We start from the raw sequence: 57,671 nt of genomic DNA, 5'->3' as shown, positions 1-57,671 counted from the left end.
GGACTTGAGCCACCAAGTTGCGGAAAGGAACGGGTGCCGACAGGCTCTCTTCCTGCCCGGTGAGGTACGCCTGAACTTCGCGGTTCATCACTTCCAGCGTCGTGTGGTCGCCAATCAGATGATGCTGCAATTGCAGTACAATCCAGCGACCATCCGCTTCTTGCGCCACCATAAAGCGCAGCAAGGGCGCTTGGCTCAAGTCGAGGCGATGATGACGCGGGCCAAAACGTTGAATGAGTTGTTCATAAACCGGTCCATCTGCGGAATCCAACGTCAATTCAGTCACTGATAACGGCGCTTGACGCCAGACCACCTGAATCGGCGCTGATAACCCTTGCCAGATAAAAGCAGTACGCAGGATGTCATGGCGGTTAATCACCTGTTGCACTGCCGCTAAATAACTGTCCAACAGAGATCGGTCAGCGAAGGCTGTCTGACTAACTAATAGGTACGGATCGCCTTTATTCGCCAGTAAATGATGGAACAGAATACCGTCCTGTAACGGGGACAGGGCATAAATATCCTGAATATTAGCTATTCCACCCGGCACTTGTTCAACGATATGGTCAATCTCAGTTTGAGTCAGCTCAATCAACGGCAACATTTCGGGGGTGAGTACTGAAGTTGCTGGGGTAATGACATTCGCCGGCACTACCACCGCTTGTGATTGTCCTACTGTTTGGGCAAATGCCGATAACACCGGGGATTGGAATAAATCACGCACCGCCAGCGTTAACCCCGCATTACGCAGACGTTCAATCATCCGCATTGCCAGCAACGAATGGCCGCCAAGAGCAAAGAAGCTGTCGTGCCGACTGATTTGTTCAATACCTAGCAACTCGCCCCAGATAACAGCCAATAGGGTTTCCACCTCGCCTTGCGGCGCTGCATAAACCTGACGAGCAAAGGCATTCTCTCCCGGTACCGGCAGCGCCCGACGGTCCAGCTTACCGTTCGGGGTCAACGGGAAGGTATCCAGACGCACAAAAGCGGCCGGCACCATATAATCCGGTAAAATCCCACTCAGATGAGTACGCAGGTGGTTAACCAACGCCTCATCCGCTTCTGCCACGACATAAGCCACCAGCCGTTTGTCCTGACCATCATCCAGCGCCAGCACGACCGCTTCTCTCACCGCCGGGTGTTCCAGCAATCGGGCTTCGATTTCTCCCGGCTCAATACGGAAACCACGAATTTTCACCTGCTGGTCATTGCGACCTAGAAACTCCAGATTGCCGTCTGGCAGGTAGCGGGCCAAATCCCCGGTCCGGTACATCCGGGCATCCTGTTCACTACTGAACGGATCAGATAGAAAACGCTCCACGGTCAGTTCAGGACGATTGAGATAACCCCGTGCCACACCCCCTCCGCCAACATATAATTCACCCACGGCGCCTAACGGTACTGGCTGACCATATTTATCCAGCAGATAGAGGGTTAAGTCCGAGATCCGCGTGCCAATAGGACTTGTGGTCTGTTCCACATCATGGCGATTCAGTGCCCGGTAAGTGACGTGAACGGTGGTTTCCGTGATACCGTACATATTCACCAACTGAGGCAATGTCTCTTCACGCAGGGCATACCACGGCTTCAAAATACTCGGATCGAGCGCTTCCCCGCCAAAGATGACATAGCGCAAACAGTCAGGCAATGGATTGGCGATATAACTGGCAATCAAGGCTTTGAAGGCGCTGGGAGTCTGATTCAATACGGTGATACCGTGCTGACACACAAATTGATGCAGCTCCTGGGGTGAACGAGCAATCGCGTGCGGAACCAACACCAATTTAGCGCCGTAGCGTAAGGCTCCCCATAATTCCCATACCGAGAAGTCAAACGCAATGGAATGGAACAGGCACCAAATATCTTGCCGGTTGAAGTGATACCAGGATTCAGTGGCGTCGAACAAACGCAGGATATGACGATGCTCCACCATCACCCCTTTCGGCATGCCGGTCGAACCCGAGGTGTAAATCACATAGGCCAGATGCTGTGCCGTCAATGCCGGCACTTGTGGGTTACTGTCCGGCTGATCAGGCGGACTGTTCGGGTCAAGTACCGTCAGCCCTGCCAGCGTGTCCTCTCCCAGCGCATCCCGCCCGATGTTATCAGCCAGTACAATAGCGGGAGCAGCATCGGTCAGGATATGTGCCAGACGCTCACCGGTATAGACCGGATCTAACGGCACGTAGGCCCCCCCGGCTTTCAGCACCGCCAATACTCCCACCACCATTGCCAGTGATCGTGAGACACAAACCGCCACTCGTTGGTCCGGTTCGACTCCCAACGCCATCAGTTGATGCGCCAGCCGGTTAGCGCGGGCATTGAGCTCGGCATAGCTGAGGGTGTGTTCTTCATACACCACTGCCGTCTCATTAGGCGCGTTCTCCACCTGTTGTTCAAATAATTGATGAATACATAGCTGTTTAGGATATTGTGTTTCAATGGCATTCCGGGTTTCCAGCAACAGCCTGCGCTCTGCCGCTGTCAGAATATCGATTCTTCCAACCGTCTGTTGAGGATTTGCCGCCATCGCCCGCAGCACGGTATGGAGATAGCCCACCTGCCGTTCAATGGTCGCTTGATCAAATAGGGCGGCGGCATAATTCAGATAACCGACAATTCGGCCCTCCACCTCAAACAAATTCAGCTCAAGATCGAACTTAATCACATCCAAAGCTTGCTCGACCGGTGAAACCACTAGTCCCGGCAGCCTCCATTCCGTATTCTCATTGTTCTGCCAGGCAAACATCACCTGGAACAATGGGGTATGCGCCAGTCGGCGCGGTGGCTGCACGATTTCCACCACTTGTTCAAATGGCAGGTCCTGATGCTCCTGTGCTGCCAGCGCAGTTTGCCGCACACGCGCCAGCAACTCAGTCACATTCGGGGCACCGGATAAGTCCATCCGCAACGCCAGCGTATTGACAAAGAAGCCGATTAAAAATTCCACTTCCTGCCGACTGCGACCGGCACTCGGTGTACCGATAATCAGATCCTCCTGACCTGACAGACGCGATAGAACCGTTGCCCAGGCAGCTAACAGGGTCATAAATAACGTGACGCCCTGTTGCTCACTCAGGCGTTTAAGGGATTGGGTTAACTCCGCATCGAAACTGACGGGCAACATATTTCCCGCAAATGATTGCTGAGGCGGACGTGGCCGGTCAGTTGGCAAATCCAGTAAAACTGGCGCGTCAGCCAGCTTGGTGCGCCAGTAATCAGATTGAGATTGTATCTGTTCTGCCGACAACCATTGGCGCTGCCAGGCGGCGTAATCAGGATATTGAATCGTCAACGGTGGCAATGGGTCTTGTTGTTGGTTCAAGTAAGCCGAATAAAGCGCCTCTAGTTCTGATTTCAGTATCCCTAAAGACCAACCATCGGAAACAATATGATGCTGGGTCAGCAAGAAAACGTGATCATCGTCAGCCAGTTGTACCAGACTGGAACGAATTAATGGGCCACGGGCAAGGTCAAATGGCGCATTAGTTTCCTGAGCGGAGAGAGAGGTAAGCTGCGCATCCACATCAGACATGTCATGCAGATCATATTTTCTTATCGGTAGGCCCCATTCTGCCGGCAACAATTCCACCTGCGGCTGGCCGTCAACGGTAACAAAAACAGAGCGCAATGCTTCATGGCGGGTAAATAGGGTATCAAGCGCCTGCTGCCAGGCGGCAATATTCAGCCAACCACGCAAACGCAGGGCCAGAGGAATATGATAAGTATCACTCACTCCCTCAAACTGGGCCAAGAACCACAAACGCTGTTGCGCAAATGATAACGGCAATTGGTCTTCACGGGATAGCGGAACGATGGCAGGTAATATCCTGCCCGGCTCGTCAAACTGGGCACTCATCACTTCAGCAAAGGCCATCAAAGACGGGAATGTAAACAGTGTGGACAGCGGTAATTCAATCCCCAACGCCGCTATCCGGTTTATCATCCGCACCGCCAACAACGAATGGCCGCCCAGGGCGAAAAAGTTGTCATACCGGCTAATCCGCTCAACACCCAGTAATTCACGCCAGATAGCCGCCAATGTGGTTTCCATCTCTCCTGATGGCGCAGCGTAAATTTGCCGGGCAAAATCCTCTTCCCCCGGTGCCGGTAGCGCCCGACGGTCCAGCTTGCCATTCGGCGTCAGCGGGAAGGCATCCAGACAGACAAAAGCGGCCGGCACCATATAATCCGGCAACACCGTACTTAAATGAGTACGCAGATGGTTAACCAACGTCTCATCTGCTTCTGCCACCACATAAGCCACCAGCCGTTTGTCCTGCCCGTCGCCCAACACCAGCACAACCGTTTCATTCACCGCCGGATGTTCCATCAGCCGGGCTTCGATTTCCCCCGGTTCAATACGGAAACCACGGATTTTCACCTGCTGGTCATTACGGCCCAGGAATTCCAGATTACCGTCCGGCAGGTAACGGGCTAAATCTCCGGTACGGTACATCCGTGCTCCCGGTTTATCGCTAAAGGGGTCCGCAAGAAAGCGTTCTGCGGTCAGTTCAGGACGATTCAGATAGCCACAAGCAACCCCATCTCCGCCGATATAAATTTCCCCTTCCGCCCCCAACGGTACTGGCTGACCATTGCCATCCAGTAGATAGACCCGCGTATTGGCTATCGGTCGACCAATGGGGATCTTCGTCATCCCCGTAGGCAACGCAGTGATACGGTATGTCGCGGTAAAGGTGGTGCCCTCACTTGGCCCATAGCCATTCAATAACTGTTGCGGCGGGTTATCACGCAGAACTTGCGCCATCACCTGCGGATCCAGCACATCGCCGCCGACAATCAGGATTTTGAGTTGTGGAAAAACCGGGGACAACTCTGTCGCCAGCCGGTTAAACAGCCCAACACTCATCCACAGCACGGTAATGCGATAAATCTGTAATGCCTGAACAAATTCTTTAGGCGTCAGCAATGTGGCGTGATCAATCACGACCAGTGCGCCGCCATTGAGCAACGGCGACCAGACTTCGAAGGTGCTGGCATCGAAAGCCGGGTTAGCTTCAAACGCCACCCGATCATCCGGTCCAATGTCGGCGTACCCGTTATTGATGACCAGTCGAACCACAGCCCTATGCGGCGCCATCACCCCTTTAGGCGTACCGGTTGAGCCGGAGGTATACATGATATAGGCCAGTTCAGTACTGGAGCGAGATAAGTCAGGGTTGTGGTAATACTCCTCACTGATAGCGGCCAGTTCAACCGGGATATCCGTAAACAACAATTTAGCTGCACAGTCGTTTATCAGCCAATGCTTCCGCTCGTCCGGCACTCGGGGATCGATAGGCACATAAACGGCCCCGGCCTTGAGGATAGCCAACTGAGCCGCCACCAGTTCAACAGAACGTTCTAACTGCACAGCGACACGGTCATCCGGCTGGACCCCCTGCCCAATTAACCAGTGGGCCAGTTGGTTAGCGCGAGCATTTAATTCGGCATAGTTGAGAACGTGTTCTCCATACACCAGCGCTATCGCATCAGGCGTCTTTTCTGCCTGTTGTTCAAACAGCCGGTGAATACAACACTGGTCAGGATACCGCGCCTGGGTTGCATTCCAGGTCTCCAACAACAGCTTCTTCTCTGCCGCTGGCAAGATATTCAGTGCTCGTACCGGTGTTTCTGGCTGCTGTTCAAGCGCCTCTGCCAGACTTTCCAGAGCCTGTTGCATATAACCACATATTCTTTCTGGATCAATCGGTTGAACAATTTGCGCCGTCAACCCCAATGAGTGGTCAAAATCCTCCACCGACAAGACAAACGGATAGTTCGTGCGCTCTTGCCCGCCTAAGAATTCAATGTTGCTGATGATGGCATCCGTGGTAACCGGCTGCGCACTATGCCGGTAGTTCAGTAATGAGCTAAAGAGGGGCGTTTCCCCTAGCACCCTACTGCAACGTTGAGCCAGTGCCAGTGATGCATGTTCATGCGCCAGCAATCCGGCTAACCGGGTATGGGCTAACCGTACACTGTCCTGCGCCGGGGTATCATCCATATCCAGCCGTAACGGCAAGGTATTGATAAACAGCCCCATGCCGCTGTCAGCCCCTTGCCCGGCCTGCATCCGCCCAAATAGTACGGTGCCGAACACTACTTTCGCCTGTCCGCTGGTACATGATAAGACTTGTGCCCAGGCCAGATGGCATAATGCCGCGAGACTGACATCCAGACGCCGGGCCTGGCTACGAAGGCGGTCATTCAACGTAGCGGGTAACATCCGGTGCGATTCCGTCACCTGCGAACCATCCTGATGCACCTCCGCCAACCCGAATGGCAACGTTGGTTCGTCCACTTCGGCCAGCATGTCAGTAAAGAAGCGAGTATGTTCGGCCTGACTTACCCCCAACCGGGCTTGTGCCACCAAATTGCGGAAAGGGACTGGCGCAGGCAAGTTCTCTTCCTGTCCAGTAAGATAAGCCTGAACCTCACCGTTCATCACTTCCAGCGTCGTATGGTCGCCAATCAGATGATGCAGCAATTGCAGCACGCTCCAACGGCCATCGTCCTCCTGCGCCACTGTAAAGTGCAACAAGGGGGCTCGTTGCAGATCAATACGATAGTGACGTGGGTTAAAATGTTGAGCTAACTGATCACGGACCGGCCCATCAATTGGGTCTAGTGTCAGTTCAGTGACTGACAATTGCGCCTGACGCCAAACCACTTGTACCGGCGTTGATAATTCTTGCCAAACAAAGGCGGTCCGCAGGATATCGTGGCGGTTAATCACCTGTTGCACTGCCGCCAGATAACGGTCCAATAATGAACGATCAGCAAAAGTCATTTGGCTGACCAATAGATACGGATCACCTTTATTCGCCAGCAGATGGTGGAACAGGATACCGTCCTGCAACGGCGACAGGGCATAGATATCCTGAATATTGGCAACCCCACCCGGTACTTGTTCAATGATATGGTCAATCTCAGACTGAGACAGATCAATCAACGGCAACATCTCGGGTGTAAGTTGCGTAATCGCCGGAGTAATGACATTCGCCGGCACGACTACCACCTGTGATTGCCCTACTGTTTGGGCGAATTCAGATAACACTGGGGATTGGAATAAATCACGTACCGCCAGTACTAACCCCTCATTACGCAGGCGTTCAATCATCCGTACCGCTAACAATGAATGGCCGCCCAGAGCAAAGAAACTGTCATGCCGACTGATTTGTTCAACGCCCAACAACTCGCACCAGATAGCAGCTAGCAGGATTTCTGTTTCCCCTCTAGGGGCTTCATAAACCTGACGGGCAAACGCTCCCTCCCGCGGTGCAGGTAACGCTCGACGATCCAGCTTGCCACTTGGCGTCAACGGGAAAGTATCCAGGCGTACAAAGGCCGCCGGCACCATGTAATCCGGCAAAATGGCTCTTAGATGAGCATGCAAGTTGTTCACCAGCCGGTCATCCGATTCTGCCGCCACATAAGCCACCAACCGTTTATCCTGACCATCCCCCAAAGCCAGCACCAGCGCTTCACTTATCGCCGGGTGTTCCAGTAATCGCGCTTCGATTTCCCCCGGTTCGATACGGAAACCACGGATTTTCACCTGCTGGTCATTACGGCCCAAGAATTCCAAATTACCGTCTGGTAGGTAGCGGGCTAAATCCCCGGTCCGGTACATCCGAGCATCGGGTTCACCACTAAACGGATCTGACAGAAAACGCTCCGCCGTCAAGTCAGGCCGGTTGAGATAGCCGCGCGCTACCCCCACGCCGCCAATAAACAGCTCGCCAACCGCGCCTAACGGCACTGGCTGACTGTCAGTATTCAGCAAATAAACCTGTGTATTCGCTGTCGGACGCCCAATAGCAATGACACCCTCAGCGTAATCTGACGGACAACGCCAGGTGGCGGCACACACCGTAATTTCCGTTGGGCCATAGGCATTAAACACCGTTGCCCGACGACATAGTGCTTGAAGCAACGTTGCACTGGGTGCTTCACCACCGAGTATCAACGTCGGTCTTATTGTCATCTCCGGCAAATCAATCCCCTCCCGGAGCAGGGCAGGTGTCAAGCAGGCATGAGTTATCGCCTGCTCTTCCAGATAATGCCAGAGATAACGAGGCTCCTGACGAACCGTATCGGCAGGGATCGCCAAAGTAGCCCCGCTGCACAATGCCATCATGGTTTCCCATACGCTGGCATCAAAGCCAAATGAGGCAAATTGCAACATCCGGCTACCGGGATGAATATCAAACTGAGAGATTTTTTCCTGAATAAGATTAACCAACCCACGATGTTCGACCATCACCCCCTTTGGTATGCCGGTCGAACCAGAGGTATAAATCACATACGCCAGATGGCGTGGAGTTAATACCGGTACTTGTGGGTTACTATCTGGTTGGTCGGGCAATGAATTCGGATCCAGCACAGTTAACGCTGCCAGCACTTTTTCGCCTAACGCGGCACGTCCAGCATCATCCGCCAGCACAATAGTCGGCGCAGCATCGGTTAAAATATGAACCAGACGTTCCCCCGGATAAGCCGGGTCTAGCGGCACATAGGCCCCCCCGGCTTTCAGTACTGCCAGCAGCCCCATTACCCGTGCCGGCGAACTTGTGACACAGATTGCTACCCGCTGATCCGGTACCACACCCAACGTAATCAGTTGATGCGCCAGCCGATTAGCACAGGCATTCAATTCAACATAACTGAAGGCTTGCCCTTCATACACCAGCGCTGTGGCATCCGGGCTTTTCTCTACCTGTTGCTCAAACAGCCGGTGAATACAACAGTGAGCAGGATACGGCATTTCAGTTGCGTTCCAGGTTTCCAATAACAGCCTGCGTTCCGCCACGGTCAAGACATCAATTTTCCCGACCGGCTGTTGAGGGTTAGCCGCCATCGCCCGCAGTACGGTATGGAGATAGCCCACTTGTCGCTCAATGGTCGGTTGATCAAATAGAGCGGCGGCATAATTCAGATAACCGACAATCTGGCCTTCCACCTCAAACAAATTCAGTTCAAGATCGAACTTAACCACATTAAACGCCTGCTCGACTGGTGAAACCGCCAGTCCCGGCAGCCGCCATTTTGTGTTCTCATTGTTCTGCCAAGCAAACATCACCTGGAACAACGGGGTGTGTGCCAAGTGGCGTGGTGGTTGCACGATTTCCACCACCTGTTCAAATGGCAGGTCCTGATGCTCTTGAGCCGCCAGCGCAGTTTGCCGTACACGCGCCAGTAATTCCGCCACATTCGGCGTACCGGATAAATCCATACGCAACGCCAGAGTATTGACAAAGAAGCCGATTAAAGATTCTACTTCTTGCCGACTGCGGCCCGCGCTTGGCGTACCGATAACCAGATCTTCCTGACCTGACAGACGCGATAGAACCGTTGCCCAAGCCGCCAACAGAGTCATAAATAGCGTGACGCCTTGTTGTTCACTCAAACGTTTGAGGGATTGGGTTAACTCCGCATCTAGGCTGATGGGCAATAAGGCCCCGGTAAATGACTGCTGAGGCGGCCGCGGCCGGTCAGTCGGCAAATCCAAGAGAACCGGCGCATCAACCAACCTTTCACGCCAATAGTCAGATTGGGACTGTATACGTTCAGCCGACAACCATTGACGCTGCCAGGCGGCGTAATCAGGATACTGAATGGTCAACGGTGGCAACGGATCTGGCTGCCTCGCTAGAAACGCGGTGTAAAGAGCGCTCAATTCACGCATTAACACGCTGACAGACCAACCATCGAAAATAATATGATGCAGAGTCAGCAAGAAGACGTGATCATCGTCAGCCAGTTGTATCAGACTGGAACGAATTAAGGGGCCACAGGCAAGATCAAACGTCTCATTGGCTTCCTGAGCAGAGAGAGATGCAAGCTGAACATCCACATCAGGCACGTCATGCAGATCATATTTTCTCATCGGCAAGCCAGATGCCGCCGGCAACAACGCTACCTGCGGCTGGCCGTCAACGACAATGAAGACAGAACGCAACGCTTCGTGACGGGCAAATAGCGTATCAAGCGCCTGTTGCCAGGCAGCGATATCCAGCCGACCATGTAGACGTAAAGCCAACGGAATATGATAGGTCTCACTCACCCCGTCAAACTGCGTCAGGAACCACAGGCGTTGTTGCGCAAATGACAATGGCAATTGGCCTTCACGGGATAGCGGAACGATAGCAGGCAATATCCTATCCGATTCATCAAACTGGGCACTTATCGCTTCAGCAAAGGTCATCAAAGACGGGAATGTAAACAGCATGGACAATGGCAATTCAATGCCTAAAGCCGCTATCCGGTTTATCATTCTTACCGCCAGCAACGAATGGCCGCCCAGTGTAAAAAAGTTGTCATACCGGCTAATCCGCTCAACACCCAGTAATTCACGCCAGATAGCGGCCAATGTGGTTTCCATCTCTCCTAATGGTGCGGCGTAAATCTGCCGGGCGAAATCTTCTTCCCCCGGCATTGGTAATGCCCGGCGATCCAGTTTGCCGTTTGGCGTCAACGGAAAGGCATCCATACAGACAAAAGCGGCTGGCACCATATAATCCGGTAAAATCGTACTTAAGTGAGTACGCAAACTATTAACTAATTCTTTATCCGCTTCTGCCACGACATAAGCCACCAGCCGTTTGTCCTGACCGTCACCCAGAGCCAGCACAGCCGCTTCACTCACCGTCGGGTATTCCATCAACCGGGCTTCGATTTCCCCCGGCTCAATACGGAAACCGCGAATTTTCACCTGTTGGTCATTACGGCCCAGGAATTCCAGATTACCATCTGGCAGGTAACGGGCTAAATCCCCGGTGCGATACAGGCGGGCATCTGGCTTATCACTAAATGGATCCGGCAGGAAACGTTCTGCGGTCAGTTCAGGACGATTGAGATAGCCACAAGCAACTCCATCTCCGCCGATATAAATCTCACCGGTTGCTCCCTGCGGCACCGGCTGACCATTGGCATCCAACAGATAAACTCGTGTATTGGCTATCGGTCGACCAATGGGGATCTTCGTCATCCCCGCAGATAACGCAGTGATACGGTATGTCGCGGTAAAGGTGGTTCCTTCGCTCGGTCCATAGCCATTCAATAACTGTTGCGGCGGGTTATCACGCAGAACTTGTCTAATCACATGTGGGTCCAATACATCGCCGCCGACAATCAGAATTTTGAGCTGCGGGAGAGCCGGGGACAGCTCTGTCGCCAGCTGGTTAAATAGCCCGACACTTAGCCACAGCACGGTAATGCGATAAGTCTGTAATGCTTGAACAAATTCTTTAGGCATCAGCAATGTGGAGTGTTCAATCACTACCAACGTGCCGCCATTGAGTAATGGCGACCAGACTTCAAAGGTGCTGGCATCAAAAGCCGGGTTAGCTTCAAACGCCACCCGATCATCCGGTCCGATGTCGGCGTACCCGTTATTAATCACCAACCGAACCACGGCACGATGCGGTACCATCACCCCTTTGGGCGTACCCGTTGAGCCGGAGGTATACATGATATAGGCCAGCTCAGTATTGGAGCGGGGTAAGTCAGGATTGCGGTAATCTTCCTGCCTGATAGCGGCCAGTTCAACCGGGATACCCGTAAGCAACAATTTGGCTGCACAGTCGTTTATCAACCAATGCTGCCGGTCGTCCGGCACGCGGGGATCGATCGGCACATAAACGGCCCCGGCCTTGAGGATAGCCAATTGAGCCACCACTAGTTCAACAGAACGCTCTAACCTTACAGCGACCCGGTCATCCGGCTGAATCCCCTGCCTAATTAACCAGTGAGCCAATTGGTTGGCGCGAGCATTTAATTCAGCATAGTTGAGAATATGTTCTCCATACATCAGCGCTATCGCGTCAGGCGTCTTTTCTGCCTGTTGTTCAAACAGCCGGTGAATACAACACTGGTCAGGATATGGCGCCTGGGTTGCATTCCAGATCTCCAATAGCAGCTTCTTCTCTGCCGTTGGCAAGATATTCAATGCCCGTACCGGTGTCTCAGGCCGTTGCTCAAGCACCTCTGCCAGACTTTCCAGCGCCTGTTGCATATAATCGCACACGCGTTTCGGATCAATCGGTTGAACGATTTGCGCCGTCAGCCCCAGTGCGTGACCAAGATCCTCCACCGACAAGACAAACGGATAATTGGTGCGCTCTTGTCCGCTAAGGAATTCAATACCGCTGATAGTTCCATCCGTGGTAACCGGCTGCGTACTATGCCGGTAGTTCAGTAACGCGCTAAACAGGGGCGCTTCCCCCGGTACTCCGCTGCAACGTTGAGCCAGCGCCAGTGATGCATGTTCATGCGTCAGCAATCCGGCTAACCGGGTATGGGCTAATCGCACACTGTCCTGCACCGAGGTATCATCCATATCTAATCGCAACGGCAAAGTATTGATAAACAGGCCCATGCCATTGTCAGCACCTTCTCTGGCCTGCATCCGCCCAAACAGCACGGTGCCGAACACCACTTTCTCCTGTCCGCTGGTACGTGACAACACCTGTGCCCAGGCGAGATGACACAACGCTGCCAAACTGACGCCCAGACGCCGAGCCTGACTGCGCAGACGATCATTTAACGTAGCGGGTAACATCTGGTGCGATTCCATTACCTGTGAACCATCCCGATGTACCTCCGTTAACCCGAACGGCAGCGTCGGTTGATCCACCTCAGCCAACATATCGGTAAAGAAGCGGGTATGTTCGGCCTGACTTACCCCCAACCGGACCTGAGCCACCAGATTGCGGAAAGGAACCGGCACAGGCAACTTCTCTTCCTGTCCGGCAAGATAAGCCTGAATCTCGCCATGCATCACTTCCATTGCGGTATGGTCGCCAATCAGATGGTGCAGCAATTGCAGTACGCTCCAACGGCCATCGTCCTCCTGCGCCACCGCAAAGCGCAACAGTGGCGCTCGTTGCAGATCAATACGATAGCAACGCGGATCAAAATGTTGAGCTAACTGATCACGGGCCGGCCCATCAACTGGATCTAGCGTCAGTTCAGTGACTAACAATTGCGCCTGACGCCAGACCACCTGAACTGGCGTTGATAATCCTTGCCAAACAAAGGCGGTACGTAGAATATCGTGGCGATTAACCACCTGTTGTACTGCCGCCAGATAATTGTCCAATAGGGCGCGGTTAGCAAAGACTATCTGACCGGCCAGCAGATACGGATCTCCTTTATTCGCCAGCAAATGGTGGAACAGAATGCCATCCTGCAACGGTGACAGGGCATAAATATCCTGAATATTGGCAACCCCACCCGGTACTTGTGCAATGATATGGTCAATCTCAGGCTGAGTGAGATCAATCAATGGCAACATCTCGGGGGTAAGCGCCGTGGTCGCCGGGGTGATGACATTCGCCGGCACCACCACCGACGGTGATTGCCCAACTGTTTGAGCAAATGCCGATAACACCGGCGATTGGAATAAATCACGCACCGCCAGCGTTAACCCCGCATTACGCAGACGTTCAATCATCCGCACTGCTAACAGCGAATGACCACCCAGGGCAAAGAAGCTGTCATGTCGACTCACCTGTTCAATACCCAACAACTCGCTCCAGATAGCGGCTAGCAGAGTTTCTGTCTCCCCTTGTGGTGCTGCATAAATCTGACGGGCAAAGGCATCTTCCCCCGGTGCTGGTAACGCTCGGCGATCCAGTTTGCCGTTCGGTGTCAACGGGAAGGCATCCATACAGACAAAGGCGGCCGGCACCATATAATCCGGTAAAATTCCACTTAAGTGAGTACGTAGACGATTAATTAACTCTTCGTCCACTTCTGCCACCACATAAGCCACCAGCCGTTTGTCCTGACCGTCGCCCATCACCTGCACAACCGTTTCATGCACTGCTGGGTGCTCCAGCAATCGGGCTTCGATTTCTCCCGGCTCAATACGGAAACCACGGATTTTCACCTGTTGGTCATTGCGGCCCAGGAATTCCAGATTACCGTCCGGTAGGTAGCGGGCCAAATCCCCGGTCCGGTACATCCGGGCATCCGGTTCACTACTGAATGTATCCGGTAGAAAACGTTCCGCCGTCAGTTCAGGGCGATTGAGATAACCCCGTGCCACACCAGCCCCGCCAATATACAACTCACCTACGGCGCCTAACGGTACTGGCTGACCATATTTATCCAGCAGATAGAGGGTTAAGTCCGAGATCCGCGTGCCAATAGGACTTGTGGTCTGTTCTACATCATGGCGACCCAGTCCCCGGTAAGTGACGTGAACGGTGGTCTCCGTGATACCGTACATATTCACCAACTGAGGCAATGTCTCTTCACGCAGGGCATACCACGGCTTCAGAATACTCGGATCGAGTGCTTCTCCGCCAAAGATGATATAGCGCAAACAGTCCGGTAACGGATTGGCGATATAACTGGCAATCAAGGCTTTGAAAGCGCTGGGGGTCTGATTCAACACGGTGATACCGTGCTGACACACGAATTGATGCAGCTCCTGGGGTGAACGGGCAATCGCGTGCGGGACCAGCACCAGTTTAGCGCCGTAGCGTAAGGCTCCCCATAATTCCCATACCGAGAAGTCAAACGCAATGGAATGAAACAGGCACCAAATATCTTGCCGGTTGAAGTGATACCAGGATTCAGTGGCGTCGAACAAACGCAGGATATGACGATGTTCGACCATCACCCCTTTCGGCGTGCCGGTCGAACCCGAGGTGTAAATCACATACGCCAGATGCTGCGCCGTCAATGCCGGCACTTGTGGGTTACTGTCCGGCTGATCAGGCGGACTGTTCGGGTCAAGTACCGTCAGCCCTGCCAGCGCGTCCTCTCCCAGTGCATCCCGCCCGATGTTATCCGCCAGTACAATAGCGGGGGCCGCATCGGTCAAGATATGTGCCAGACGCTCACCGGTATAGACCGGATCTAACGGCACGTAGGCCCCCCCGGCTTTCAGCACTGCTAATACTCCCACCACCATTGCCGGTGAACGTGACACGCAAACCGCCACTCGTTGGTCCGGTTCGACTCCCAACGCTATCAGTTGATGCGCCAGCCGGTTAGCGCGGGCATTAAGCTCGGCATAGCTGAGGGTGTGTTCTTCATACACCAGTGCTGTGGCATCGGGACTTTTCTCTGCCCATTGTTCAAACAGTCGATGAATACAACCATAATCTGGATACGATGTTTCGATTGCATTCCAGGTTTCCAGCAGCAGCTTTTTCTCCGCTGCCGGTAAGATATTCAGTGCTCGTACCGGTATCTCCGAACGCTGTTCAAGCGCCACTGCCAGACTTTCCAGCGCCTGTTGCATATAACCGCATATCCGCTCCGAATCAATCGGTTGAACAATTTGCGCCGTCAATCCTAAAGCGTGACCAACATCCTCCACCGACAAGACAAACGGATAGTTCGTGCGCTCTTGCCCGCCCAGGAATTCAATACCGCTGATGATGGCATCCGTGGTAACCGACTGCTCACTATGCCGATAGTTCAGCAAAGCACTAAACAGGGGCGCTTCCCCCGGCACTCCACTGCAACGTTGAGCCAGCGCCAGTGACGCATGTTCATACTCCAGCAATCCAGCTAACCGAGTATGCGCTGCCCGTACACTGTCCTGCACCGGGGTATCATCCATATCCAGTCGCAACGGCAAGGTATTGATAAACAGCCCCATACCGTTGTCTGCCCCTTCCCCGGCCTGCATCCGGCCAAACAGCACAGTGCCGAATACCACTTTTTCCTGACCGCTGGTATGTGACAACACCTGTGCCCAAGCCAAATGACACAAAGTCGCCAAACTGACGCCCAGGCGCCGGGCCTGACTGCGCAGGCGGTCATTCAATGTAGCAGGTAACATCCGGTGCGATTCCGTCACCCGCGAACCATCCCGATGGACCTCGGTCAACTCAAATGGCAGTGTTGGTTCATCCACTTCAGCCAACATATCAGTAAAGAAGCGAGTATGTTCGGCCTGACTCACCCCCAGACGGACCTGAGCTACCAGATTGCGGAAAGGGACCGGCGTCGGCAAATTGTCCCCCAGCCCGGTAAGATACGCCTGAACTTCGCGGTGCATCACTTCCATTGCGGTATGGTCACCAATGAGATGATGCAGCAATTGCAATACGCTCCAACGGCCATCGTCCTCCTGCGCCACCGCAAAGTGCAACAGTGGGGCTCGTTGCAGATCAATACGGTAGCGACGTGGATCAAAATGTTGAGCTAACTGGTCACGGATCGGCCCATCAACCGGGTCCAATGTCAGTTCAGTGACTGACAATTGAGCCTGACGCCAGACCACTTGAGCTGGCGCTGACAATCCTTGCCAAATAAAAGCAGTACGTAAAATATCGTGGCGATTAACCACCTGTTGCATTGCCGCCAGATAACGATCCAGCAATGAACGATCAGCAAAGGTCATCTGGCTGAACAATAGATACGGGTCACCTTCATTCGCCAGTAGATGGTGGAACAGAATACCGTCCTGCAACGGCGACAGGGCATAGATATCCTGAATATTGGCAACCCCACCCGGTACTTGTGTAATGATATGGTCAATTTCTGATTGAATCAGATCAATCAACGGCAACATTTCGGGTGTAAGCGCCGTGGTCGCTGGGGTGATGATATTCTCTGGCACCACCACCGTCGGTGATTGCCCTACTGTTTGGGCAAATGCCGATAACACCGGGTATTGAAACAGGTCACGTACCGCCAGCTTTAGCCCAACATGGCGCAGACGTTCAATCATCCGCACTGCAAGCAGAGAATGGCCGCCCAGGGCAAAGAAGCTATCGTGCCGACTCACCTGCTCAATGCCTAACAATTCGCTCCAGACAGCGGCCAATAGGGTTTCTGCTTCTCCCTGCGGTGCTTCATAAATTTGCCGGGCAAAAGCTTCCTCCCCCGGCGCCGGTAATGCCTGACGATCTAATTTTCCGTTCGGCGTCAACGGGAAGGTATCCAGACGTACAAACGCTGCCGGTACCATATAATCCGGCAAAATGGCGCTCAGATGAGTACGCAGATGGTTAACCAACTCCTCATCTGTTTCTGCCGTTACATAAGCCACCAACCGTTTGTCCTGCCCATCATCCAGCGCTAACACAACCGCTTCATTCACCGCCGGATGCTCCATCAACTGGGCTTCAATTTCCCCCAGTTCAATACGGAAACCACGGATTTTCACCTGCTGGTCATTACGGCCCAAGAACTCCAGATTGCCGTCTGGCAGGTAACGGGCCAAATCCCCAGTCCGATACAGGCGAGCATCCGGCTTATCACTAAACGGATCCGACAGAAAACGTTCCGCGGTCAGTTCGGGACGATTGAGATAGCCACAGGCAACCCCATCTCCACCGATATAAATCTCACCGATTACCCCCTGCGGCACTGGCTGACCATAGGTATTCAACAGATAAACCCGCGTATTGGCGATTGGCCGACCGATGGGTATCCGGGTCATTTCTGGCGATAATTCTGCAATACGGTAGGTGGCGGTAAAGGTAGTCCCTTCACTTGGCCCATAGCCATTCAATAACTGTTGCGGCGGGCTATCTCGCAGAACTTTGGCAATGACATGTGGATCAAGAATATCGCCGCCGACAATCAGGATTTTGATTTGCGGCAACACTGGGGACAACTCTGCCGCCAGTCGGTTAAACAGCCCGACACTCAGCCACAGCACCGTAATGCGATAAGTCTGCAATGCCTGAACAAACTCTTTAGGCGTCAGTAATGTAGCGTGATCAATTACCACCAGCGTGCCGCCATTAAGCAATGGCGACCAAACTTCAAAGGTGCTGGCATCGAAAGCCGGGTTGGCCTCAAACGCTACCCGATCATCCGGCCCGATATCGGTGTACCCGTTATTGATGACCAGCCGAACCACCGCCCGATGCGGCACCATTACTCCTTTTGGCGTACCGGTCGAGCCGGAGGTATACATAATATAGGCCAATTCGGTACTGGAACGAGGTAAGTCAAGATTGCGGTGATCTTCTTCCCCAATAGTGAGCATCTCATCGACCAGACAAAACTGGGGGATCGCCAGATCAACCCGAATATCGGTGAGTAATAATTTGGCTGAACAGTCGTTTATCAGCCAGTTTTTCCGCTCAGTCGGTACATGGGGATCGATTGGCACATAAACGGCACCGGCTTTGAGAATTGCCAATTGAGCCACGACCAGCTCAATAGAACGTTCTAACAGCACCGCAATCCGATCATCCGACTGTATCTCCCGCTTAATTAACTGGCGGGCCAGTCGATTGGCGTGGGCATTTAATTCGGCATAGCTGAGAATGCATTCTTCATACACCAGCGCTACCGCGTCAGGGATTTTCACCGCCTGTTGTTCAAACAGCCGGTGAATACATGTCTGGTCAGGATATGGCGTCTGGGTTGCATTCCAGGTTTCCAGTAATAGCTTGCGCTCCACCACAGTCAGGATATCGATTTTTCCAACCAGCTGTTGAGGGTTAGCCGCCATTTCTCGCAGTACGGTATGGAGATAGCCTACCTGTCGCTCAATGGTAAATTGATCAAACAGGGCGGCGGCATAGTTCAGATAACCGACAATCCGGCCGTCCACTTCAGACAGGCTCAATTCAAGATCAAACTTAGCGATATCGATAGGTTGATCGGCGGGTGAAATGGTTAATCCCGGTAACCGCCATTCCATGTTCTCATTGTTCTGCCAGGCAAACATCACCTGGAACAGTGGGGTATGTGCCAGGTGGCGTGGCGGTTGTACGATTTCCACTACCTGTTCAAACGGCAAGTCCTGATGTTCCTGGGCCGCCAGTGCGGTTTGCTGCACGCGTGCAAGCAACTCCTCCACATTTGGTTCCCCCGATAAGTCGATACGTAAAGCCAGTGTGTTGACAAAAAAACCGATGAGGGATTCTATTTCTTGACGATTTCGGCCCGCACTTGGGGTACCGATCACCACATCATCCTGACCTGACAGGCGCGATAGCACAGTAGCCCAGGCTGATAACAGGGTCATAAATAACGTATTTCCCTGCTGTTCACTCAGACGTTTAAGGGATTGGGTTAACTCCGCATCGAAACTGACGGGCAACATATTTCCGGCAAATGATTGCTGAGGCGGACGTGGCCGGTCAGTCGGCAAATCCAGTAAAACTGGCGCGTCAGCCAGATTGGTGCGCCAGTAATCAGATTGAGATTGTATCTGTTCTGCCGACAACCATTGGCGCTGCCAGGCGGCGTAATCAGGATACTGAATTGCCAGTGGCGGCAACGGATCGGGCAGCCCCGCTGAAAAAGCGGTATAGAGGGCGCTCAACTCATGCATTAGCACGCCAGTCGACCAGCCATCTGACACAATATGATGCTGAGTCAGCAAAAAGAGGTAATCATCATCAGCCCGTTGTATCAGACCTGCTCGGATTAACGGACCGCCAGCAAGATCAAATGGCGCCTCTGCTTCCTGTGTACATAAAAGCTCAAGCTGTTTATCCGCATCAGACACTTTACGCAGATCGTGTTTGCTTATCGGCAAACCCAAGTTAGCCGGCAATAATTCGACCTGAGGCTGACCCTCCATCGTGATAAAAATGGAACGCAACGCCTCGTGACGGGCAAATACGCGATTCAGCGCCTGCTGCCAGGCATCAATATCCAACTGACCACGTAAACGCAGGGCCATTGGGACATGATAAGTCTCGCTAACTCCCTCAAACTGGGCCAGGAACCACAGACGCTGTTGCGCAAATGACAACGGTAATGCCCCCTCACGGGATATCGGCCGCATAGCAGACGCGTTATTGCTCTGCTCACCAAACTGAGTCCCCATGACCTCAGCAAAGGCTGCCAGTGTCGGTGATTTAAACAACGTGGTCAGCGGCAATTCAATGCCTAAAGCCGCTATTCGGTTCATCATCCGCACCGCAAGCAGAGAATGGCCGCCCAGAGCAAAGAAACTGTCATACCGCCCCACCTGCTCAATCCCCAGTAATTCACGCCAGATAGCCGCCAGCGCTATCTCTGTTTCGCCTTGTGGCGCTGCGTAAACCTGACGGGAAAATGCTTCTGCATCCGGTGCCGGCAAGGCCAGACGGTTCAGTTTTCCATTCGGCGTCAACGGCAGGGTATCCAAACGGACAAAAGCCGCCGGTATCATGTAATCCGGCAAAATTGCGCTCAGATGAGTACGCAAGTTATTCACCAACTCAGCGTTTTCTTCTGCCTCCACCCAAGCCACCAGACGCTTATCGTGCTCCTCACCCAGCGCTAACACTACCGCTTCACGCACCGCCGGGTATTCTGTCAACCGGGTCTCAATTTCACCCGGTTCAACCCGGAAACCCCGGATTTTAATCTGCTGGTCATTACGACCAACAAAGACTAAATTGCCATCTGACAGATAACGGGCCAAATCCCCGGTCCGATACATCCGCGCATCCGGCATCCCACTAAACGGGTCAGCTAAGAAGCGGTCAGCGGTCAGCTCAGGACGATTAAGGTAGCCACGCGCCACCCCTGCGCCGCCGATATACAATTCACCCACGGCCCCCAACGGCACCGGCTGGCCGTAGATATCCAGCAAATAAATCTGGGTATTCGCCGTCGGATGGCCGATAGGCACTAACGTATCTGTGTAGTCTGTCGGACAACGCCAGGTCGTCGCACACACCGTGATTTCTGTCGGGCCATAGGCATTGAACAGCGTCGCTCGACTACAGAGTGCCTGACATAGCGTTGCACTGGGTGCTTCACCGCCTAATATCACTGTCGGTGTTATCGTTAGCGCCGGTAAATCGCCCCCATCCCGAAGCAAAGCCGGGGTCAGACAGGCATGGGTCACTGCCTGTTGTTCCAGATAGTGCCAGAGACGAAGCGGGTCCTGACGGATGATATCGACAGCAATAATCAGACTGGCTCCACTGCCCAACGCCATCATGATTTCCCAAACACTGGCATCGAAATTCAATGAGGCGAACTGCAACAGCCGGCTGCCTGAATGAATGTCAAACTGGGCGATTTTATCCTGAATAAGATTAACCAGCCCACGATGCTCAACCATCACGCCTTTTGGTGTGCCGGTGGAACCGGAGGTGTAAATTACATACGCCAGATGCTGCGCAGTCAGTGCGGGCACTTGCGGGTTACTGTCCGGCTTATCGGGCAGCGTATTCGGATCCAGTACCGTCAGTCCTGCCAGAGCGTCCTTACCCAGTGCGACACATCCGGCATTATCCGCCAGCAAAATAGCCGGTGCTGCATCGGTCAAAATATATGCCAAACGTTCCCGCGGATAAGCCGGGTCCAATGGAACATAGGCGCCGCCCGCTTTTAACACCGCCAGTAAGCCCACGACCATCGTCAGTGAACGTGTAACACAAATCGCGACTCGCTGGTCTGGCGCAACACCTAGCGCAATCAGTTGATGGGCCAGTCGGTTAGCACGAGTATTCAATTCCGCATAGCTGAACATCTGTTCTTCATATACCAGTGCCGTGGCATCCGGGTTTTTCGCCACTTGTTGTTCAAATAATTGGTGGATACACAGCGAATTAGAATAGGCAGTTTCAGTCGCATTCCAGGTTTTTAGTAACAATGTGCGTTCAGTTTCGGGCAAAATTTCCAACGTCCGTACCGGCGTTTCCGGGGCCAGCTCAAGTGTTTCTGCCAAACTTTCCAGCGCTTGTTGCATATAACCACACATCCGTTCCGGATCAAATGGCTGGGCAATTTGCGTTGTTAGTCCCAACGCATTACCAAAATCCTCCACCGATAGAGTAAACGGATAGTTGGTACGTTCCTGCGCGCCAAGGAACTCAACGCCATTCATGATTTCATTCGAAGTCGCGGATAACGTACTGTGCCGGTAGTTCAACAAAGCACTAAAGAGTGGAACTTCACCTTGTACCCCACTGCAACGTTGAGCCAGTGCCAGTGAAGCGTGTTCATGCTCCAGTAATTCGGCTAGCCGGGCATGTGCTGCCTGTACACTCCCCCTTACTGGGGTATCATCTATATCCAGCCGTAACGGCAAAGTATTAATGAACAGCCCCATACTGCTGTCAGTCCCTTGCCCTGTCTGCATCCGCCCAAACAAGACGGTACCGAATACCACTTTCGCCTGTCCGCTGGTACGTGACAATACCTGTGCCCAGGCCAGATGGCATAGCGCCGCCAAGCTGACACCCAGACGCCGAGCCTGACTACGCAAGCGGTTGTTCAGTATAGCGGGCAACATTCGGTACGATTGGGTCATCTGAGAACCATCCCGATATACTTCCGTCAATCCGAACGGCAGCGTCGGTTCATCCACCTCAGACAACATGTCAGTAAAGAAGCGGATATGCTCGGCCTGATCCCCCCCCAGACGAACCTGAGCCACCAAATTGCGGAAAGGGATCGGCGCAGGCAAATTGTCCCCAGTCCCGGTAAGATACGCCTGAACTTCGCGGTGCATCACTTCCATTGTGGTATGGTCGCCAATCAAATGATGCTGCAATTGCAGTGCAATCCAGCGACCATCGGTTTCCTGTGCAATAACAAAACGTAACAGTGGCGCCTGGCCTAGATCGAGACGATGCTGACGCGGATCAAAACGTTGATCTAATTGCTCATAAACTGGCCCGTCAGTAGGATCTAACGTCAGTTCGACAACTGATAACGGCGCCTGACGCCAGACTACCTGGGCCGGAACGGATAATCCTTGCCAGACAAAGGCAGTCCGCAGGATGTCATGGCGATTAATCACCTGTTGCACTGCCGCCAGATAACAATCCAGTAAGGATCGATCAGCAAAGGCCATAGGATAAGCCAATAGATACGGATCGCCTTTATTCGCCAATAAATGATGGAACAGAATACCGTCCTGCAACGGCGACAAGGCATAAATATCCTGAATATTAGCCATTCCGCCCGGCACTTGTTCCACAATATAGTCAATCTCAGTTTGGGTCAGCTCAATCAACGGCAACATTTCAGGTGTGAGTGCCGTGGTCGCCGGGGTAATGACATTCTCCGGCACCACCACCGTTTGTGACTGCCCTACTGTTTGGGCAAATGCGGACAATACCGGGGATTGGAACAGATCATACACTGCCAGCGTTAACCCCGCGTTACGCAGACGTTCAATCATCCGCACTGCAAGCAGAGAATGGCCGCCTAGGGCAAAGAAACTGTCGTGCCGACTGATTTGTTCAATACCCAACAATTCGCTCCAGATAGCGGCCAATAGGGTTTCTGTTTCCCCTTGCGGCGCTGCATAAACCTGACGAGCAAAGGCATCCGCCCCCGGGGCGGGCAGTGCTCGGCGCTCCAGCTTACCGCTTGGGGTCAACGGGAAGGCATTCAGGCGTACAAAGGCCGCTGGCACCATATAATCAGGCAAAATGGCACTCAGATATTCACGCAAACTCGCCGTCAATCCGTCATCTGGCTCTGCCACCACATAAGCCACCAACCGTTTTTCCTGTCCGCTACTTAATGCCAGTACTAATGCTCCGCTTACCGCAGGATGTTCTGTCAGCCGCGCTTCAATTTCTTCCGGCTCAATACGGAACCCCCTAATTTTAACTTGCTGATCGTTACGGCCAATGAATACCAGATTGCCGTCCGGCAGGTAACGGGCCAAATCCCCAGTGCGGTACATCCGGGCATCGGGTTCATTACTGAACGGATCAGTGAGGAAACGTTCAGCGGTTAACTCAGGATAATTGAGATAACCACGCGCGACACCCACACCACCGATATACAACTCACCTATTGCCCCCAACGGTACCGGCTGACCATAAGTATCCAGCAGATAAATCCGTGTGTTGGTTGTTGGGCGCCCAATAGGAACCCACGTATCCGTATAGTCTGGTGGGCAAGACCAAGAGGTGGCGCAAACTGTGATTTCCGTTGGGCCATAATCATTGAACAGATTTACCCGATCACATAACGCCCGGAACAGGGTTGAACCCGGCGCTTCTCCTGCAAATATTAACGTAGGCTTTATCGCTATTACCGGTAAATCGCTTTCTTCCCGGAACAGAGCTGGTGGCAGGAAAGCGTGCGTCACTGCTTGTTTTTCCAGATAAGACCAAAGACGACGCGGGTCTTGGCGAATGATATCGGTAGGAATAACCAAACAGGCCCCGCCACTTAACGCTGTCATGATTTCCGAGACACTGGCATCAAAACCTGATGAGGCAAATTGCAATATCCGACTGGTTTCATCAACACTAAACCGGGTAATTTGAGCCAGAGCTAGGTTAACTACCCCACGATGTTCCACCATCACCCCTTTCGGTGTGCCAGTAGAACCCGAAGTGTAAATCACATAGGCCAAATGTCGTTCAGTCAATTCAGGTATCTGCGGATTACTGTCCGTTTGGTCAAACAGGATATTCGGATCGAGCATAATCAAATCTGCAAGTGCCTTCTTACCCAACGCAGCACGTCCGGTATTATCCGCCAACAAAATAGCCGGCTCGGCATCAGCCAGAATATGCTTCAGACGCTCGCCAGAATAAGTCGGATCCAGCGGCACATAGGCTCCACCAGCTTTCAGTACCGCTAACAACCCGGTTATCATTGCTGGTGAACGTGCCACACAAATCGCCACTCGCTGATCGGGCGCCACACCTAATGCAATTAGTTGATGCGCCAGCCGATTAGCACGCGCATTTAATTCGGCATAACTAATGACTTGCCCTTCATACACTAGTGCCGTGGCATCCGGGTTTTTCTCTGCCCATTGCTCAAACAGTCGGTGAATACCACTGTGATCTGGATACGACGTTTTGGTCGTGTTCCAAGTTTCCAATAACAGCTTGCGTTCCGCCACGGTCAGGATATCAATTTTCCCGACCGGCTGTTGAGGATTAGCTACCATCGCCCGCAGTACGGTGTGGAGATAGCCCACCTGCCGTTCAATAGTCGGTTGATCAAATAGAGCGGCGGCATAATTCAGATAACCGACAATGCAGCCATCCACCTCAGACAGGCTCAATTCAAGATCAAATTTAGCGATATCGATGAGTTGCTCGGCAGGTGAAACTGTCAGCCCCGGTAGCTGCCATTCCGTGTTTTCATTGTTCTGCCAGGCAAACATCACCTGGAACAACGGGGTATGCGCCAGTTGACGCGGCGGTTGCACGATTTCCACTACCTGTTCAAACGGCAGATCCTGATGTTCCTGTGCCGCTAGTGCAGTTTGCCGCACATGCGCCAGCAATTCCGCCACATTCTGTGCACCGGATAAGTCCATCCGCAACGCTAGCGTATTGACAAAGAAGCCGATTAAAGATTCTACTTCTTGCCGACTGCGACCGGCACTCGGTGTACCGATAACCAAATCTTCCTGATTTGATAAACGCGCCAGAACCGTCGCCCAAGCCGCCAACAGGGTCATAAATAATGTGACGCCCTGCTGTTCACTCAGACGTTTAAGGGATTGGGTTAATTCCGCATCCAAACTGACGGGCAATAGGGACCCGGCAAACGACTGCTGAGGCGGACGTGGCCGGTCAGTCGGCAAATCCAGTAAAACTGGCGCGTCAGCCAGTCTCTCACGCCAATAATCAGATTGGGACTGTATGCGTTCAGCCGACAGCCATTGGCGCTGCCAGGCGGCGTAATCAGGATACTGAATTGTCAACGGAGACAATGGAGCCGGTTGTCCCGCCAGAAATGCAGTGTAAAGGGTATTCAATTCACGCATCAATACGCTGACAGACCAGCCATCGAAAATAATATGATGCTGGGTCAGCAAGAAAACGTGTTCATCATTAGCCAGTTGTACCAGAGCAGAACGAATTAATGGGCCACGGGCAAGATCAAACGGCGTACCAACTTCCTGAATAGAAAGAGAGGCAAGCTGCGCATCCACATCAGACGTGTCATGCAGATCATATTTTTTCATCGGCAAGCCTAATGCCGCCGGTAACAATTCCACCTGTGGTTGGCCGTCAACAGTAACAAAAACAGAGCGCAATGCTTCATGGCGAGCAAATAGGGTATCGAGCGCCTGTTGCCAAGCGGCAATATCCAACTGACCATGTAGACGTAAGGCCAACGGAATATGATAGGTCTCACTCACCCCCTCAAACTGGGTCAGGAACCACAGACGCTGTTGCGCAAATGACAACGGTAATTGGCCTTCGCGGGATAGAGGAACGATAGCAGGTAATATTCTGTCCGATTCATCAAACTGAGCACTCATCACTTCAGCAAAGGCCATCAAAGACGGGAATGTAAACAATGTGGACAGCGGTAATTCAATCCCTAATGCCGCTATCCGGTTTATCATTCGCACCGCCAATAGCGAATGGCCGCCTAGGGCGAAAAAGTTGTCATATCGGCTAATCCGCTCGACACCCAGTAATTCACGCCAAATAGCCTCCAATGTGATTTCCATCTCCCCTGATGGCGCAGCGTAAATTTGCCGGGCAAAATCCTCTTCCCCCGGTGCCGGGAGCGCCCGGCGGTCCAGCTTGCCGTTCGGCGTCAACGGGAAGGCATCCAGACAAACAAAAGCGGTCGGCACCATATAATCCGGCAACACCGCACTTAAATGAGTACGCAAATGGTTAACCAACGTCTCATTCGCTTCTGCTACGACATAAGCCACCAGCCGTTTGTCCTGCTCATCCCCCATTGCCAGCACAACCACTTCATTCACCGCCGGATGTTCCATCAGCCGGGCTTCGATTTCCCCCGGTTCAATGCGGAAACCACGGATTTTCACCTGCTGGTCATTACGGCCCAGGAATTCCAGATTGCCATCCGGTAGGTAACGGGCTAAATCTCCGGTGCGGTACATCCGGGCATCCGGTTCATCACTAAATGCATCCGGCAGGAAACGTTCTGCGGTCAACTCAGGGCGATTAAGATAGCCACAAGCAACCCCATCTCCGCCGATATAAATCTCTCCTTCCACACCCAACGGTACTGGTTGACCCCTGGTATCCAACAGATAAATCCGCGTATTGGCTATCGGCCGACCAATGGGGATCTGGGTCATTCCTGACGGTAACGCTGTAATACGGTAGGTGGTGGTAAAGGTGGCGCCCTCACTTGGCCCATAACCATTCAATAACTGTTGCGGCGGGTTATCACGCAGAACTTGTCTAATCACATGTGGGTCCAATACATCGCCGCCGACAATCAGAATTTTGAGCTGCGGGAGAACCGGGGATAACTCCGCCGCCAGGCGGTTAAATAGCCCGGCACTCAGCCACAGCACGGTAATGCAATAAATCTGTAATGCCTGAACAAATTCTTTAGGCGCCAGCAACGTGGCATGATCAATCACCACCAGCACGCCGCCATTGAGCAACGGCGACCAGACTTCGAAAGTGCTAGCATCGAAAGCCGAGTTAGCTGCAAATGCCACCCGCTCATCCGGCCCGATTTCAGCGTACCCGTTATTGATGACCAGCCGAATCACCGCCCGATGCGGCACCATCACCCCTTTAGGCGTACCGGTTGAGCCAGAGGTGTACATGATATAGGCCAGAGCAGTACTGGAGCGAGGCAAGTCAGGGTTGCGGTAATCCTTCTCACTGATAGCGGCCAGTTCAACCGGGATATCCGTAAGCAACAATTTAGCTGCACAGTCGTTTATCAGCCAGTGCTGCCGCTCATCCGGCACTCGGGGATCGATCGGCACATAAACGGCCCCAGCCTTGAGGATAGCCAACTGAGCCACCACCAGTTCAATAGAACGTTCTAACTGCACAGCGACCCGGTCATCCGGTTGGATACCCTGACCAATTAACCAGTGAGCCAGCCGGTTGGCGCGAGCATTTAATTCCATATAGTTGAGAATGTGTTTTCCATACACCAGCGCTATCGCATCAGGCGTCTTTTCTGCCTGTTGTTCAAATAGCTGGTGAATACAATTCTGGTCAGGATACGGCGCCTGAGTCGCATTCCAAGTCTCCAGCAACAACCTTTTCTCCGCTGCCGGCAAGATATTCAATGCCTGTACCGGTGTCTCTGGCTGCTGTTCAAGCGCTTCTGCCAGACTTTCCAACGCCTGTTGCATATAACTACATATTCGCTCCGGATCAATCGGTTGAACGATTTGCGCCGTCAATCCCAAAGCATGACCAAAATCTTCCACCGACAAGACAAACGGATAGTTCGTGCGCTCTTGACCGCTAAGGATTTCAATACCGCTGATGATGGCATCCTTGGTAACCGGCTGCGCACTATGCCGGTAGTTCAGTAATGCGCTAAACAGGGGCGCTTCCCCTGACACTCTACTGCAACGTTGAGCCAACGCCAGTGAAGCATGTTCATGCGCCAACAATCCGGCTAACCGGGTATGGGCTAACCGCACACTGTCCTGCACCGAGATCTCATCCATATCCAGTCGCAACGGCAAGGTATTGATAAACAGGCCCATACCGCTGTCAGCCCCTTGCCCGGCCTGCATCCGCCCAAACAGCACGGTGCCGAACACCACTTTCGCCTGTCCGCTGGTGCGCGACAACACCTGTGCCCAGGCCAGATGGCATAACGTAGCCAAACTGACATCCAGACGCCGGGCCTGACTGCGCAGGCGGCCATTCAACGTAGCGGGTAACATCCGGTGCGATTCCGTCACCTGTGAACCGTCCCGATGTACCTCCGTCAACCCGAACGGCAGCGTTGGTTCATCCACCTCAGCCAACATATCAGTAAAGAAGCGGGTATGTTCGGCCTGACTTACGCCCAACCGGGCCTGAGCCACCAGATTGCGGAAAGGGACTGGCGCAGGCAAGTTCTCTTCCTGTCCAGCAAGATAAGCCTGAACCTCGCCATTCATCACTTCCAGCGTCGTATGGTCGCCAATCAGATGATGCAGCAATTGCAGCACGTTCCAACGGCCATCGTCTTCCTGCGCCATCGCAAAATGCAGCAAGGGTGCTTGGTTCAAGTCGAGGCGATACCGACGCGGGTCAAAATGTCGAGCTAACTGGTCACGGACCGGTCCATCAACCGAGTCTAGTGTCAGTTCAGTGACTGACAATTGCGCCTGACGCCAAACCACTTGTACCGGCACTGATAATCCTTGCCAGATGAAAGCAGTACGCAAAATATCGTGACGGTTAATCACCTGTTGCACTGCCACTAAATAGTTGTCCAGCAGGGCACGGTCAGCAAAGGTCATCTGGCTGACCAATAGATACGGGTCACCTTTATTCGCCAGTAGATGGTGGAACAGAATACCGTCCTGCAACGGCGACAGGGCATAGATATCCTGAATATTGGCAATTCCACCCGGTACTTGTGTAATGATATGGTCAATTTCTGATTGAGTCAGATCAATCAACGGCAACATCTCGGGTGTGAGTTCCGAGGTCTCTAGAGTAATGACATTCGCCGGCACCACCACCGCCTGTGACTGTCCTACTGTCTGGGCAAATGCGGACAATACCGGGGATTGGAATAAATCACGCACCGCCAGCGTTAGCCCCGCGTTACGCAGACGTTCAACCATCCGCACCGCCAACAGCGAATGACCGCCCAGAGCAAAGAAACTGTCGTGCCGACTGATTTGTTCAATACCCAACAACTCGCTCCAAATAGCAGCTAGCAGAGTTTCTGTCTCCCCTTGCGGCTCTGCGTAAACCTGTCGGGCAAAGGCTTCCACCTTCGGTGCTGGCAATGCTCGGCGATCCAATTTGCCGTTTGGCGTCAACGGGAAAGTATCCAGACGTACAAAGGCCGCCGGCACCATATAATCCGGAAAAATGGCACTCAAATGAGCACGCAGATGGTTAACTAACTCCTTATCCGCTTCTGCCGCTACATAAGCCACCAACCGTTTATCCTGATCGTCGCCCAGAGCTAGCACCAGCGCTTCGCTCACTGGCGGGTATTCCATCAACCGGGCTTCGATTTCCCCCGGTTCAATGCGGAAACCGCGGATTTTCACCTGTTGGTCATTACGGCCCAGAAATTCCAGATTACCATCCGGCAGGTAGCGGACCAGATCTCCGGTGCGGTACAGGCGGGCGTCCGGCTTATCGCTAAACGGATCGGCCAGAAAACGTTCCGCCGTTAAATCAGGGCGGTTGAGATAGCCTCGCGCCACCCCCACTCCGCCAATATAGAGCTCACCAACCGCTCCTAACGGCACCGGCTGGCCGTCACTATTCAGCAAATAAACCTGTGTGTTCGCTGTCGGACGCCCAATAGCAATGATGCCCTCAGTGTAATCTGACGGACAACGCCAAGCGGCCGCACACACTGTGATTTCCGTCGGGCCATAGGCATTAAACACCGTTGCCCGACGACTCAGTGTCTGAAGCAGCGTTGCGCTGGGCGCTTCACCACCGAGTATCAGCGTCGGTCTTATCGTCATCTCCGGTAAATCGGCTCCTTCCCGGAGCAGGGCCGGGGTCAGGCAAGCGTGAGTTATCGCTTGCTCTTCCAGATAATGCCAGAGATAACGGGGTTCCTGACGAACCGTATCGGCAGGGATCGCCAAAGTGGCCCCGCTGCACAATGCCATCATGGTTTCCCATACGCTGGCATCGAAGCCAAATGAGGCAAACTGCAACATCCGGCTACCCGGCTGGATATCAAACTGAACGATTTTTTCCTGAATAAGGTTAACCAACCCACGATGTTCGACCATCACGCCTTTTGGTATGCCGGTTGAACCAGAGGTGTAAATCACATACGCCAGATGGCGTGGGGTTAATGCCGATACTTGCGGGTTGCTGTCCGGTTGGTTGGGCAACGAATTCGGATCCAGTACAGTTAACGCTGCCAGCACTTTTTCGCCTAACGCGGCACGTCCAGCATTATCCGCCAGCACAATAGTCGGCGCAGCATCGGTTAAAATATGAACCAGACGTTCCCCTGGATAAGCCGGATCTAGCGGCACATAGGCTCCTCCGGCTTTCAGTACTGCCAGCAGCCCCACTATCCTCGCTGGCGAACTCGCGACGCAAATCGCCACCCGCTGCTCTGGTGCGATTCCCAATGTAATCAGTTGATGCGCCAGCCGATTAGCACGGACATTTAATTCGGCATAACTGAGGACTTGCCCCGCATACACCAGAGCCGTGGCATCCGGGTTTTTCTCTGCCTGTTGCTCAAACAATCGGTGAATACAACCGTAATCTGGATACGACATTTCGGTCGCGTTCCAGGTTTCCAATAACAACTCACGTTCCGCCACGGTCAGGATATCGATTTTCCTGACCGGCTGTTGAGGGTTAGCCGCCATCTCTCGCAGTACGGTATGGAGATAGCCCACCTGCCGCTCAATGGTCGGTTGATCAAATAGAACGGTGGCATAATTCAGATAACCGACAATCTGGCCTTCCACCTCAAACAAATTCAGCTCAAGATCGAACTTAGCCACATTAAACGCCTGCTCGACCGGTGAAACCGCCAGCCCCGGCAGCCGCCATTTTGTGTTCTCATTGTTCTGCCAGGCAAACATCACCTGGAACAACGGGGTATGCGCCAGTCGGCGCGGCGGTTGCACGATTTCCACCACCTGCTCAAATGGTAGGTCCTGATGTTCCTGTGCCGCCAGAGCGGTTTGTCGCACACGCGCCAGCAATTCCGCCACATTCGGCGCACCGGATAAATCCATCCGCAACGCCAGTGTGTTCACAAAAAAGCCAATCAGAGATTCCACTTCCTGCCGACCGCGACCAGCACTTGGCGTACCGATAACCAGATCTTCCTGACCTGATAGACGTGACAGAACTGTCGCCCAGGCAGCCAACAGGGTCATAAATAATGTGACGCCCTGCTGTTCACTCAGGCGCTTAAGAGATTGGGTTAAATTTGCATCCAGATTGATGGGCAATAAGGCCCCGGCAAACGACTGCTGAGGCAGGCGCGGCCGGTCAGTCGGTAAATCCAGTAGAACCGGCGCATCAACCAGTCTCGCGCGCCAATAATCAGATTGGGACTGTATGCGTTCAGCCGACAACCATTGACGCTGCCAGGCGGCGTAATCAGGATACTGAATCGTCAACGGCGGCAACGAATCCGGCTGTTGGTTCAAGTGAGCCGAATAAAGCGCCTCCAGTTCTGATTTTAGTATCCCTAAAGACCAACCATCGGAAACAATATGATGCTGGGTCAGCAAGAAAACATGATCATCATTAGTCAGTTGTATCAAGCTGGAACGAATTAAGGGGCCACGGGCAAGATCAAATGGCGCACTGGCTTCCTGAGCAGAGAGAGAGGCAAGCTGCGCCTCCACATCAAGCGTGTCACGCAGATCATATTTTCTCATCAACAAGCCTGATGCCGCTGGCAACAACTCCACCTGCGGCTGGCCGTCAACAGCAACAAAAACAGAGCGCAATGCTTCGTGACGGGCAAATAGCGTATCAAGCGCCTGTTGCCAGGCGGCGATATCTAGTCGACCACGCAAACGCAGAGCCAACGGAATATTATAGGTTTCACTCTCCCCGTCAAGTTGGGCCAGGAACCACAAACGCTGTTGCGCAAATGACAACGGTAATGGGTCTTTACGGGATAATGGAACGATGGCGGGCAATACCTCATCTGACGCATCAAACCGGGTACGCATCGCTTCAGCAAAGGCCATCAAAGACGGGAATGTAAACAACGTGGACAGCGGTAATTCAATCCCCAACGCCGCTATCCGGTTTATCATCCGCACCGCCAACAGCGAATGGCCGCCCAGCGCGAAAAAGTTGTCATATCGACTAATCCGCTCAACACCGAGTAATTCACGCCAGATAGTCGCCAGTGTGGTTTCCATCTCTCCTAATGGCGCGACGTAAATCTGCCGGGCAAAATCTTCTTCCCCTGGGGCTGGTAATACCCGACGATCCAATTTGCCGTTTGGCGTCAACGGGAAGGCATCCAGACGCACAAAAGCGGCCGGCACCATATAATCTGGTAACACCATACTTAAGTGAGTATGCAGATGGTTAACCAATGCTGGATCTGCTTCTGCCACTATATAAGCTACCAAGCGTTTGTCCTGGCCATCATCCAGCGCTAGCACAACCGCTTCATACACCGCCGGGTGTTCCAGCAATCGGGCTTCGATTTCCCCCGGTTCAATACGGAAACCACGGATTTTCACTTGCTGGTCATTACGGCCCAGGAATTCCAGATTACCGTCCGGTAGGTAGCGGGCCAAATCCCCGGTCCGGTACATCCGGGCATCCGGTTCACTACTGAACGTATCCGGTAGAAAACGTTCCGCAGTCAGTTCAGGACGATTGAGATAACCTCGTGCCACACCAGCCCCGCCAATATATAACTCACCTACGGCGCCTAACGGTACTGGCTGACTATATTTATCCAGTAGATAGAGGGTTAAGTCCGGGATACGCGTACCAATAGGACTCGTGGTCTGTTCCACATCATGGCGATTCAGTGCCCGGTAAGTGACGTGAACTGTGGTTTCCGTGATACCGTACATATTCACCAACTGAGGCAACGTCTCCTCACGCAGGGCATACCACGGTTTCAGAATACTCGGATCAAGTGCTTCCCCGCCAAAGATGATATAGCGCAAGCAGTCCGGTAACGGATTGGCGATATAACTGGCAATCAAGGCTTTGAAGGCGCTGGGGGTCTGATTCAACACCGTGATGCCGTGCTGACACACGAATTGATGCAGCTCCTGGGGTGAACGGGCAATCGCATGCGGTACCAGCACTAGTTTAGCGCCGTAGCGTAAGGCTCCCCATAATTCCCACACCGAGAAGTCAAACGCAATGGAATGGAACAGGCACCAAATATCTTGCCGGTTAAAGTGATACCAGGATTCAGTGGCATCGAACAAACGCAGGATATGACGATGTTCGACCATCACCCCTTTCGGCGTGCCGGTCGAACCCGAGGTGTAAATCACATACGCCAGATGCTGTGCCGTCAATGTTGGCACTTGTGGGTTACTGTCCGGTTGATCAGGCAAATTATTCGGGTCAAGTACCGTCAGCCCTGCCAGCGCGTCCTCTCCCAGTGCATCCCGCCCGATGTTATCCGCCAGTACAATAGCGGGGGCCGCATCGGTCAGGATATGCGCCAGACGTTCACCGGTATAAACTGGATCCAGCGGCACATAGGCGCCCCCGGCTTTCAGCACCGCCAATACTCCCACCACCATTGCCAGTGATCGTGAGACACAAACCGCCACCCGTTGGTCCGGCGTGACTCCCAACGCTATCAGTTGATGCGCCAGCCGGTTAGCGCGGGCATTAAGTTCGGCATAGCTGAGGGTATGTTCTTCATACACCAACGCCGTGGCATCTGGACTTTTCTCTGCCCATTGCTCAAACAGTCGGTGAATACAACCATGATCTGGATACGATGTTTCGGTTGCATTCCAGGTTGCCAGCAGCAACTTTTTCTCCGCTGCCGGCAAAATATTCAATGTTTGTATCGGTGTCTTCGGGTGATGTTCAAGCGCCGCTGCCAGACTTTCCAGCGCCTGTTGCATATAACTACATACTCGTTCCGACTCAAACGGCTGTACCACTTGAGCGGTTAATCCTAAACTAGAGCCACCGTCCTCCACGCACAGCACAAACGGATAGTTAGTTCGCTCCTGTGCGCCAAGGAATTCAATACCCGGCACCACTTTATTTGAGATCGTCAGTTGATCATTATGTCGATAGTTCAGCAAAGCACTGAAGAGTGGAATTTCCCCTGGCACCCCACTGCAACGCTGGGCCAATGCCAGTGACGCATGTTCATGATCCAGCAATTCCGCCAGCCGGGTATGCGCAGCCTGTACACTGTCCTGTACTGAGATGTCATTTATATCCAGCCGCAACGGCAAAGTATTGATAAACAGCCCCATACCGCTGTCAGTGCCTTGCCCTGTCTGCATTCGTCCAAATAATACGGTGCCGAACACCACTTTCGCCTGTCCGCTGGTACGCGATAAAACTTGTGCCCAGGCTAAATGGCACAAAGTCGCCAAACTGACGCCCAGACGCCGGGCCTGACCACGCAGGCGGTCATTCAACGTAGCGGGTAACATCCGGTGCGATTCCGTCACCTGTGAACCATCCTGATGTACCTCCGTCAACCCAAATGGCAACGTCGGTTGATCCACCTCAGCCAGCATATCAGTGAAGAAGCGGGTATGTTCGGCCTGACTTACCCCCAACCGGGCCTGAGCCACCAGATTGCGGAAAGGGATCGGCACAGGCAAGTTCTCTTCCTGTCCGGCAAGGTAAGCCTGAATTTCACCGTTCATCACTTCCAGCGTCGTATGGTCGCCAATCAGATGATGCAGCAATTGCACTACGCTCCAACGGCCATCGTCCTCCTGCGCTACCGCAAAGTGCAACAAGGGTGCTTGGTTCAAGTCGAGGCGATGGTGATGTGGGGCAAAATGTTGAGCTAATTGGTCACGAACCGGTCCATCAATCGGGTCTAGCGTCAGTTCAGTGACTGATAATTGCGCCTGACGCCAAACCACTTGTACCGGCGCTGATAATCCTTGCCACACAAAGGCGGTACGCAGAATATCGTGGCGATTAACCACCTGTTGCACTGCCACTAAATAGTTGTCCAACAGAGCGCGGTCAGCAAAGGTCATCTGGCTAACAAATAGATACGGGTCACCTTTATTCGCCAGTAGATGGTGGAACAAAATGCCATCCTGCAACGGTGACAAACTATAAATATCCTGAATATTGGCAACCCCACCCGGTACCTGTGCCACAATATGGTCAATCTCAGACTGAGTGAGATCAATCAACGGCAACATTTCGGGTGTAAGTGCCGTGGTCACCGGGGTCATGACATGCGCCGGCACTACCACCGCCGGTGACTGCCCAACTGTTTGGGCAAATTCAGATAACACTGGGGAGCGGAATAAATCACGTACTGCCAGTGTTAACCCCGCATTACGCAGACGTTCAACCATTCGTACCGCTAGCAACGAATGACCGCCCAGGGCAAAGAAACTATCATGACGACTGACCTGTTCAATACCCAACAATTCGCTCCAAATGGCAGCTAGCAGAGTTTCTGTCTCCCCTTGTGGTGCTGCATAAACCTGCCGGGCAAAGGCATTTTCCCCCGGCTCTGGTAGCGCCCGGCGATCCAGTTTGCCGTTCGGCGTCAACGGGAAGGTATCCAAACGTACAAAAGCCGCCGGTACCATATAATCCGGCAAAATGGCGCTCAGATAGGCACGCAAGCTGTTAACCAGCAGGTCATCCTCTTCTGCTGCCACATAAGCCACCAACCGTTTATCCTGACCGTTCCCCAAAGCCAGCACCAGCGCTTCGCTCACTGCCGGGTGTTCCAGCAATCGGGCTTCGATTTCTCCCGGTTCAATGCGGAAACCACGGATTTTCACCTGTTGGTCATTACGGCCCAAGAATTCCAGATTGCCATCCGGCAGATAACGGGCCAAATCCCCAGTACGGTACAGGCGGGCGTCCGGCTTATCGCTAAACGGATCTGCCAGAAAACGTTCCGCCGTCAAATCAGGGCGGTTGAGATAGCCTCTTGCCACCCCCACGCCGCCAATATAGATCTCTCCAACCGCCCCTAACGGCACCGGCTGGCCGTCACTATTCAGCAAATAAACCTGTGTGTTCGCTGTCGGACGTCCAATAGCAATGACGCCTTCGGTGTAGTCTGACGGACAACGCCAAGTGGCCGCACACACTGTGATTTCTGTCGGGCCATAGGCATTAAACACCGTTGCCCGACGACTTAGTACTTGAAGCAACGTTGCACTGGGTGCTTCTCCACCGAGTATCAACGTCGGTCTTATCGTCATTTCCGGTAAATCGCTCCCCTCCCGGAGCAGGGCTGGTGTCAGGCAGACGTGAGTTATCGCCTGTTCTTCCAGATAATGCCAGAGATAACGGGGTTCCTGACGAACCGTATCGGCAGGGATCGCCAAAGTGGCCCCACTACACAATGCCATCATGGTTTCCCATACGCTGGCATCGAAGCCAAATGAGGCAAACTGCAACATCCGGCTACCCGGCTGGATATCAAACTGAGCGATTTTTTCCTGAATAAGGTTAACCAGCCCACGATGTTCGACCATCACGCCTTTTGGTATGCCGGTTGAACCGGAGGTATAAATCACATACGCCAGATGGCGTGGGGTTAATGCCAATACCTGTGGGTTACTATCCGGCTGATCAGGCAGGATATTCGGATCTAGTACAGTTAACGCCGCTAACACTTTTTCGCCTAACGCGACACATCCGGCATTATCCGCCAGCACAATAGCTGGCGCAGCATCGGTTAAAATATGAACCAGACGTTCCCCCGGATAAGCCGGGTCTAGCGGTACATAAGCGCCCTCGGCTTTCAGGACTGCCAGTAGCCCCACTATCCTCGCTGGCGAACTCGAGACGCAAATCGCCACCCGCTGCTCTGGTGCGATTCCCAATGTAATCAGTTGATGCGCCAGCCGATTAGCACGGGCATTTAATTCGGCATAACTGAGAATGAGCTCTTCATACACCAGCGCTATCGCGTCTGGGGTTTTCTCTGCCTGTTGCTCAAATAACCAGTGAATGCATGTTTTGTCACGGTATCGCGTCTGGGTTGCATTCCAAGTTTCCAGCAGCAGCGTGCGTTCAGATTCAGGCAACAAATTAAGTTGCCAGACGGGAATGTCATCCTTTTCTTCTGCCGATGATGCCAACACCTGTAAATGTTCACTCATCCGATGAATCGTTTCCGCTTTCAAGCGACACGCGTCGTAGATCCAGCGAAAGCCACCCTGAGCATTAATCTGGAGTGTCAGCAATTCACCTAACGCATTCCGCTCCCACGGTTTATCATCCGGTATGAAAGAGACGGCAACCCGCAACGGGCGGCTTGTTGTTAATGCCGGAATAGCACACAACGAAGGAGAACGAGAAAGGAGATCACGGCAAAATGTACGATGCTGCGCCAGCCGTGCAAGCTCATCATTCATCCAGTTCGCTACCGCATACCACGGCTGATCAAATTCTACTTTAACAGTCATTGGCACTACTGGCGCTAAACCAGACAACATATCTGGTTCATCTTTTACTCTATCCACACACCAACCGATTTGGAATTCGGTCTGATGAGTTAAACGTGCAAGATAAATAGCAAATGTTTGTAACAACGTTTGCAATGGGGCTTTTTCATCATTCTTTAACAACGGAGGTTGCCAAGCACTTAATTCCCATTTAGGTGTTGTTGACTTTCCGGCAGTTTCGAAAGGTAATTGCAGTGGAAGTAAAGAGGCAAGACGCTCACGCCAGAATGATTCACTGGGCGCGAGTGCCTGGAGGGTATCTTTTACATTTTGAGCCTGCTGTGGGGTGAGCAGAGGCAACTGCTTACCTGGCTGGAGTTTTGAGATATCGGCAAGTTCCCCGACGGACAGTAATTTACCCTCAAGTGTGGCAAACCCTCCGATCCGAACATCCTCGCTTCCGGTTGCTACCTGCCAGGCATCTTCTTCTACCGCAATCAGCGTACCGGGTGCTTCCTCAGAGTAGTGATTCAGCCGTTGAAGCCAGGAAATCCGCACTGTACCCCATTTCAGCAACAGTTTCGGACAGCCCAGTGGATTTAAATAATTTTCGCCAAAATCTAACGCCCGTACTAAAGCTGAAAGTGCCTCACCCGGCTGCTGCCAACACAGATACCCCCCACTATCGGGACGACGGGACTGAGCATAAAAACTCCGTTGTGTCAGATCCTGCGGATAAGTCGCCAACTTTCCCTGCTCAAGATCCCGAAGCAGTTTGATAAACCCTTCCTGAGCCGCCTGATAACATTTCAGATTCAATGAAAACGCATTATCGTGTTCCTCGATAGATACCGGCCATTGCACGGCAATATCACCGGTGTCCACCCCCGCCTCAATGCAATGCCACGAAACGGCATAATATGTCTCCCGCGCTAACAATGCCCAAGAAGTTGCATGACTGCCCGCATAACGTGGTAGTGGGCTATTGTGATAATTAAAAGCACCGCTGCGAACCTGCCCAATCAGCGACATAGGCAAGATAACCGGGTTAACGATTGAGAAAAGCCAGTCCACAGGGTGTTGCGCAATTTGCGCTTGCAATGCCTCAACAGAGCTCACACAAACTATCCCTTGCCGGGCAGCCCATGTTTGCAGAACGGTATCGGTAGTCAGCATTGCTTGTATCGTATGCCCAGCTGCCTGAATTTGTTCGGCACAGAATACTGCGAGGGTCGTTCCCCCGACTACGACGCAGCTACGTGACAGAGCAGGTACATTTTTTACATTATTGGTTATATTTTCTGATGTCTGAGAGAGGAATGCGGATTTAAGAACACTTTCCGCTTTTTTAGTAATGCTATCTTTCATCTACTACCTCAATAAATCTGTTAGATATTTGGCAACTATCATTCTTGGCAATCATCACAAGTGTGTTTTTATTTTTGACCCACTTATCCTAGGCGGAATAAAAACGGGCACGTTAAACATCAATTAAAATACTCAGGCAACGTTTTCTCTCTAGAATTGGATGTAAATAACTGCTTTATTAGCAACTCTGTAATGATAACTTTCCCAATAACGGGAAATGGTCATTCATGAAACGTAAATATATGTTCTGTAAATATATGTTCTATTCCATCCTTATTTTTCGGATAAGCACTTTTGATTGACACTTAATTCCATAACTTAGGCTAAAGCCATCAACGACTATATGATACGAGCTTACTTTGATAACTTATTGCAAAATAAGACTTTCCCTGTGAATAATGAGCAGGCAACATGCCACATCAAATACAACTTATTAAACATTTACAAAGATATCCCATATATTTAATTACTTTAAAATATAAGTTCAGGCTAAAATCAATTTCAGCATATGTTATTTCATGATAATAAATCGATATAATTAATATAAAAGTTAATTACCTTTAACTCCATAAGTAAATAATTTCTAATTAGAATCAATCTAACTATATTATCTTGTTATAATATAGCTGAGATCAACATTGGTGAAATACCGAATTGATCATCAAACAACATATTCTAAGAGAGCCCTTCTTTAGACATGAATTATCGGATATCAAACGATATTTACCATCGCATGATGTAAATTGAAATGAGGTCTTATACCTTTTAGCTTGTAAACACCAGTGAACACATATATTAAAGCCCCCTCCTCCACAATCAGTACCAAAGGAGGGATTATTTTATCTCCCAACATCCATTATCGATTGAGGGCAAGTCTTTCGCAGTTAATTTTAACAAAAACCACCGTAAACCCTCACCCAACGCGAGGCTGTCGCAAATAGAATCGTCATTTTTATCAGCAACTCAATCTGCAATTACTAACGAACGATAAGCCTTTTTTACTTTCCACAAATAGCGTGGAGCCTGAGGTGCAGGATGATTATCCTGAACATACTGATAAAACTCATCCGGCGTCATGCGGTTTATTTTATTAACGGCTAATTGACGATCTACATTAAAAGTACGCAAAAGAGCGCCCGCGCCATTTACGTAAGCAACAATAGTGGCATAGTAGAGAGTCTCAGGGTTATCAATACCTGCCAGATGTTGTTCTTTCAGGATACTGATATAAGCAGTGCCAAGATCAATATTGGTTTTAGGATCTTTCAACTCACGCGTTGTCGGCTGACCAAGACGCCCCTTTTGTCGATACACATCCCGCCCTGCTGTCGATGCCTTAATCTGCATAAGACCAATTGCATTCGATTTACTGACTGCATCAGGGCGAAAACCGGATTCAACTTGAATAATAGCTCTGATAAGCGTTTCATCAACACCATACCGATTGGATGCCTGTTGAATAAATGTGTCAAAAGGCGTTGGCGGGAAAGAAGAAATTCTAGCTGCGTTGGCAGTATTGCTAAGCATACGTTGCTGACCGGACTGTTTACCCGCATTTATTTGCTGAGCATTTCTCTCAGCACAACCGACTAACAGCACGACCAGCGCTACAAAGCTCAGTCTTAATTTCACCCTATAATCCTCTGGAGCAAATTTTACTAAAGCGCAGCATATACAATTTCGTTTACAATCTAAAAATATTTTTACTTAACTTTTCACTGTATTCGTGTTCATATCATATGGGATGACGATTACAACAATCGCTATTCCCAAATTTTATAATCTTGACTTTACTTAAATGATATTGATAATCGTTATCATATATATACTTATAACAAGTAAGGCTTGAATTGATGAAGAAAAAACTTTCTCTGCTTTTGCTTTCCCCTCCTATACTGGGAATTACATTGATCCTCTTATCTATAGTTTTATTTAGTCAGCAGGTATCTGCCGCCAAACAATTCAAAGTTGTCACTACCTTTACTATCATCCAAGATATAGCACAAAACGTAGCAGGCGATGCGGCAATTGTTGAATCAATTACTAAACCCGGGGCGGAAATCCATGATTACCAACCTACCCCAAAAGATATTATAAAATCTCAACATGCTGATTTAATCCTTTGGAATGGACTAAATCTGGAACGCTGGTTTGAACGTTTCTTTGAAAATCTCAAAGATGTGCCTGCCGTTGTTATTACTGACGGCATTGAACCACTCCCCATCCGTGAAGGGCCTTACAACGGGAACCCTAATCCTCACGCCTGGATGTCACCCACAAATGCTTTGGTCTATATCGAGAATATCCGCCAAGCATTTGTGAAATACGATCCTGAAAATGCAGAAATTTATAATAGGAATGCCAAAGCCTATGCTGAAAGAATCGGCCAACTGGATTCTCCACTGAGAGAACGTCTTTCCCGTATTCCACAGGATCAACGTTGGTTAGTCACCAGTGAAGGGGCTTTTAGCTATTTGGCTAAAGATTACCAATTCAAGGAAGTTTATCTATGGCCAATTAATGCGGAAGAACAAGGTTCACCACAACAAGTTCGTCATGTCATTGATACTGTAAGAGCAAACAAAATCCCAGTTGTGTTTAGCGAAAGTACAATTTCAGATAAACCAGCGAAACAAGTCAGTAAAGAAACAGATGCCCGTTACGGTGGCGTTCTTTATGTAGATTCACTCTCCGGCAGTGACGGCCCAGTACCAACCTATATTGATTTACTGAACAAAACTGTAGATACAATCGCAAAAGGATTTAATCAATGAATAGCAATATGCTGTTTGAACGTCCTCATTTAGTCGTCGATGACGCTACTGTGACTTATAACAACGGTCACACAGCTATTTATGATGCAAGTTTTTCTATCACTGGCGGCTCTATTTGTGCGTTGGTGGGTATTAACGGTAGTGGTAAATCCACATTATTTAAGACCATCATGGGGCTAGTAAGCCCATCTCAGGGAAAAGTCACGCTGAGTGATATGCCAGTCAAAAACGCTTTGAAGAAAAATATTATTGCATATGTCCCTCAGACAGAAGAAGTCGACTGGAACTTTCCAGTCTTGGTTTCTGATGTCGTCATGATGGGCCGCTACGGAAAAATGGGATTCTTAAGAATCCCAAGTAAACGAGATCACCAAGCTGTCAATGAAGCACTTGAACGTGTTGGCTTAACGGCCCTGCGCAATCGGCAGATTGGCGAACTCTCTGGAGGGCAAAAAAAACGGGTTTTTCTTGCAAGAGCGCTAGCTCAAGAAGGCAAAGTTCTATTATTGGATGAGCCTTTTACTGGCGTTGATGTAAAAACAGAAAATGCCATCATTGACCTGTTATGTGGTTTACGTGATGAGGGCCATCTGGTTCTGGTTTCCACACATAATCTTGGTAGCGTGCCTGAATTTTGCGATCATGTTATCCTAATCAACCGGACCGTTCTGGCAAGTGGCCCAACAGAAACAACGTTCACCCAAAAAAATTTAGAAATGACTTTTGGTGGAGTGCTTCGTCATATTAATCTATCCGGATCAGAATTACATGATGATGATGACCCACGTTCTTTGACTGTTATTACTGATGATGAACGCGCTGCGGTATTTTATGGTCATGATCATCATGTTCCGCCGCGGCAAAGTCAGCATAAGGAGAAACGTCAATCATGACAGAACTTTTGCTGCAACCTTTTAACTATAATTACATGGTAAAAGCCATTTGGGTTAGCGCCATTGTTGGTGCCGTCTGCGCTTTTCTTTCTTCCTACCTGATGTTAAAAGGCTGGTCATTGATGGGAGATGCTCTCTCTCACTCAGTTGTGCCTGGCGTCGCTGGTGCTTATGCACTGGGTCTTCCCTATGCAGGCGGCGCTTTTTTTACCGGAATGCTGGCCGCGCTGTCTATGACTTTGGTTCGTCATATCACTCGCTTACGTGAAGATGCGGTAATCGGGTTCATATTTTCCACTTTCTTTGCGGCCGGCTTATTAATCGTTTCTCTCAATCCTACATCCGTTAACGTACAAACCATTATTTTCGGCAATATACTTGGCATCGCTGATGAAGATGTTCTCCAAGTTGAAATCATTATTGCGATTTCATTTATTGTGCTCATGTTTATCTGGAAAGATTTGCTCATTGTATTTTTTGATGAAACGCATGCGCGCTCTATTGGCTTATCTCCCTTACGGATGAAAATTATTTTTTTTACTTTATTGAGTGCCTGTACTGTCGCAGCCTTACAAACTGTCGGCGCTATTCTGGTGATTGCAATGGTAGTCACTCCAGGTGCGACAGCTTATTTATTAACCGATCGTTTTAAGCACCTGCTGATCATTGCCGTCGCTATTGGTTCCTTAACCAGTGCATTTGGCGCTTACCTAAGTTTCTTCCTTAACGGCGCTACTGGTGGTGTCATTGTCACATTGCAAACCGTTATTTTCCTACTCGCATTCTTCTTTGCGCCAAAACATGGACTATTCGCTTCACGTATACGTGCCAAAAAAGAATCCTCAGCATTGGCTCAGGAGACACAACCATGAATGAGTTGATACAGTTACTCACTGAGCCGTTTATGTTTCCATTTATGCAACGGGCGATATTCGCCGCGATTGTAACAGGCGCAGTATGTGCAATGCTCTCTTGTTATCTGGTTCTTAAAGGCTGGTCGTTAATGGGTGACGCCATTTCTCACGCGGTATTGCCAGGTATTGTGCTGGCTTTCGCTGCCGGTATACCGCTGGCTATTGGCGCATTCCTTTCCGGTATCTTTTGTGCTGTTGCGACTGGATATCTGAAAGAACATAGCCGGATAAAAGAAGATACTGTCATGGGAATTGTCTTTTCAGGCATGTTTGCCTTTGGTTTAGTTCTTTTTGCCCGCATGGATACCGACCAACATCTGACTCATATTTTGTTCGGAAATATACTCGGGATCACTAAAGATGAATTAAATCAAACATTATGGATTACCTGCATCACTATGGTGGTAGTACTGCTAAAGCGAAAAGACTTCATGCTTTATTGCTTCGATCCGAACCAAGCGCGCGTAATAGGATTACCTGTTAAACTTTTGCATTACGGTTTGCTTTGCCTGCTGTCTATGACCATCGTCGCTTCCCTGCAAGCAGTGGGAATGATTTTGGTTATTGCAATGTTGATATCACCGGGCATTATCGCTTTCATGTTATGCCGCAGTTTTGACCGAATGTTAATTGTCGCAATCATTGCATCGGTCAGTTCCTGTGTCCTGGGTACTCTGATCAGTTTCCACATTGATGGTGCAACAGGACCATGCATCGTTATTGTTCAGGCTATCTTCTTTACACTGGCACTGGCTTACAATCAGATAAAACTTGTAAGAACAAAATCTAAACGTAAAACGTATCAAGCCGCTCTGCAAATCTCTAACGAACCCAATCAATAACAAAAAGGGTTATATCTGTTTTGAGATATAACCCTGTTAATCATCTTTTTTACCTGATCATATGTTTTCTCTGACTATAATTGTTCATAAAGTAATTGACGACGTAGAGAGGTGAACCATGTGGCAGGCAGTAAATCGTTTGTTAAACGAACATTTCGGTGTTGCTGAAATTCACGATAAAACTGAGTTAGCCGGAGGGGACATCCACCAAGCTTGGCGAGTCACTCATGGAAAACGACAAGTTTTTGTCAAATCAAACCTGCGGGAAATGCTCCCTGTCTTCAAAGCAGAATCAGAACAGCTTGAACTCCTGGCACGCAGCCAAACAATCCGTGTTCCATCTGTTTATGGTATTGGCAACACCCGTGACCATAGCTTTCTATTGCTTGAATTTCTGCCTTTAAAATCTTTTGATCCTCACAGTGCCTATCGTTTCGGTCAACAACTGGCAAAACTTCATCAATGGAGTGAGCAACCTCAATTCGGCTTTGATTTTGACAATATGCTGGCAACAACACCACAACCTAATGGTTGGCAACGACGTTGGCACCAATTTTATGCGGAAAAACGAGTCGGTTGGCAATTACAAATCGCAGCAGAAAAAAACATGATATTTGGCGATATTGATAATATCGTCCAAGCCATAAGTAACAAACTTCAACACCATCAACCACAGCCCTCTCTCTTACATGGCGATCTCTGGCCGGCTAATTGTGCTTCGTTAGATGATCAAGCCGTTGCCTTCGACCCAGCCTGTTATTGGGGAGATCGTGAATGTGATTTCGCTATGTTACCGTTATACCCCGATTTACCAATGCAAATTCTTGATGGCTATCAGAGCATATGGCCACTCCCTGCCAACTTTATTGAACGACAACCTGTGTATCAGCTCTATTATTTGCTTAACCGGTGTAATTTGTTTGGTGGTGACAATCTTATTGTGGTTCAAAATATTATTGATAATATTTTGACTGAAAATAGCTAAAAAGTGGCTAATCAAGCTGCGAAAATAGGTATTCCGCAGCTATAGCCAACCGGGGAATCTACCAGCCTAAAATTTTCAATAGAAAATAAAAAATTGCACCGATAATTACCGGTGAAATATATAAGATATAAATCTGACTGAACAATGTATGACGAGGAAGTTTAATTTTTAATTCAATTTGCTCTCTTGTCAGGCCATCATTGCCTTTAGCTTTTTCAATAATAAGCTGATCTTCAATGTTTTCGCGTATAAATTTCACTTGCCTGTACATCCGTTGACCTGACGCACTCATAGCAAGGCCGAAAAAAATAAGAAAATAGATAATCAAGAAACCAAGTGTTGATCCGGTAAAATCAGTCAGATGCTCAGGTATTGGCGAATTTTTCCAGAAGAAATCCAGAAACGGGGTATTAAAACGCACCATTTCAACCATCATTTTCAGCAAATCATCCAAAACAGCATTAATACCATCACCTTTAATACCATGTAACCAAGCAAGATTGATCACAGAAACAATGGTCGATAAAAGTGCCGGAATAAAAATTACCCAACCTAAAACTCGCTTAATAATAGCGATGTATCCGGCTTTTTGGTAAGTCATCGATACCCCTCATAGCAATAAGCAGATTCTATTTTTGGCTAATCATAGCCCATCAATCACCAAATTTAACTTTATATTTAATTAACTAAGGATTTCTTACCATGTTCCCGATCAGGAAAAGAGTTCATCCACTGAGGTTGTTACAATCAGCTTTCGCTAACTGTCTGACCAAAGAGATACTATAAATGTCCTTTCATTTACCAATAAAAGCGGCCATTTTTGATATGGATGGTTTACTGATTGACTCTGAACCCTATTGGGCCCAGGGAGAAAAAAAGCATTTAGTGAATTAGGTTTGGATTTTTCTTTAGCAGAAAAACTACCGGATACTCTTGGGTTGCGTATTGACCAAGTTGTGGAACTTTGGTACCAGGCTTCTCCCTGGCAAGGGGCATCAAAATCAGGCGTACGGCTGAGCAATTGGATGTCGCTCCGATAAGTTATATAGCCTTGGAAATTCATTCAATGGAATAATAGCAACGAAAGCTGCAAGAATGCGTTCAATTGTTGTGCCATCAGCTCATCATTTTGATGATCCGCGTTGGGTTTTAGCAGATATTAAACCACGTTCACTCGAACAACTAACTGTAATGAACATCATCTGATTATAACTTTAGCTGCCATCATTTATGTCGATGGCAGTTTCTTATTGTTCACACAATAGCCGTAGCGCTTATGTCTTATTCTGTCAAATAAAAATTTAATTAAATATTAACGTTATATATTAATAAATAAGATATTTTTACTTTTTACCCTCTATCTTACCCACATAAAACCCTCTATACTTCGCCGACTGTATGGATAGACAGTCATTAGTCAGAGGAATTTATGACAGCAGAAGGGCATCTTTTATTTTCCGTTGCCAGCATTATTTTGGCACACAAGCTAGAAATAACACCAGAGATAGCTAATGGAGACTGGTTGCATATGCTACCAGGGGTGTTGCTTACTGCCTTGTTGCCCGATATCGATCACCCTAATTCAACCTTGGGTAGGTTATTCAGATTTATCTCCATTCCTATTGCCAAACTCTGTGGTCACAGAGGATTTACTCACAGCTTACTTGCCCTCATATTAGGGATTACTTTATTCTGGCTAAAAATACCGGAAGAGTGGTTAATCCCAACTGATTTTTTTCATGCCATGATTGTTGGCTATTTGAGCCATCTGATTGCAGATATGCTAACACCCGCTGGGGTGCCGTTATTATGGCCAATCAAAATACGCTTTTGTCTACCTGTGCTTGGCAAACAAGGAAACAAAAAAGCAGAAAGGTTTATTTCCGCCCTATTAATCGTTATTGCCGTTTTTCTACCAAAAGATATTGAATACTCTATATTTTTTTACATAGATCGTATCAAAGATCTCTATTTCTAATGCTCTAATTGACTAAAAATAAATCTTAAAAGTCACATTTGTTATATCAAATTCTATATAGTTATAAATGATAATAGTTTAAGCTGATACTATATTCCCCAACTGCTTGTTGTAATGTGTTCGTTTGCAGACTTACACGATTCGATACAGCTTATAACTTAACTAAATTGAATTCTGGGGTTTGGGGATGAATCTACCACTCATTTCGAATGTGCTCGTCTTCGTAGCGCTGCTTTTGCTATTGTCAAAAGCCAGTTCACGGCAATGGAACCTGTCGAAAAAGGTTTTTGCGGGCCTTGCCATTGGCGTTATTTTTGGCTTGGCACTGCAACTAATTTATGGTTCTGATAATACCATAGTGAAGGAATCTATATCATGGTTCAACATTGTAGGTAATGGCTACGTACAGCTTCTACAAATGGTCATTATGCCTCTGGTATTTGCCTCTATTTTGAGTGCAGTTGCCAAATTACACAAAGCATCTTCTCTAGGAAAAATCAGTTTTCTAACCATTGGAGCGTTGCTATTTACTACAATGATTGCAGCGCTTATCGGTATCATGATTATCAACCTGTTCGGCCTGACTGCTGAAGGTTTGATTCAAGGTCCTCAAGAAGCAAGCCGCCTGTCTGCCATCGAAAACAACTACGTCAGCAAAGTCTCTGATTTATCTGTACCACAACTGATTTTATCTTTTATTCCTAAAAATCCATTTGCAGATTTAACCGGCGCTAATCCAACCTCTGTTATAAGCGTTGTTATTTTTGCAACCTTCTTAGGTATCGCAGCCCTGCAAATGTTAAAAGATGATCATGAGAGGGGTGCACGCATATTAGTCGCTATCGATACTATACAAGCATGGGTAATGAAACTGGTCCGCTTAGTTATGCGCTTAACGCCGTATGGTGTTATGGCCCTGATGACCAAAGTTGTCGCCAACTCTAATCTTCATGAAATTACAAAACTGGGAACCTTTGTTATCGCATCCTACGTTGCACTAGCGCTAGTATTTATTGTTCATGGGTTTCTACTTTCTCTTATCGGCATCAATCCACTTAGATTCTTCAAAAAAACTTGGCCAGTGTTGACCTTCGCATTTACTAGCCGTTCCAGTGCAGCCAGTATTCCACTGAATGTCGAAACCCAGACACTTCGTATTGGCGTACCAGAGTCTATCGCTAGTTTTTCAGCATCTTTCGGAGCAACAATTGGTCAGAATGGCTGTGCCGGGATTTATCCCGCCATGTTGGCAGCAATGGTTGCGCCAACCGTGGGCATAAACCCTCTTGATCCTATGTGGATTGCAACACTCGTTGGCATTGTTACTATCAGCTCTGCTGGCGTTGCCGGTGTGGGTGGCGGCGCTACGTTTGCGGCATTGATTGTCTTACCCGCAATGGGATTACCGGTAACGCTGATTGCTTTACTGATTTCTGTTGAACCTCTCATTGATATGGGCCGCACAGCACTAAATGTAAGTGGTTCAATGACCGCTGGCGCTATTACCAGCCAACTGATGGGACAAACTGATAAGACTATCTTCGATCAGGAAGAACAGGTTGAATTAAGCCAGCTGTAATTCAACTTCAAAAACTACAAAAAAAGCCGGGATTGATTTCCCCGGCTTTTTATTTTATTCACAATATTATTTATTCAGGTATTGCCCACTACGCAGCGCTTCAATACGTTTGTCCAATGGTGGGTGAGACATAAACAACTCACTGAATGTCTTTGATTTACCATTAATACAGAACGCCATCATACTGCCTTCTTCTTGTGGTTCATAACTGGTTTTCAGACGCTGTAAAGCAGCGATCATTTTCTCACGGCCGACCAACTTAGCAGAACCTGCATCCGCATGGAACTCGCGATAACGGGAGAACCACATTGTGATAATGCTCGCCAGAATACCAAATACTATTTCCAACACCATTGAAACAACCATGTAAACAATTGGATTGCCAGAGGAGTTACTCTCTTCCTCATCACTGTTGCCAGACAAGAAACTTGATACAGCCTGAGCCAACAGACGAGAAATAAAGATAACGAAAGTATTTACTATCCCTTGCAACAAGGTCATCGTCACCATATCGCCATTCGCAATATGACTAATCTCATGAGCAATAACAGCTTCTGCTTCTGCCCTACTCATGTTGTCCAATAGACCGGTGCTGACAGCCACCAGAGAAGCATTACGACGCGCTCCGGTAGCGAATGCATTAATATCAGGCGCGGCATAAATCGCAACCTGAGGCATGGCAATATTGACCTGTTCCGCTTGACGGCGAACAGTTTCAACTAACCAATGTTCAACTTCATTTGCTGGCTGTTCTATGACCTGCCCCCCCACAGAACGTAGGGCCATCCATTTGGACATCAATAGGGAAACAAACGCCCCGCCGAAACCGAACAGGCCAGCCATAATCATCAGACCTTGTACACTACTCCCCTGAATTCCTGTCAAAGAAAGTATTATCCCGAACACCAACATAACAGCGAGGTTAGTGAGGAGGAACAAAACAATTCGCATCATAAAAACCGGCTTCCTTTATTAATAATCAATGCACTTTCAGAACTACTCTATAAATAGGGCTATTCTCGCTATATTCAAGGCTTTTAACCTGTTAAGCGATAAGAACAACACAACTTTACAAAATCATAAAAAAACCCGCATTAGCCTAACACCAATTGGTTAAACAGAATACTCCAATCCCCGGTAATGCTGAGAAAATGTGAAACAATTCATCTTTCCTGAAAAGAAAAAACACCCTAAAAAGACTATTCATGTTACTGAAAGCCCAATATACGTTCACTCAAAACATCCTAAGCGAACGGTATTGGGCATTAATCATTGACAGGCTTTAACCCATTATTTTATTTAGATTTAGCTAACATTTTCTCAGCAGGTTGATGCGCTAAATCAAGAGCAATTTTCACTGACTCATCAAGATAGGGATCTGGCCCCTGATAATCTTTAGGTAAATCATCCAGTGAAGTTAACGGCTTTTTACCCTCGCGTTTAAAGCGATCATTTATACGATTCAACTTCAGAGCATCCGCTTCTTTATTCTCTTTCTCCCTTTGCGCATAGTTCAGAGAAACAATATTTTTATGCTCTTTCATCGCCTTATAGTGAGCAATATCCTCATTGATATATTTGAATTCTGAATCATTTGTAATGCGAGCATTGTGAGCGGTATTCAACTGAGGAACCAATGCAGCAATAATTTTAGACCCTGTATAACGGGCAGGAGGAATGCTATCCCAAGGCAAAGCATTATCTTCGAAACTTTCCCCCGTTTCTGCCGGATCAACCCCCGTTGGCATTACGATATCAGGAGTTACCCCTTTACGCTGAGTACTACCGCCATTCACACGATAGAACTTCTGAATCGTATATTGGACAGAACCCAGTGACGGCCAATCAGGACGCATCATTTGATCGTAAATACGACTCAAAGAACGATATTGCTGAACTGTGCCTTTACCAAAAGTCGGTTCACCAACAATCAAGGCTCGCCCATAATCTTGCATCGCAGCGGCAAAAATTTCAGAAGCAGACGCACTAAAGTGGTCTACCAGAACAACCAAGGGCCCTTTATAGTACACCACTTCATCGGTGTCAGAATCCTGACGGATTTTTCCATTATTATCTCTAACCTGGACAATCGGGCCGCTTGGGAGAAACAAGCCTGATAAAGAAACCGCCTCTGTCAGAGCGCCGCCGCCATTGCTACGCAAATCAATGACAATAGCACTGACATGCTGTTTGGTCAGTTTTTGTAATTGGGTTTTAACATTATCAGTCAAACCAACATAAAAACCGGGGATATCAAGAACGCCCACTTTTTCCTGACCGATTGTCTTAACTGACATCTTCACAGCCCGATCTTCCAAACGGATCTGCTCACGAGTTAAAGTAACAATACGTGGTTTCGCCCCTTTGGTATCAGAAATAACCTCAAGCCGTACTTTGCTTCCTTTAGGACCTTTAATCAGCGCAACCACATCATCCAGACGCCAGCCAATAATATCCACCATAGATTTCCCTGACTGAGCAACACCGATAATCTTATCGCCCACGTTTAATGCTTTGCTCTTGGCGGCAGGTCCACCAGCAACCAAAGAATTTATAACCGTGTAGTCATCATCTATTTGCAAAACAGCACCAATCCCTTCCAGGGAAAGACTCATTTCTGAGTTAAACTGTTCAGTATTGCGTGGTGAAAGATAATTAGTATGAGGATCAATTTCACGGGCAAACGCAGTCATAATCAATTGGAAAACATCTTCACTTTGACTTTGTGTCAGACGTTTTAACGCAGATTGATAGCGCTTGGTGAGCATCTCTTTGATTTTACTGTCCTCTTTGCCACTGAGCTTGAGGTTGAGCCAATCATACTTAACTTTAGCATCCCAAAGTTTATTTAGCTCTTCCACACTCTGTGGCCAAGGGGCTTTGGAACGATCAACATCAATTGTATCGTTACCATCAAAATTCATTGGCTGTTCAAGACGCGATAAAGCGTACTGATAACGCTCAAAGCGACGTTTCTGTAATAAATTAAACAAGTCATATGGAATTTCCAGATTTCCACTTTCCAATTCCTTGCCTAACAAATTTTTCTTATCGGCATACTGAGCAACATCTGACGCCAATAATATGTTATGGCTGTAATCCAGTATATTGAGGTAGCGGTCAAATATTTTTGCCGAAAAATCACCATTTAAATCAAATTGGCGATAATGAGAACGAGTGAAGCGGGATGTTACCCGCTCGCTCACTGTTGAATGCTGAGGTTCTTGTTTCAATATAGGTAGTTGTTCAATACGAACAGGAACAGCCACTGGACTGTTTGTATTTGCATAACAAGTACCAAAAATTGAAACACCTAAGACAAAAGCCAGTCTGACGAATTTGTTCATGCCCAGGTTGGCCTCCGTATCAGAACTGTAAATGTTCTGCGCGTACAATCATTGCCAAACCGGAAGGCAATTGTACTCGTATGCCATCTTTGGCGATTTCAAGCACAGAAGCATCCACTGAACTTTTACCCACTCTTACTTTAATTTCCTGACCAATTTTCAGCGATGAAACATCGACAATCTGAGTAGGTGCAGGTTGAGCAGGTTTAGCAACTGGCTTACGTGCTTGCTGAGGGCGCTTTTGTTGGCGTGGTTGTTGCTGCCGTTTTTCCCCCTCAGTATTGTTAGCACGACGACGAGGAGCTGGTTTCTTGGCTATAGGCCGTTCATTTTTTTCACCAGCAGCCGCATTTTCAGCTTCACGTTTTTTAGCTCTTTGCTCTGCACGCTGTGCCTGAACCCGTGCTTTGGCTTCAGTCAGTTGCTGGAGAGCGTGTTCAATGTGTTCCGCTTCCAGTTCACCGCACGAATTACCATCAAGGTCAACACGTTGCGCACCTTCTTTAACACCATACAGATAGCGCCAACTTGATGTGTACAGACGTAAGGCGGAGCGCAGTTGTGTTTTACTTAAACACTCTTCGTCCTGAATACGTTCAACGATATCTTGAAAAATACCGATCTTTAAAGGACGAGCTTCACCTTCTGCGACGAAACAGAGCGGGAAACGCTCAGCTAAAAAAGCAATAATCTCTTTACTACTATTCAACTTAGGTTGATTTTCCATGAAATTTCCTGATTACAACGGTTTTGCCAACCAGCATAGGCATGAACTGGCGTCATTATAATAGCGTTGCTGATAAATGCCACGTTATCCATATGTTAAGTTACATTCAATTCAACATATTTAGGCACAACGCACTGTTTTAAATGAGTACAAAGCCCATCAACAAGGGCTTGTAAGCCAGATTCGTCTTTTTCGTCGAATCTATTAAAGACCGTACTATCAATATCCAATACACCGATGACTCTATCGCTTACGATCAATGGCAACACAATTTCAGCGTTGCTAGCGGCATCGCAGGCAATATGACCTGGGAACGCATGAACATCATCAACACGCTGGATGCGCTTTTCCGATACAGCCGTTCCGCACACCCCCTTGCCAACAGGTATTCTGACACAAGCAATTTTTCCCTGAAATGGCCCTAACACCAACGTATCGCCATCAATCAGGTAAAAACCAACCCAGTTAACGTCATGCAAGCGTTCATACAACAATGCACTGGCATTAGCCAGCGTCGCTATTAAGTCATACTCACCAGACAACAGAGCTTTTAAGTCCCCCGTAAGCTCCCGATAGAACTCATTTTTATTCATAATTGACCTATCCGATGAAATTCACAAAACGCATCTCTATTTTTATATCAAAAAAATATCAAATGCCCATAACAATAAGGTTAACAGTCTGTCACACTGACGTAAATTTTTTACTGTCTTTAATAAGATATTCTTTAATTATATTTATTGAGTACTGGTAAAGGCTTGTGAGATATCACACTACTCACCAAAACATTATCAGAGGTGCAACCAGTACAAATATGATTCACTGTCAGCATCGCTATGCCCTCATACAATAAAATCAAATTGAATTTTTCCACAATTATAAAGATCAATTATCTGATAACAGTGTCGCTCATTAGCCCCTTTCATTTGAGAGTTGACTCGCTGTGTAGTAAAAAACAAAACATTCAAACAATTTATCTGTAGAATTATTGCATTTACTACTCCATCCCTAACACTTTTAATCCTTACTACCACACCAAATAAATATTTCCTACTGAATGTATAAAAGGTCAAAGAATGACAAAGATAAAAAAAGCAATATGACAAAAGTAAGTTTTAGAACGGATAATTATAACAGCAATATCCTCTACCGATTATCCAACACAGAAAATATTATTACTGGCAATCTCAGCTATTTGATCTATCCTCAATGATGGCCGCACTGGTCTTACCTGTTATCTAAACGTTAAGGAATAATCATGAACCAGACAAAATTAAGAATTTCCAGCTACGAAATTGATGATGCTATTCTCTCTTTACCCTCCGAAGAGGACGATATCACCATTAGCATTCCTTGTAATTCCGACCGCGAACTTTGTATGCAGTTGGATGGATGGGATGAACACACCAGTATTCCCGCCTTACTAAACGACAAACACATTCTTCTCTACAGAAAACATTATGACAGACAAAAACATGCATGGGTTATGAGGGTGGCCTGATGTCCACAAAACTTGTGACAAAAAAAGGCCGAGTTGACTCCTCTACTCGGCCTAGGGAAAATGGCTCTTAAGAGCCGTGCGCTAAAAGTGTCATTGAGACGTAAAACAACTTACAATTTAAAGCGTAGCTGACATACTTGCATTTTACCAACTTTTTGGATAATAAATAACCAAAAACAACATCTTCCATTAAGCCAAATAGACGCTATCGCTTACTCAATGACATTATCTTTTATCGCACAATGCTAAAGCTGCTTGTTGGAATGGCTCTATACTCATTTTTTGAGTCGGATTTTTGCCATCATCCAATAGAATAATATCCAAAGGCTTAGCATTCACCTTCCCTACCTTCATCATCTCTGTAGCTATATCGTTCAATGGATATTGCACTAGCGTACTTGGATTAATCACAAACAGAGCCTTATTTGCTCTGCAATCCAACATCACTTCCTCCCGTGTAAATGCCCATTTATCACCAAATTGTAGCTTACTCACCGTTTCAATCGGCGCAGCAACATTTTGAAAAGAGAGACAAAACAAGGGAAGTAATAAAAGTAAACGTTTCATAAAGTTACCAAGGTAGATATAAAAACGAGCGAGGTGGAGCTTTTCACATAGTTAGCTATGCTCCCAGAGATTCGCTCTCTTGCCGTCGCGATGCATCTTGAAATCCATAGGATATAGTTAAGAAAATCAAATCGGTTGATAAGTAGCAAAAACAGCAACACATAATAAAACCAATGCTCCAAGAATAATTTCAACCCAACTATTGATAATCAACAATTGATAGCGGCCAGGTTGCTTCAATTTAGGAACCAGGATATAGCGGTTAATTAATGCAAGCATCACCATACCCGCCACCAGGGCTATCTTCAGCCATAGCATGGATTGATACTCACTGCCACTGTATTTCGGCCAGTTAGGCAGCAAAATTAAGCTGTTTATGATGCCAGTCATAATAATTAGGGTTACAGCAACGTGACCATATGTGGAAAAGCGCATCATAGAAATCATAATCTGTTTATCCAACCCTATAGCCAATTCATTGTGTATCCGTAAAAATTGCAGGCATAGCAAAAAGGGCCATAATCCACCAAACCAATACCCAACACTCACTAAGTGAATTACCTGATTAATCTGAGAAAAAATACCTGTTATCCCATCATGCATTACCGAATGGCCCATAAAGGCATGGCAGGAAAGTAAAACGGTAGAACTGATTAACATCAGAATATTTCTGGCTTTTTGTTTACTGATAAACAAAAACCCCGTAGCAACTATTGAAATCAGTATTTGCCATTGCCAAACTTTACCAAAAGTTGTTCCCAGTACTGCCAACCAGATTTCTAGATTATAAATATCCTGCCAGCCATCACCCATTATTCCCGCTTGAATTGCCAACCATCCAATTGTTGTTATTAATGTCACAACGGTACTGATAATTACCCCTAAACGAAGGCGCGCATCAATCAGAACAGATAAACGCTCAGGAACCAAGATGGCAGTGAATACGCTAAAACCAAACATTAACATAACTGCCACAAAATGGGTGAAACGACAAAGAATATACAACGCCGCCAGAGACATCATTATTTCACTGTAAAGCTATAGACACCTTTAGTCTTATGCCCATCAACAGAGACCACGCTCCAGTTAACATCATATCTCCCTGTCGTTAATTTATCTTCGATAGGCAGAATCAGTTTTGTATTAGTTGCCGGATCAAGCTTCAATTTTCCGGTTTTAATGGGTCTATTCTCCGGGCCAATCACTTTTACTTTACTAAAATTCAGTTCAATACCTTCAGAAAAGCCTAGTGTGATTACCTGCGGTGTATTTTCTACAGTAGTATCTTCTGCCGGAATTTGTTCTGTCAAATGCGCATGGGCTAAAGCCTGCTGGCAAGATATGCCAACAAAAAGAACAATTAAAGCAGATAATTTTCGGCAAAAAGAGCGGATTGCGCTAATGGTCATCAATAACCTCTTAATTTTCAAATGAATCTCTATAAATTGTCATCATTTTATATCAAAAGAGTTATCTTATCTGCGATAACTTACGATGAGAATTACGTCTTGTGAACTATCGCGCAAAAATAAAGGAAAACCGCAGCATTGACTTTAAATACCTAAAGTTGTTGCGACTACTGCGGCTAATTAATTCCATTTCATTAGACAGGATTTGCAGCAGCCAGACCTTTCAGATCCTTATCTAATAGGAAGAGTGCCTTACCATCCTCACCAACCATATCCAATTTATCAAGGATAGATTTAAACAATTTCTCTTCTTCATGCTGTTCTGCTACATACCATTGCAGAAAGTTAAAAGTAGAATAATCCTGCGTGGTTATCGCCAAATGAGCAAGTTTATTAATTTCGGCAGTAATGAACTTCTCGTGTTCATAAGTGCTATTGAGTACATGGGTTATAGATTTATAATCGGCCGAAGGCGCATCAATTTGCCCCAAACGCGGCATTGCGCCTGTATCACTCAGATAATCAAACAAGCGATGCATATGCTGCATTTCCTCCTGAGAGTGTGATTTAAAAAACGCAGCGGCGCCTGGTAACCCTTGTTCACTGCACCATGCACTCATTTGCAGATATAAATTCGCAGAATAGAACTCCAGATTCATCTGCTCATTTAATTTATTAATCATTTCTTGGTTTAACATAATGGATACTCCAGTCATTAATTCCCCTGTATTATGCCAATTAAATCAAAATAATAAAACCCAATAAGAGAAAATAAATTAAATATATATATCACATTGAAATATAAATATATTTTTCAATAAAAAAATGAAAATGAATCTCATTTAATATATTTAAATGAAAATGAATTACATTTACAAAATAATCTTCATCAAAGAATTTTTATATTTAATGATAAT

The 57,671-nt window shown here is 48.9% G+C and carries 18 protein-coding genes and 2 pseudogenes (1 of these 20 running past the window's edge); 9 read left to right on the top strand and 11 right to left on the bottom strand.

All coding sequences use genetic code 11. The features are described 5' to 3' along the window. A protein-coding gene (locus tag V2H77_RS17015) for a non-ribosomal peptide synthase/polyketide synthase (RefSeq protein ID WP_341499746.1) crosses the window boundary here: on the bottom strand, nt 1–39,238 show its 5' portion. The gene continues 9,809 nt to the left of window position 1, outside the view; 39,238 of the gene's 49,047 nt are visible here — the first part of the coding sequence; its start codon is at nt 39,236–39,238; the stop codon falls past the left edge of the window. 963 nt (nt 39,239–40,201) lie between these two features. Beyond that, nucleotides 40,202–40,870 (bottom strand): transglycosylase SLT domain-containing protein, encoded by a 669-nt coding sequence (locus V2H77_RS17010; RefSeq protein WP_341499745.1) that lies wholly within the window; start codon nt 40,868–40,870, stop codon nt 40,202–40,204. A 221-nt stretch (nt 40,871–41,091) separates the two neighbouring features. Between V2H77_RS17010 and V2H77_RS17005 the strand changes: the two genes are divergently transcribed. The 5 genes from V2H77_RS17005 (at nt 41,092) to V2H77_RS16985 (ending at nt 45,646) form a co-directional block, all read left to right on the top strand. Then, nucleotides 41,092–42,012 carry a metal ABC transporter substrate-binding protein gene (locus V2H77_RS17005; RefSeq protein ID WP_341499744.1) on the top strand — a complete coding sequence of 307 codons (921 nt, stop codon included), beginning with the start codon at nt 41,092–41,094 and terminating at the stop codon, nt 42,010–42,012. After that, on the top strand, nt 42,009–42,905 hold the full coding sequence (locus tag V2H77_RS17000; protein WP_265377455.1) for a manganese/iron ABC transporter ATP-binding protein: 897 nt from the start codon (nt 42,009–42,011) through the stop codon (nt 42,903–42,905). The genes V2H77_RS17005 and V2H77_RS17000 overlap by 4 nt, the downstream gene beginning before the upstream one ends. After that, nucleotides 42,902–43,777 carry a metal ABC transporter permease gene (locus V2H77_RS16995; RefSeq protein ID WP_265377454.1) on the top strand — a complete coding sequence of 292 codons (876 nt, stop codon included), beginning with the start codon at nt 42,902–42,904 and terminating at the stop codon, nt 43,775–43,777. Before V2H77_RS17000 ends, V2H77_RS16995 begins: the two co-directional genes overlap by 4 nt. Then, nucleotides 43,774–44,661 (top strand): metal ABC transporter permease, encoded by an 888-nt coding sequence (locus V2H77_RS16990; RefSeq protein WP_341499743.1) that lies wholly within the window; start codon nt 43,774–43,776, stop codon nt 44,659–44,661. Before V2H77_RS16995 ends, V2H77_RS16990 begins: the two co-directional genes overlap by 4 nt. 118 nt (nt 44,662–44,779) lie before the next feature. Then, nucleotides 44,780–45,646, top strand: a complete 867-nt coding sequence (locus V2H77_RS16985) for a fructosamine kinase family protein (protein ID WP_265377452.1) — start codon at nt 44,780–44,782, stop codon at nt 45,644–45,646. Between the two features lie 58 nt (nt 45,647–45,704). On the opposite strand, the gene V2H77_RS16980 is transcribed toward V2H77_RS16985, so the two are convergent. Further along, nucleotides 45,705–46,247, bottom strand: coding sequence for a YniB family protein (locus tag V2H77_RS16980; RefSeq protein WP_341499742.1), 543 nt, complete (start codon nt 46,245–46,247; stop codon nt 45,705–45,707). A gap of 185 nt (nt 46,248–46,432) precedes the next feature. Between V2H77_RS16980 and V2H77_RS16975 the strand changes: the two are divergent. The 3 genes and pseudogenes from V2H77_RS16975 (at nt 46,433) to V2H77_RS16965 (ending at nt 49,203) form a co-directional block, all read left to right on the top strand. Next, a pseudogene (locus V2H77_RS16975) lies at nt 46,433–46,852 on the top strand (hypothetical protein). 223 nt (nt 46,853–47,075) lie between these two features. Beyond that, nucleotides 47,076–47,624 carry a metal-dependent hydrolase gene (locus V2H77_RS16970; RefSeq protein ID WP_341499741.1) on the top strand — a complete coding sequence of 183 codons (549 nt, stop codon included), beginning with the start codon at nt 47,076–47,078 and terminating at the stop codon, nt 47,622–47,624. Nucleotides 47,625–47,811: 187 nt separating this feature from the next. Continuing rightward, complete coding sequence (locus V2H77_RS16965) at nt 47,812–49,203, top strand: L-cystine transporter (RefSeq protein WP_341499740.1); 1,392 nt, start codon at nt 47,812–47,814, stop codon at nt 49,201–49,203. 66 nt (nt 49,204–49,269) lie between these two features. On the opposite strand, the gene htpX is transcribed toward V2H77_RS16965, so the two are convergent. From htpX to V2H77_RS16945, 4 genes and pseudogenes are all read right to left on the bottom strand, one after another. Continuing rightward, on the bottom strand, nt 49,270–50,157 hold the full coding sequence (gene htpX / locus V2H77_RS16960) for a protease HtpX (protein WP_088374435.1): 888 nt from the start codon (nt 50,155–50,157) through the stop codon (nt 49,270–49,272). A 341-nt stretch (nt 50,158–50,498) separates the two neighbouring features. Beyond that, nucleotides 50,499–52,457, bottom strand: a pseudogene (prc, locus tag V2H77_RS16955) (carboxy terminal-processing peptidase); the annotation flags it as partial. 112 nt (nt 52,458–52,569) lie between these two features. Beyond that, the gene (gene proQ, locus V2H77_RS16950; protein WP_341499738.1) at nt 52,570–53,277 is read right to left on the bottom strand and encodes an RNA chaperone ProQ; all 708 of its coding nucleotides are present in this window, start codon (nt 53,275–53,277) and stop codon (nt 52,570–52,572) included. Nucleotides 53,278–53,372: 95 nt separating this feature from the next. Continuing rightward, entirely contained in the window at nt 53,373–53,870 is a 498-nt protein-coding gene (locus V2H77_RS16945; RefSeq protein ID WP_341499737.1) for a GAF domain-containing protein, read from the bottom strand. A gap of 665 nt (nt 53,871–54,535) precedes the next feature. On the opposite strand from V2H77_RS16945, the gene V2H77_RS16940 reads away from it, so the two are divergent. Then, nucleotides 54,536–54,778, top strand: a complete 243-nt coding sequence (locus V2H77_RS16940) for a DUF1480 family protein (RefSeq protein ID WP_049581254.1) — start codon at nt 54,536–54,538, stop codon at nt 54,776–54,778. A 225-nt stretch (nt 54,779–55,003) separates the two neighbouring features. Here V2H77_RS16940 and V2H77_RS16935 read toward each other — a convergent pair whose 3' ends face one another. The 4 genes from V2H77_RS16935 to ftnA all read right to left on the bottom strand — a co-directional run bounded on the left by V2H77_RS16935 (nt 55,004) and on the right by ftnA (nt 57,452). Beyond that, the gene (locus tag V2H77_RS16935; protein WP_088374431.1) at nt 55,004–55,345 is read right to left on the bottom strand and encodes a YebY family protein; all 342 of its coding nucleotides are present in this window, start codon (nt 55,343–55,345) and stop codon (nt 55,004–55,006) included. 126 nt (nt 55,346–55,471) lie between these two features. Further along, nucleotides 55,472–56,365 (bottom strand): copper homeostasis membrane protein CopD, encoded by an 894-nt coding sequence (gene copD / locus V2H77_RS16930; protein WP_341499760.1) that lies wholly within the window; start codon nt 56,363–56,365, stop codon nt 55,472–55,474. 2 nt (nt 56,366–56,367) lie between these two features. Continuing rightward, nucleotides 56,368–56,754: a CopC domain-containing protein YobA gene (yobA, locus tag V2H77_RS16925; protein WP_049581252.1), complete on the bottom strand. Its 387-nt coding sequence runs from the start codon at nt 56,752–56,754 to the stop codon at nt 56,368–56,370. A gap of 194 nt (nt 56,755–56,948) precedes the next feature. Beyond that, a complete protein-coding gene (ftnA, locus tag V2H77_RS16920) occupies nt 56,949–57,452 on the bottom strand; it encodes a non-heme ferritin (RefSeq protein ID WP_139656279.1) in 504 nt (167 codons plus the stop codon). Nucleotides 57,453–57,671 lie beyond the last annotated feature (219 nt).

Origin of the sequence: Photorhabdus sp. P32 (genome assembly GCF_038085095.1) — a bacterium.
In the GTDB taxonomy this organism is placed as follows: domain Bacteria; phylum Pseudomonadota; class Gammaproteobacteria; order Enterobacterales; family Enterobacteriaceae; genus Photorhabdus; species Photorhabdus luminescens.
This window is presented reverse-complemented; position numbering and strand designations above follow the sequence as displayed.

Coding starts and splice junctions, on each gene's coding strand:
- V2H77_RS16945 (WP_341499737.1), bottom strand. CDS start 53,870: ATGAATAAAAATGAGTTCTATCGGGAGCTTACGGGGGACTTAAAAGCT.
- proQ (WP_341499738.1), bottom strand. CDS start 53,277: ATGGAAAATCAACCTAAGTTGAATAGTAGTAAAGAGATTATTGCTTTT.
- yobA (WP_049581252.1), bottom strand. CDS start 56,754: ATGACCATTAGCGCAATCCGCTCTTTTTGCCGAAAATTATCTGCTTTA.
- V2H77_RS16990 (WP_341499743.1), top strand. CDS start 43,774: ATGAATGAGTTGATACAGTTACTCACTGAGCCGTTTATGTTTCCATTT.
- V2H77_RS16985 (WP_265377452.1), top strand. CDS start 44,780: ATGTGGCAGGCAGTAAATCGTTTGTTAAACGAACATTTCGGTGTTGCT.
- V2H77_RS16940 (WP_049581254.1), top strand. CDS start 54,536: ATGAACCAGACAAAATTAAGAATTTCCAGCTACGAAATTGATGATGCT.
- V2H77_RS16935 (WP_088374431.1), bottom strand. CDS start 55,345: ATGAAACGTTTACTTTTATTACTTCCCTTGTTTTGTCTCTCTTTTCAA.
- V2H77_RS16980 (WP_341499742.1), bottom strand. CDS start 46,247: ATGACTTACCAAAAAGCCGGATACATCGCTATTATTAAGCGAGTTTTA.
- copD (WP_341499760.1), bottom strand. CDS start 56,365: ATGTCTCTGGCGGCGTTGTATATTCTTTGTCGTTTCACCCATTTTGTG.
- V2H77_RS17005 (WP_341499744.1), top strand. CDS start 41,092: ATGAAGAAAAAACTTTCTCTGCTTTTGCTTTCCCCTCCTATACTGGGA.
- V2H77_RS17000 (WP_265377455.1), top strand. CDS start 42,009: ATGAATAGCAATATGCTGTTTGAACGTCCTCATTTAGTCGTCGATGAC.
- V2H77_RS16965 (WP_341499740.1), top strand. CDS start 47,812: ATGAATCTACCACTCATTTCGAATGTGCTCGTCTTCGTAGCGCTGCTT.
- ftnA (WP_139656279.1), bottom strand. CDS start 57,452: ATGTTAAACCAAGAAATGATTAATAAATTAAATGAGCAGATGAATCTG.
- V2H77_RS16995 (WP_265377454.1), top strand. CDS start 42,902: ATGACAGAACTTTTGCTGCAACCTTTTAACTATAATTACATGGTAAAA.
- V2H77_RS16970 (WP_341499741.1), top strand. CDS start 47,076: ATGACAGCAGAAGGGCATCTTTTATTTTCCGTTGCCAGCATTATTTTG.
- htpX (WP_088374435.1), bottom strand. CDS start 50,157: ATGATGCGAATTGTTTTGTTCCTCCTCACTAACCTCGCTGTTATGTTG.